This is a genomic window from Halomonas sp. KO116 (assembly GCF_000734975.2).
GTDB lineage: Bacteria > Pseudomonadota > Gammaproteobacteria > Pseudomonadales > Halomonadaceae > Vreelandella > Vreelandella glaciei.
In genome coordinates this window covers 2,068,531-2,126,201 of sequence record NZ_CP011052.1, presented here as the reverse complement: position 1 = coordinate 2,126,201, position 57,671 = coordinate 2,068,531, and the positions used below count along the sequence as shown (strand labels likewise).

The following is a 57,671-nucleotide window of genomic DNA, read 5'->3' as shown; positions in this document are numbered from 1 at the left end:
CCCTTGGGCGCTGGAAGAAGGACTAGAAGCGCTTTGTGACTCGCTTCCAGAGCTGCTTTGACCACTGCCACTATTAGTGGCAATTAAATCAGCGATGGGGTCGCTATCAGGAGTAGACGGCGCCTCGTCGGGCTCACTGGAGCCTGCCGCTTCTGCCCTAGAAGGTGACTGGTTTGAAGCAGCGATTTGATCGGTTTGCGGCGCTCGCGGATTGGCATCAATAGGGATAAAGCCGTCGTCACTGGGTGCTGAAGATAATGCGGGTTCATCAATGGTTGAGGGCCTTTCTGGCGCGGGTACATTACGACGCTCCACCTCAACCGGCTGCTCAATGACAAAGCTCGGCTGGGGGCGCTCTTCTCTGGGTGCCGGGTCACTCATTAGCCACGGCACAAAGATTGCCAGCAGCGCGAGCAAAATTACAATACCGCTAATGCGTTCAGTTTTACCGTATTTCATTTCCGTCTCCATCAAGCGACGCGGCGCCTGTTGGCAGTGGCCGAGCTAGCAGTGCCGCTACAGTAAAGAACGACCCGGTGGCCAAGACACGATCATTGGGCGTTAACACCTTAGCGAGCCAATCGGCGCCAGCGTGCGGCGACTCTGCGCAAAAGTGTACCCGCCCTCCCTGAGCTATAATACGTTGCGACAACTCACTTGCCAGACAACCTCGTTCGCCTGTCAGCGACACGCACACCCAGTCGCTGATGCGGGCAGATAATGCCTGTATGACACCGTCAATATCCTTATCATTCAACATGCCGATAAGGCCCCACTGCTGGCCCCCTTCGGGCGGTGACGGTAAGTGGCGAGCGACGTACTCGGCGGCATGAGGATTATGCCCAACATCCAGGCACCATGGCCCAATCCATTGTAGCCGCCCAGCCAGTTGCACCGTCGCGAGCCCAACTTTTACATCAGCGGGAACCAACGCCATTCCGGCAAGTACGAGCGCTTGTAATGCAGTAGCCGCATTATCGATAGGTAGCCCAGGGTCAGGAAGCGCGTCGACGACGATGCTTATGCCATCCGCTTGCTGCCCCTGCCAGCGCCAGTTGGAATACTCTTTACTCATGGTTTGATGGGTAAACTGCTGCCCTAATGCAAACTTAGGCGCTGCTAACGACTGCGCGCATTCGGAAACGCTTACAGGTAGCGCTTGGCTGCCTAAGACGGCTGGCTTGCCAGCACGGAAGATACCGGCTTTTTCGCGCCCAATCTGAGCCAGATCGGTGCCTAAAAAGTTAGCATGATCCTGAGCAATCGTGGTGACGATGGCCACATCTGCATCAATGATATTGACCGCATCCAGCCGACCGCCAAGACCTACTTCAAGTACCGCAAGATCAAGCTCTGCGTTGGCCAAGCACCATAGCCCGCACAGTGTGCCCGCCTCAAAATAGGTCAGGCTGATGTGATCATCCTGCAAGCGCGCTCTCTCAACGTGCTCAAAACCTTCTACGAGCAGTTTATCCTCAGCTTCCTGACCGTCGATTTTGACGCGTTCGTTGTAGCGCAATAAGTGGGGTGACGTATAGGTACCCACCTGCCAACCGTGGGCACGGGCAATGCTCTCGATCATGGCAAGGGTTGAGCCCTTGCCATTCGTTCCCGCCACGGTAATAACGCGGGGAGCAATCGGGCTTGAAAGCAGCCCCATACGCCTTGCCACTTTGGAAACCCGCTCCAGGCCCATATCAATTCCGACCGGATGCAACGTTTCCAAATGTTGAAGCCATTGGTTTAAAGACAGGGGCGACAAGGAGTCTGGCTGCAAAGAATCAGGCATTGCGTGTATGGTCGTCACTCTTAGCGGTAGAGGAAGTGTCCTTCTTAGCCGGCTCAATGCTTTCAAAAGTGACGTCAGCAGTGTCCGCTAACGTTGCCTCTTCGACGATAGGTTCTGAAACGTCCGCATCATCAGTCGACAACGAACTAACTGGCGTAACATCGTGATGAGTCAATTTACGCAGCACACTGCCCACGCGGGCACGCATTTCATGACGATGAACGATCATATCGACAGTGCCATGCTCAAGCAGAAACTCACTGCGCTGGAACCCTTCGGGTAGAGTTTCACGCACCGTTTGTTCGATGACCCGTGGGCCAGCAAAGCCAATCAACGCATTGGGTTCGGCAATGTTTAAATCACCGAGCATAGCCAACGAGGCTGAAACGCCACCAAAGACAGGATCAGTAAGCACTGAAATATACGGCACTCCCGCCTGTTTGAGCTTCTCAAGCGCCGCGGATGTTTTGGCCATCTGCATCAGCGAGAAGAGCGCTTCCTGCATGCGAGCACCACCCGAGGCCGCAAAGCATACCAGCGGGATATTCTCGTCCAGGGCCAGGGTAGCAGCGCGCACAAATTTCTCACCGACCACCGCCCCCATAGAGCCACCCATAAAGGTGAACTCAAAGGCAACGGCAATGACCGGCAAACCATCCAACTCACCGCGCATAGCGACCAGTGCATCTTTCTCACCGGTGTCTTTTTGCGCTGCAGTCAGGCGGTCTTTATATTTTTTAGAGTCGCGAAACTTCAATCGATCATTGGGTTCGATTTCCGCCGCGATCTCTTCGCGTTTTGCTTTATCCAAGAACCAGTCCAAGCGTTTACGCGCCGTCAAGCGCAGGTGGTGATCGCACTTGGGGCAGACGCTATTGTGTTTCTCTAACTCAGGAAGATAGAGAACCGCTTCGCACTTGGGACATTTACGCCAGAGGCCGTCGGGAACGCTAGCGCGACGGTCTTTACGCTGGATACGACCCATGGAGGGTACGATCTTGTCTAACCAGCTCATATCAAAAAGGCTTCCGTTATACGTCAACGCCTGGCCAAACCAGGCTTGATGAGTGTCGTCAAACTGTTAAGCATAGGCGATAAAGCATTTAGCTTTAGGCATCCATCGCCGTACGCATTTCTGCTAATACACTTTTCAACTGACCCGCAATGGTTTCCGGCGCATCTAAGCTTTCGGCGATACGGTTAACCAAGGCGCTACCTACAATGACACCATCGGCGACTTTAGCCACTTCCGCGGCCGTTACGCCATCACGAATGCCAAAACCAACGCAAAGCGGCAAATCGGTCATCCCCCGCAGTGGTGCCAAGTGCTCGGCTACGTCTTCGGCATTCAGGGTGGCGGCGCCTGTCACGCCTTTCAGCGAAACATAGTATAAGTAGCCCTCGCCATGGGCGCATATTGTAGCGGCACGCTCGTTAGAAGTGGTAGGCGCAACGAGAAAAATCGCCGCTAAATCACGAGATTTCAGCAATGGGCCAATTTCATCGGCTTCTTCCGGCGGCATATCAACAATCAATACGCCATCGACGCCGACACTGGCAGCTTGGTCAGCAAAGTTCTCGTAACCAATACGCTCAATAGGATTTAAATATCCCATTAACACGACCGGCGTCGCGGTATCGGTTTGGCGAAACTCTTTGACCATTTGCATCAGGTCAACCAGCCGAGTGCCCTGCTTTAACGCACGTTCACAGGCTTTCTGAATCACTGGGCCATCGGCCATTGGGTCGGAAAAAGGCACGCCAAGTTCAATAACATCGGCACCGGCGTCTACCAGTGCGTGCATAAAGCCCACCGTATACTGCGGTGCTGGGTCCCCTGCGGTGATGTAAGGGATCAGAGCCTTGCGGCCCTGCTGTTTAAGTTCACTGAAACGCTGATCAATACGGTTCATGCTCGCCCTTAAAAAAGCTGACCTTAAAATTCGATGCCATCAATCTTAGCAACGGTCATGATGTCTTTGTCGCCACGCCCAGAAAGGTTGACCACGATATGTTGATCAGGTCGCATGGTCGGCGCCAATACCTTGGCATGGGCCAGCGCATGAGCCGACTCAAGAGCGGGCATAATGCCTTCCATATGCGTCAACTCACGAAACGCTTCCAGCACTTCGTTGTCGTTAGCCACCACGTATTTAACACGGCCAACATCCTTCCACAGGGCGTGCTCCGGGCCTACGCCCGGGTAATCCAGGCCGGCTGAAATGGAGTGCGTATCTGACACCTGACCGGCTTCATCGGACATTAAATAGGTGCGGTTACCGTGCAGCACACCGCGCGGAGCGTTGGACGCCAGCGGTGCCGCGTGGCGGCCCGTTTCAACCCCATCGCCACCGGCTTCTACGCCGTACATAGCAACGTCATCATCTTCAACGAACGGATAGAACAGCCCCAGGGCATTCGAGCCGCCCCCAACACAGGCAATCAGCGCATCTGGCAAACGGCCGATCTGCTCCAACGACTGGCGACGCGCTTCACGGCCCACGACTGCGTTAAAATCACGAACGAGCAGCGGATAAGGATGTGGGCCAGCCACGGTACCGATGATATAGAAAGTGTTATCAACGTTGGTGACCCAGTCACGCAGCGCTTCGTTCATGGCATCTTTAAGCGTACGCGTACCGGACTCTACCGGAATAACCCGTGCACCCAGTAAGCGCATACGATAGACGTTTAGTTTCTGTCGCTGGACGTCTTCCGCCCCCATATAAATATCGCACTCAAGCCCAAGGCGAGCAGCAACAGTGGCCGAGGCAACGCCATGCTGACCCGCCCCTGTTTCAGCAATAATGCGTGGCTTACCGGTTTTTTTTGCCAGAAGCGCCTGGCCGATGGTGTTATTGACCTTATGAGCGCCGGTGTGATTCAGGTCTTCCCGCTTCAACCATATCTGTGCGCCACCAAGGCTTTCCGACCAACGTTTGGCATGATAAAGCGGCGACGGGCGCCCCACATAGTGGGCAAGATCATAGTCAAACTCAGCTTGGAAGTCGGGGTCATCACGTAAGCTGAAATATGTTTTTTCCAGCTCTTCCAAAGCAAAGCTGAGGGTTTCTGACACAAACCGACCGCCGTAGGGGCCAAAATGACCACGGGCATCCGGCATTCGGGTCAGGTCACTGAACTTTGTTTTCAGTACAGTGTTAGGAGCGGTTTCAGAAGCGGTCACAGAGACACCTCACAAGATCGCCAGAACAGGCAACCAATAAATGAATCAACTTAACAACGTAGCTCGATAAAATACCCATAGGCAACATACATGAACTGCGTCTATCTAAACGTGTGCAAAAAGCGCTAACAGGCGTCGGCTAACGCCACATGACGAACGAAAGAGGCCATCTTCTCGGCATCTTTACAGCCGTGGGAGGCTTCAATACCGCCGGATACATCCACCGCATAAGGCGCTACCTGGCGCACAGCGTCAGCGATATTATCAGCACTCAACCCACCGGCGAGGATAACAGGTTTTGCTAGTTTTGCGGGGATTCTCGACCAATCAAAGGTCTCCCCTGTGCCCCCCGGCACTCCCGGCCGGTAAGCATCTAACAGCAGCGCCTGAGCCCCATGATAGCGTTCAGCTTCATGGGCTAAATCTATCTCATCGCGCATGCGCAGCGCTTTCATCCAGGGCAGCGAATAGCGCTGGCAGGCATCAGGTGTTTCGCTGCCATGAAACTGGAGCATATCTAAATAGGGCAGACAGCGCTCAATCAGCTCATCATCCTGATCTACAAATAGCCCTACGCGGGTCACAAATGCTGGCACGCGCGCTGAAAGCGCCGCCAGTTGTTCGACACCCACACTACGGGCACTGTTCGGCCACATCACAAAGCCTAAGGCATCCACCCCTAGCGCCACGGCACGATCAATATCCTCGCCGCGGGTGAAACCACAGAACTTAATGCGCGTACGGAGTAACGGCAACGTACTCATAAAGACGCCTCCTGTTCAGGGTTAATTGCCGTATTGCTTAGCGAACGGTTGCGACGATAGGCGACCCGGGGCGTATCAGGGAGCTCGCGCTCGCCTGTCCACTCGCCGGTAAACGCGAGTAATTGCGGCCCTAACGGCTCTTTAGGCAAATCAAAGCGCTCATCGTAAACCGAATCGACAAAATGCAGCCCGCAGGCGGGCGCCGTTACATCCCCTTTACGACGGTTTTTCAGCGCTAAAAGTTCACCAATATAAGTTTCATCCTGCGCACCACGTCCGACGCTTACTAGCGCCCCGGCAATGTTGCGAATCATATGGTGTAAGAACGCGTTACCCTGAATATCGATCATCACCAGTTGGCCGTAGCGCTTTACGTCGACAAAGTGCATATGCCGCCAGGGGGTTTTTGATTGACAGCCAGCGGCACGGAAGCTCGAAAAATCGTGCTCCCCTACCAGCGCCTGAGCGGCTCGATGCATGGCATCGGCGTCTAACGGATCACGACACCAGGTGACATTAGCGCGCTCCAATACGGGGCGACTAATCTGGTTCAGCAGCACGTAGCGGTAGCGGCGCCCCAGGGCGCACAGGCGTGAATGAAAGTCGTCGCCCACTGGTTTCACCCAGCGCACGGCCACGTCGCGGGGCAAATGGGTATTGGCACCAAATATCCAGGCTTTTTCGGAGCGCCCTACTGGCGGATCAAAATGGACAATTTGCCGAGTGGCGTGCACCCCGGAATCGGTGCGCCCGCTGGCGTGCACCCTAATGGGTTCATTGGCCACCTTGGCCAGCGCAGCCTCTAGCGAAGCCTGAACAGATGCGGCGTGCTTAAGGCGCTGAAAGCCACAGTAATGGGTACCGTCGTACTCGATACCCATCGCCAAACGACCTGTAAGCGGAATTTTCTCATCGAAGTGATAGAACAGCGTCATCAAGCCACATCATTTTGAAGATTTTGAAGGTTCGCTATTATCCAGGCCTCGAGGCTTGAATGCTACCTCTTCAATTTCCCACTCCTCTTCAATCGGCCGACGCGGTTGTTTCGCAGGAGAAACAGGTTCGGCGTCAAGCTGACTGGCGAACTCTACCGTAGGCTGCATTGGGGTTTCTCTGCGCAGGCCTTCTTGGCTACTTAGCGTGTTCATTAAAGTGGGCGGGTGGTAATCGATAAAGCGATGCTCGGCATCCTCAGACCGTTTTGCTGGCTCAGCCGATTTTAAGTCAGCATTGAGAGAAGCCAGCAACAAACGCATGGGCACTGGGCTTAGTGGCGGTGCTAATGACAAGTGATCAGCCCCATTATCGGGGGCAACATGCAGACCTAAGCGACGCTGACGCCCCTGCTCAGCCAACCCGGATGCCTGGCTTTTTTCATAACTATTCTCATAACTATTCTCATAGCTATTTTCATAGCGAAGCGTGTCATCTTGCTCGGGCGTTTGCGCTTGCTCATCAATTAACCACTGATCGGCGTTCGCCGTTGACGCTGAGCTGGCGTAAGAAATCTCGGGTTCGTCTTCGGTTGCTACCTGTGGCTCGCTTTGCTGATGTGGCTCTTCCACGTCATTATTATTCGCCTGGATTGGGTACGCAACAGGAACAGCGTCAGGTATCGACGCTGTCATCGGCGCTATCTTAGAGGTCGCTTCAGGCGTTGCCTTAGAGGCTGCTTTAGGTGCAGTACCAGGCGTAACTATTGGCTTTGTTACTGGCTCAGGCTCAGTAAGCGGGACATTTTCCCAGGCCTCTTCACGTCGCTTACGCAGCCACACCAACACTCCCAGAAGCAGAGCGATGGCAGCTAACGCGAGCGGCCACTGATAACGCTCAACTAAGGCAGCCACTCCCGGGCTGCCCATCTCATCCATGCTGGCAATGTATGGTTCTGGTGACTGCTCTTGAGCAGCCAACGCATCGCTCAACGCCTGAGTTAGCGAGGCCACTTCGCTACGCAGCGCATTAAGCTCGGCGCGCATTAACACGCGCTCTTCCATTACCTGCTGAAGCGTCGCTTGGCTTAGGCGCAGCTGCTCGGTTAATTCTGCCCGGGTTAGCGCCTCGGGCTCGTTGGCAGCCTCTTCCAACGCAGCTGGGCCGTTTACTGAGGACTCGTTTGCTTCTTGCTCACTTGGTTCAGCGCCACCCGCAGCAAGCGCGCTGTCTGGCTCAGCTGCACCAGTAGCTTCAAGGATTTGGGCAGCGGCTATAGCGTTGTTTGAAACTGTATCGGCTTCAACGTCAGGTAACGACACTGCCTCCAATGAGCCGTTGCGGCGAGCGCGCCAGGCTTCATTCATCGCTTTCATGGCGGCATCAGCATCAAGATGGGAGCGCGCCAAAATGCGCTCAATATCAGGGACACTCAGCGTTTGGCCTGCACGCATATCATTTATATTGCCGCTAGGAAAGACGTCTGGATTGGCCTCCAGCAGCGCCACCATCATCTGCTGAACGCTGGCTTGCGAAGGCTTAAGCCGCTCTGCGACGCCCCATAACGTATCGCCACTGCCCACATACGCGCTGCTGCCATTGCCACGCTCGCTTACCACGGTCGGCGCCGCTGATCTGGCTTCAACCACCGGAGGAGTGGCTGCGTTACTCGTTGTTGGCACAGCGTTGGGAGCAGCGCTTTGGCCCTGCTGGGAATAACCCTGGGGATCAAACAGCAAGGTGATGTCACGAAATTGTTGACCGCCCGGAAACTCAACCGCCAGCAGCAGGTCAAGCCAAGGCTCTTGCATCGTTTGAACAGAGCTTAAGCGTACTTGTCGTAGCCCTTGCTGCTCTACAATCTGGGCACGAACACTTGCGGCTAGAGGCGTCCACTCAAGGCCCGCCGCGGCAAAATCTGCCGGTTCGGCAACGCTGACTTGGATATCGTCAAGGGCGTAGTCACTACTTTCCAGCAATGGTATTGATGCATTTAAAGGCGCATTCAGATACGAGCCGACACTCGCCTGCCCCAGCCCGACGGCTAGCGCAAAGGGACTCACTGCACTCAACGAGAGCCATGTAATCCATGTCAGTGTTTTTTTCATGAATGTTCCCTGATCGCTTACTTACTTTTTAACTATTGATGCAAGCTTATTGTATTACGTCTTTTTTATCATAACTTAACGAAATAAAGCCGTATTTCCCACTACCGTGATTATTAGCAGCGTAAAAAAAACGGGAAGCTGCAAACAGCTTCCCGTTTTCGACTAGCGTATAACAGCGAATAATTACTGTTCGCGCAGGATCTTCAGCATCCGCTTAAGGGGCTCCGCGGCACCCCACAGCAGTTGGTCACCGACGCTGAATGCGGAGAGGTATTCACCACCCATTTGCAGCTTACGCAGGCGGCCAACTGGCACCTGTAGCGTACCAGTGGCAACAGCAGGTGTTAGGCCAGCAATGGTCGCATCCTTATCGTTCGGGATCAGCTTGACCCATTCGTTGTGCTTGGCAATGCGATCTTCGATCTCATCCAGCGGCACATCGTGCTTCAGCTTGATGGTGAATGCCTGGCTGTGCGAGCGCATAGCACCGATTCGTACACACAGGCCATCAATGGGGATCGGATTGTTGCCGAGGCCCAGAATTTTATTGGTCTCAACACTGGCCTTCCACTCTTCACGACTCTGACCGCTTTCCAGCTTGCTATCGATCCACGGTAGCAGGCTACCTGCCAATGGTGCGGCGAAGTTATCGATCGGGAAATCGCCACCGCGCATTGCAGCGGTTACCTTGCGATCGATATCCAGAATCGCACTGGAGGTGTCCTTCAGCTCTTCACCAACACTGTCGTGTAACTGCCCCATTTGGTTGAGCAGCTCGCGCATGTGCTTAGCGCCTGAACCAGAAGCCGCCTGATAGGTCATGGAGGTCATCCATTCAACCATATCGGCTTCAAACAAACCGCCCAAGCCCATCAACATTAGGCTTACAGTACAGTTCCCGCCAACAAATGTTTTGGCGCCTTTGGATAGCTGGTCATCGATAACCTTGCGGTTAACCGGATCCAGCACGATTGTCGCTTCATCTTCCATGCGCAGGGTGCTGGCGGCATCAACCCAGTAGCCTTTCCAGCCTGCGTTACGTAGATCTTTATAGACCGGCTTGGTGTAGTCACCGCCCTGGCAGGTCACGATGACATCCAACGCTTTGAGCGCTTCGATATCAAAGGCATCTTTCAGCGGAGGTACGTCGACACCGATGTCGGGGCCGGGCTGGCCAACCTGAGAAGTAGTGAAGAAGACCGGCTCAATGCCGTTAAAATCACCATCTTCCAGCATTCGCTGCATGAGTACAGAGCCCACCATGCCGCGCCATCCCACGAAACCGACTTTCAACATATGAAGTCCTCCTGCAAAGAATGAGTACTCACATTATACACACTTCTTTACGGTGATTTTAAAACTGCAGATCAGCTGTTTCTATTGCTTTGCAAACGCAGCAAGAACGGCATCGCCCATAGCATCGGTGCCGATGGTTTGCATACCTGTAGATGCGATGTCAGCGGTACGCAGCCCATCATCCAGCACGCTGCCAACGGCGGCTTCAATACGCTCCGCCAGAGCATTTTCATTCAGCGAATAGCGCAGCATCATGGCCACAGACAGCATCATGGCCAGCGGGTTAGCCACGTTTTGACCAGCGATATCCGGCGCACTGCCGTGGCAAGGCTCGTACATACCCTGCCCGCTTTCGTTTAGCGACGCGGAAGGCAACATGCCGATGGAGCCAGTCAGCATCGCGGCAGCATCGGAAAGAATATCGCCAAACATATTACCGGTGACCACCACATCAAACTGCTTGGGTGCGCGCACTAACTGCATAGCGGCGTTATCGACGTACATATGGGAAAGCTCAACGTCCGGGTATTCCGGTGCTAAACGCTCCATCACTTCACGCCACAAGATGGTGACTTCCAGGACGTTGGCTTTATCCACCGAGCAGAGTTTTTTACCGCGCTTTTGGGCCATTTCAAATGCCACGCGGCCAATACGCTCAATCTCGCTTTCAGAATAGATATAGGTATTAAAGCCCACTCGCTCACCGTTGCGCACTTCAATGCCACGGGGCTGGCCGAAGTAGATCCCGCCGGTAAGCTCGCGGACGATCATGATATCCAGGCCGGCCACTAGCTCAGGCTTCAGGCTAGAAGCGCTGGCCAACTGCGGGTAGAGCATGGCCGGGCGAAGGTTGCCGAACAGCCCTAGGTTTTTGCGTAGACCCAGCAGGCCCTTTTCAGGACGTTTGGAGAGATCTTCAATGTTGTCCCACTTGGGACCACCCACAGCGCCCAACAGAATAGCGCTGGCGGCTTTGGCTTTTTCAAGGGTCTCCGCGGGCAGCGGCTCACCGTGCACATCATAGGCAGAGCCGCCCACCAGGCCTTCTTCGACTTCAATGTCCAAGCCTGCTTGCTGGCACGCCTTCAATAAACGTGCCGCCTGAGCAGCAATCTCGGGGCCGATACCATCACCCGGCAGCAATAAAACCTTATGCGTCATGCTGAATCCTTAACGTGTTATCGAGCGACTTTGGCCGCTTTGCGCGTTGCAATGGGATTGCAACGCGCTATCAAACTTACTGTGAAAACTGGAAAGCGTTTAGGCAGACTGCCGGAACAACCAGGGACGCGCGGCTTTGTGCTTCTGCTCAAAAGCCCGAATGGCGTCTTCGTCTTTTAGCGTCAGGCCAATATCGTCCAATCCTTCCAGCAGGCAGTGCTTGCGGAACGCATCCACTGCAAACTCTAAAATTTCACCGCTGGGAGTAATGACCCGCTGGTTCTCCAAGTCCACGTCCAACTGGTAGCCTTCATTGGCTTCTACCTCAGCAAACAGGCGGTCGACCACATCTTCTGGGAAGGTAATCAGCAAAATGCCATTCTTGAACGAGTTGTTGTAGAAGATATCGGCAAAGCTAGGCGCAATCACTACCTTGAAGCCGAAATCTTCCAGCGCCCAAGGTGCGTGTTCGCGGGAGCTACCGCAACCAAAGTTACGCCGCGCCAGCAGCACTTCAGAACCTTTGAAGCGCGGCTGGTTCAAGACGAAATCAGGATTGAGCGGGCGCTGCGAGCAATCCTGCCCCGGCTGGCCTTCATCCAAATAACGCAATTCATCAAACAGATTAACGCCAAAGCCGGTGCGCTTGATTGATTTCAAAAACTGCTTCGGGATAATCAGATCGGTATCGACGTTGGCGCGATCAAGGGGCGCAACCACACCTTCAAAACGTTCAAATTTTTTCATGGCTTAAGCCTCCTGAGCGTGAGTGGCGTCGTTAGCGGGCAAGCTGCGGACATCGACAAAGTGACCGGCGATTGCCGCTGCCGCTGCCATAGCGGGGCTGACCAAGTGGGTGCGGCCACCGTAGCCCTGCCGCCCTTCAAAGTTACGGTTAGAGGTCGAAGCGCAGTGTTCACCGGCACCCAACTTATCCGCGTTCATGGCCAAACACATGGAGCAGCCTGGCTCACGCCACTCAAAACCCGCTTCAATAAAGATTTTATCCAACCCTTCCGCTTCTGCCTGGCGCTTCACCAAGCCAGAGCCCGGCACCACCATAGCCAGTTTGATAGAGTCAGCGACTTTTTTGCCCTTGGCCACCTTGGCGGCTTCACGCAAGTCTTCAATACGCGAGTTGGTGCAGGAGCCGATAAAAATCTTATCCAGCTTAATGTCGGTAATTTTCTGGTTGGGCTGAAGGCCCATATACTCAAGCGCTCGCGTATGGCTGCGCTGTACGGTTTCATCCAGCGCGGCTAACGGGTCGGGCACTTGGCCAGAAATGCCGGTGACCATTTCCGGGCTGGTACCCCAGCTGACCTGTGGCTCGATCTCTTCAGCTTGCAAAGTAACCACTTTATCGAACTGCGCATCGTCATCAGAGACCAGATTGCGCCAGTCGGCTACTGCGGCTTCCCACTGTTCAGCGGTCGGCGCAAAAGGGCGCTTACCAAGATAATCGATAGTGGTGTCGTCTACGGCGATCAGACCGACCCGTGCGCCCGCTTCAATGGCCATATTGCACACAGTCATGCGGCCTTCCATAGAGAGCGAGGCAATGGCACTTCCGGCAAACTCAATAGCGTAGCCAGTGCCGCCTGCGGTGCCAATTTTGCCGATAATCGCCAGCACTACGTCTTTGGCAGTCACGCCCAGGCCTAATTCGCCCTCCACGCGCACCTGCATATTCTTCATTTTTTGCGCCAGCAAGCACTGGGTCGCCATCACGTGCTCGACTTCAGAAGTGCCGATACCGTGGGCCAAGGCACCAAAAGCGCCGTGGGTGGCAGTGTGGGAGTCGCCACAAACCACGGTCATGCCCGGCAGGGTTGCGCCCTGCTCGGGGCCAACCACGTGCACGATCCCCTGGCGCGGGTCGTTGATTTTAAACTCTTCGATGCCGTACTCAAGGCAGTTGTCGTCCAGGGTTTGCACCTGAATCAGTGACACCGGGTCTTTAATCCCGCTGTTGCCCTCGGCCCGCTCTTTAATGGTCGTTGGCACGTTATGGTCAGGCGTGGCTAAATTGGCATCCAAACGCCACGGCTTGCGGTTGGCTAAACGCAGCCCTTCAAACGCCTGGGGCGAGGTCACTTCATGAAGCAACTGGCGGTCGATGTAGATCAACGCAGTGCCGTCATCGCGCTGCTTCACCAAGTGTTGATTCCAAAGCTTGTCGTAAAGGGTTTGGCCTGACATGTGACTCTCCTGGGCAGTGCCCTGCTAGTTCGGTATAGCCGCCTCTATGGGCTGCTTAAATTGCTTGTGGAGTCAGTGTCACGCGACTCGCGCATAAAAGCAATTCATGTTATTCATAGTTTAGATTCCAAACTGGAATAGCTAATTAGGGAGCAGCCCGTGGATACCCAAAGCTTACAAGCCTTTTTGGCCGTGGCAGATACGCAAAGTTTTTCACGGGCGGCTGAACAGCTGCACCTAACCCAGCCTGCGGTAAGCAAACGCATTGCCACGCTAGAGTCTCAGGTGGGTACACGGCTGTTTGATCGTATTGGTCGGCGTATTGCGTTAACCGAAGCCGGTAGCGTGCTGCTACCCCAAGCGCGGCGGATACTGTTTAGTGTAGAAGATAGCCGCCGCGCGTTGGCCAACCTTTCTGGCCAAGTAGGCGGCAAGCTGACCCTGGCCACCAGTCACCATATTGGCCTGCACCGCCTACCACCGCTATTAAAGCAGTACACCCAGCGCCACCCGGAGGTTACGCTAGACCTGCACTTTCTGGATTCCGAACAGGCTTACCAGGGAGTGCTGGACGGCACCCTGGAAATGGCCGTGGTAACGCTAGCGCCCCACCCTCATGAGCAACTGCAGGTGGTAGAGCTGTGGCGCGACCGGCTCTGTTTTGCCTGCGCTATCGATCACCCTCTTACCCACCAGGTCTCTCAACGCGTTCTGTCACTGACCGATCTATGCGAATACAACTGCGTGATGCCGGGGGCCAAGACCTTTACAGGATCCCTTATCGCGCAGCGTTTTAGCCAAGCGGGCCTGGAACTGCCAGTGAGCATGGCAACCAACTATTTAGAAACGCTAAAGATGATGTGCAGCGTGGGGTTAGGTTGGAGCCTGCTACCGGAAAAGATGATCGACAGCGAACTGGTAGAGCTAAAAGTAGACACCCCACCTATTTACCGCCCGCTGGGGTACTTGGTGCATACCAACCGAACGCTCTCGAATGCGGCGCGAATGATGATAGAGGAGCTGGAAAACACGCGGGGTGAGAGCCCTATAAAATAAGCCCTATGTGTAGCGCTCATAGAACTCGCATTCTCATTGCCACACGCTACGGTATGTGCACACATCTGGCTTTGTGGGTTTTCGTAGCTTGTGGTAAGCCTCAGGCGCACCCGCGGGAGCAGCGCGAAGCGGTGCCGGAGGTTAGCTGAGGTGCCACCGGACGTCGTTCCGCCGGCTCCTAAACTGCCTTCCTATTCACCAAACTGGGCGAACACTTCTTCGCCGGTCAACTGCTTGGTTTTTTCTGCTAGTGAATAGTAACGCGGCTTTTGATCGATAAATATTTGCTCGGTTATTTTCCAATCATCCGCGCCATCAAGAAGCCCAACGGGAAGCGCGTAATGCCCATCCTGCTTTAAGCGATAGAAAAGGTGGGTGCCACATTTCTGGCAGAAACCACGCTCAGCCCACTCAGAGGAACTGAAGGTGGATATATGCTCGGAGCCTTTAAAGTCCACATCACCAGCAAACTCAACCGCAAACAACGGGCCACCACCCCACTTTCTACACATCGAGCAGTGACAAACGCCGACATGGTTGCTTTTGGTGGCAACAGTAACGCTGACAATCCCGCAAAGACAGGCCCCATGAAGCTGAGTGGTGAATCCCATGCTTTTCTCCTCCCACTGCATCCCAGTTAGATAGTGCTTAGCCGTCAAAAGCCAAAATAGCCAAGAGATTTCTCAACAACATTCACCAAGATAGCTCAATATTGATCCTCCGTATTAAAGTATGGGCGTGGCAGCTAGCCTACTGCGTCGATGGTTAAGCGTTGAGCCAGGGCTTGATAAAGGGTGTGCCGCGCCACTTCGTTGAACAGCACAAAACGGACCAGGCGTACTTTGTACAGGGTGGGCAGTATTGCTTCGAGGATAGACGCGCACACCTGTGCGGCTTCTCCAGCGTATCGAAGACGTACTCCTTCTCCATCTTGACCCATGGCAACTCACGCCTTTCACGGACGACCAGGTCGCGCATACGCGTGAGCGCCTTCTCGTTCTTTAGATGGGCTTTGCGTGCCTGAAACCACTCCTTTTGGGATACAACTCTCGGTGATTCAATCTGGCTCATGACGGACTTCCTCGCGTAAATTCAGCCTTGCTCCGGCTTGCAGCACCGGAATAATGCGTTTTGCATGGAGTAGTCGCTCGCCACTGATCAAAATCGACAACACCGCCGCAATTAATGACGAGGGGCATCGGGGCTAACATATACATCCCCGGGAGAATGGGCGTCCATTCAACTACCGAGTATGCTCAACACAACCATGAAGATTATAATCACGGACTAAGCCATACCCTCTCGACAATTGAACGCCAAGCCTCGGGCCTATTACTGTGAACAACCGCCATGGAAGTGAAAAAAGCCCAGCCAAGCCTGTTCGTAAAGGCCTGCACCCGAAGAATCTACACAACCAAGGCTATGACTTCCCAGTGCTCGTAAAGAGCCACCCAACAATAGCCCCCTATGTGAAGCCTAACGCTTATGGCGAACTTTCCATCGATTTCTCAGACCCACTGGCAGTAAAAACGCTCAACGCCGCGTTATTAAACCGATACTACAATATTGTCGATTGGGATATTCCAGAGGGCGCGCTTTGCCCCCCCATCCCAGGCAGAGCCGACTATATTCATCACATGGCGGATTTATTGGAGTTTGAGCTTGGACATGAACAGCCCAGCATCAAGCTGCTCGATATAGGGACGGGAGCCAATGGCATCTACCCACTACTGGCCTGCCAAATTTACGGCTGGCAGTGCGTGGGTAGTGACATTAACCCTCAATCGCTTGAGAACGTCGCCACGATTATCGCCAATAACCCCACGCTCAAAGATCGCTTCACGCTACGCACGCAGCACGATAAAAACCATATTTTTGAAGGGATCATTCAAGCGGGGGAGTTTTTTGACGTCAGTGTATGCAACCCACCCTTCCATGCCTCGCTCGATGAAGCACTTAAAGGTAGCCAGCGTAAACGCAATAACCTTGCGCGTAGTCGCGGTGACCAAAAAGCAACAACCAAAACCCCCACGCTGAACTTTGGCGGGCTTGGTGCAGAGCTTTGGTGCAAGGGCGGCGAACAGCTGTTTCTTAAAAAGCTAATAAGAGAAAGCCAGGAGTATGCAACTCAATGCCGCTGGTTTAGCAGCCTGGTTTCAAAAACCGACAATGTTAAGCCTGCAAAGAAGCTGATTCGTAAGCTCGGTGCCGTTGACGTACGGGAAATAGAGATGAAGCAGGGAAATAAGATGACGAGGATATTGGCCTGGACATTCATGTGAGCCGTTTCCGAGATGGCGCATGATTATGCGAAGTCTACCGTGACATTATTCCGCTGTAAGCACATCGCTCAGGATGGAGAACTGTCAGTGCTCGATCAGATAGTGCGCTACGTGAAAGGTACCTGGCTAAAGCGGATCTCGGTTGTTAATCATCACTATGGCGTCTTGATCGTGGTTATAGGGTTTGAAGCCGCCACGAAAGGCGCTGACCGTCCTATGCAAGGGCGGTTTTGCTGACCAGCACGACACCGAAGGCAATCAGCATCAGCAACACCACTCTGCGGAAAGTGTCGGCATCCATCCGCTGACGCACGATACCGCCGATCTTGGTGCCGACATAGACGGGTATCAGCCCCAGCAGCGAGATCCAAATCGATTCGACCGTCATGAGCCCCAGCTTCGCCAGGCCCACGGCCATAATCAGGCTCGAAAGGGTAAAGGAGATATTGATCGCCTGGATAAACCGCTTGGGATCGAGTTGAAGCGCCAGCAGGAACGGCAAGACCGGCATGACTTGCGATCCGGTCATGCCATTCACCAGACCGGTGAGAAAGCCAGAAACCGGCGCAAGTTTGCGACCCAGGCTCTCCGACATCGGTTGGCCAGGGCGAAACAGCGTGAAAGCGCCGTAGCCGATAAGCACCAGGCCCAGTATCGCGCCGGCGACTAGGCTATCGATCAGATCCAGTACGGCGAGGCCGATCAGCAGGCCGGGAATGGTGGCGAGAAACATCGGCCAGAAGCGCCGCACCGTCTCCCCAAAGTGCCCTGCCTGCATCATTACGGTGGTGTTGCTCACCAGCGAGGGAATGATGACCAGCGGCATAGCGGATTTGAGGCCCAGCCCAAGCGCGAGAATGGGTAGCGCGGATGTTGAGAACCCCAGACCGGTCGCCCCTTTGACGAAGGCAGCCACAAGATAGGCACAGGCGATGATCAGAATCGTCTCGAAGTTCACGGTGCATCCATACGGTAACTCTCACAGATTGGTCTTAGGCCGGCTTCGCTTCCTACCGGCTGGTTTTACGGCGGCCCATCGCCGCGGCAATGTCCTCTTCGTGCTCTTCGCCCCAGCCGCAAAGCGGCTCCATGGCCTGCACCAGACTTGCCCCGAAGGGTGTCAGCGAGTAGTCGACGCGCAGCGGGATCTCGCCATAGTCAGTGCGCTGGACAATGCCGTCGGACTCCAGCTCCTTTAGCTGCTGGATCAACATTTTGTCGCTCACGCCTCGGACGCTTCGCTTGAGCTCGCCGTAACGCGTCGGGCCCTTGTTTAAAAAGAACAGAATCAACGGCTTCCATTTCCCGGAGATCACGTGCAGCGTCGCATGCAGGCCACAAATGAAACGTGGGTTTTCTGAGTTTTCTTTCGCCATAAAGGGTACTTACCAAAAGGTACATACTTGAACATTTGTAAGTGGTTTATATATTGTGAAAGCGCATCGAGTCAACACACACGGAGACCCAACCATGAGTCGGCTAAACGGTAAAATCGCACTAATCACAGGCGGAGCCAGCGGCATCGGCCTGGCCTCGGCCCAACGCCTCATCGACGAAGGCGCCTTCGTCTTCATTGTCGGACGGCGCCAGGACGTCCTCGACAACGCGGCTGAGGCGCTGGGATCCAACGCCCGGGGACTCCAGGCGAATGTGACGAAGCCGGAGGATCTCGACCGCGTATTCGAGACAGTGCAGAAAGAGAAAGGCCGCCTGGACGTACTGGTGGCCAACGCGGGCGTAGGCGAATTCGCCAGCCTAGGACAGATCACCGAGGAACACTACGACTATATCTTTGACATCAACGTCAAAGGCACCCTATTCACCGTCCAGAAGGCGCTCCCCCTGATGACGAACGGCGGCTCCATCATCCTCACCGGTTCCACGGTCGGCAGCATGGGCACCCCCGCTATGAGCATCTACAGCGCCTCCAAGGCGGCCATCCGAAACCTGGTGCGCAGTTGGGCCCATGATCTTAGGGGCACCGGCATTCGCGTGAACGTCATGTCTCCTGGCCCAACCAAAACAGACAAGTTAATCGAATTGCTCCCATCCGACGCCCTGAGCGAGATGAAACGGAGCGTACCCCTTGAGCGTCTGGGCGATCCCCAAGAAACCGCAGGCGCGGTGGCGTTCCTGGCGTCCGACGATAGCAGCTTTATGACAGGGAGCGAGGTGTTCGTTGACGGGGGCTACGCGCAGGTTTAGGGGTTAGGCGGAGAACGGGAGGCAATGAACCAAAAGGGGTCAGATAGATTTTAGATCAGTCAGCTTGGTTAAAAATAAATCAACCTGCCTCATTTAGATTGATCACAATAAACTCGATCTGCCCCCTTTAATTTTGGCTTCCCTTACACATAACGAGGCTGTAGAAAAGCCTAATTCCGAGCCGTCTCTACCGTCTCGCGCCCTAATTTACTTACTCAGCCAGTCATCTAGCTGAGTAATCTTAATATCGGCATTCAGCCATTTGAGCGCCCATCTAAAGCTAATTGAAGACGGTTTTTTGCTCTTAAAAAGCAACTTATCCCGCTCTAAGCCCTTCATGACGCGGCCAAGTGACCATAATTCGCTAACTTCTCAATATTGTGTACCAAGCAGTAGAGCTGCCACTGACCTTGCACCTTTTGCTTACCACAAAGGCTGAAGCGATTCAGTCTTTTCATCGTGCCAACGTTGCCAAAGGTAGCCGCTCTACGCAGCACTGAGAAAGTCTAGTACCTGTCAATGGCAAAGAGTTCGTTGCCCAGTAAGCCTTGTTCGTGGCACACCAGCAGCACTTGTTCGAACAGCGCTTCAATCTCATCGGTAGGGCGACTGACGAAGCTTACCAGTGTGGTGAAGTGGGGTACGGTATCGCAGGAAAGGGCTTTGCGGCGGCCCGACAGGGGCGTCCGGCGGCCAATGGCCGCGCACTGGTGCGTATGGTTACGTTTTGAGTTTGGCATGAAGCTCCTCAGCTGAGTAGGTAAGGGCTTCATGGCCATATTTGGGTGACGCTAGAACATCAGTAATTTGAGAGGCTGGCGAACCCAGCCAGGCTGTACCTAGAAAATTGCTAAGGGGGACAAACACCGGCGACCAGTTATTCTGGTGATTCAATTTTCGCGCGAAGCCTTCAGCCTCATCGGATGATGCCCAAACAGGCAGAGCTCTGCCACATTCTGCCGGTAACGCATAAACCTCTTTTCCGGCTAGCAAGACCCACACCCCATCTTGATCTCGGATGGTATGAATAAACTTGCGATCACCAATCAATTCGACAGTCATTCAGCTACTCGATACCTTGGAACGATGAAACGTAACGCTTAGCAGACGGGCGACAAAAACGCGCCTGCGGGTTTGGCGCGTCCCAGCGACCGTAGGAAGCGAGTGATGCGTATTGTTAGCCATCGTTGCTGCCACGAGCATTACCACCAGAACTAACCCCGAACAAATAACCTGCAATAGCGCCAAGAATACCAAATGCAGAGCTGACTCCATTTGCTGTGATAAGCGCAAGTATTGTTGTGAAACAAGCTATTAAAACAATTCCAAAAACTCGAATATTATTTGGGCCAAAACCGCCTTTCATAACTCGTGCCACCACGAATACAGCAGCCAAGGTTACAATTAGAACACCAGCTATAGCGATCGTTTGATTATTGATTTCCACAACACCCTCCTGTTTTTACTGTCTACTGATCATGGGTAACTCGGACTGCTAACGTTCAAGGATCAGGCGCGAACCCGCCGCGCCACAACCCGCAGAGTGCCGAAAATATGGGCGCGGGTACGTCGCCTGCATCCGCTTGTCCGGGTGCGGAACTCTAGCTTATCGTCGAGGAACAGCGTGTACTCGCACTGCCGGATCACTGAGCCGGGAGACGTGGGAGGCGATACTCTATGGTTAAGCTCGCACCGTTGCCTTTCGGTGGCTGCTGAATGAACCGATCACCGGGTACCATAAGGGACCGCATAGCGGAGCAGCAAACCGGCATCCGATGATGCGTTCCTGGGTAACCGCCAACGAGCCGGTGCAATTGGCCTGCTTGAACTTGAACGGAGGGCGCACCACTCCTTTCCGCATCTGTGAGTAGCGCAGAAAGCGCATTTCGAAACTGCTCCGCCGCTCCCGGCCGCCGAGCTGACGCGGAACCTCGAGCGACGCGAGGCCGGTCGCGTTGCTCGGATGGGTGACGCGTCGAGACACCACGTCCATTCCACGGGGGCAGCAGCTCGCCTATCAAGCCCGACTCTGTGACCAACCGATCATGGTCGGATGAAACCAAACGCGTGCTGCACTACCCCGCTTTGCTGCTTCCAGGACCCGGAAATTCAGCTTGCAATTTGTGCTCTACCCATCGTGGTGACAGTTGCGTGGATGAATCTTCCCGTACCCCGATGACCCAAACCGCTGCGCAAGATCGACCGCTTCGCCGATGTATTGAAGCTCATACCCAATGGTGATTGCGTACACACCGGCTGCATTCGGGGCACCGGGTAGTCCGAACCGGCAGAAGGGTCCGGCGGAGTACCGGTTAGAACGAACACCTTCCGGGAGCGTGTGTGAGTACTCGGCCAAGGAGCCATCGGCGTTACGCTGAATCTCCAGGCTTCCAACGCTCCAGAATTCGAATCCTGCGAAGCGTCGCGTTTCGATTTGCATGAATAAACTCTTCTAGGAAATAGCCGTCGAACGCCAGCGGCAGCGGCAGCGGCAGCGGCGCAACGATAGAAGCGTCCCTTGACCGCACTTTTTATGCACTGATCGCATCGGTGCGAACCTTGGTTTTCGTATAGTTTATTGGCGGATATTCGCAGTGATTTTGAAAATACCACCAAAGGAACTGTCCTTCCGCTTGAATTAAAGAGGTTCCAGACTTTGTTTCCCCGAACTTTTCATAATCACAGAAGGCAATTTCTATCGGGCCATAACTATCTATAATCTCGCCAAACTTCATGGAATTAGCGTTTGATGTCGCATGAAGATTCGCATAGCGAAAGTATCTGGCTTTAAAGCTGGTCTTTGTTTGACCGATATATAAAATGCGACTTTCGCCACGAAGACGAGGCACCGGCCTTGAGGACAAAAGAAAATAGACTATGCCTTTTGCTTTTGCAGCTTCTTTAGAGCCATATACTTTTTCAAATACGCTCGTTGAAAGCTCGTCAATTTGACCTGGCAGTCTTTCAAACCCATCAACGAGAGGGTATAGGTCGTCTTTACAGAGCAAGACTACTCTCCCAGTGTAGATGAATAATCTGAAAGATGTGTTGATCCATCCGGCAACCATTTAATACTCAGTTCACCGCCGGAAAAACGAACGACACCCTCCTTCTTGGGCAGTTCATTGCATTGACCACGGTACTGAACAAAGTTATCAAGCAACTCCATCAAATGAAGCTTAAAGCCGGACTCGCTGATCTGTTCGAACACATCATCTTCAAGCGTCCAAGATGCACCGCTCAGGCGGTCCTCATTCTCCTCAGCGCAGAAAATCACCTCCCCCGTCGTATTCACAATATCAGGATGCTGCTGAGCCAGCATACCTAAGCGAGTGCTTTCAAAATCTTGATCAAAACTAGACATTTAATTTCCTTCTGCTTTTTCTCAGACTACCCTACTGATATAACAAAGTATGTCGCATGACCGCATAACACCTTGCTTACCGGCCCAACGGAGCAGAGCAAGCTAGTGGTAAAGATTGCGCAGCAAACCACAAGCTTGCGGCGCGCAGTTGGGTCCGAGCACAGCAAATTGTTGGACGTAATTTGGCACAAATCTCAAAAAGATATGCCAACCATACAATTATCCACAATACAGGACGTAAATTCGCTAACTCCACCATCCGGAAAGTGCACCCTAAGAAAATCACCATTAGCTTCAAACCTCAAACCAGCCAAAGCCATATCTAGCCTATCAACAATGATCTCTTTCGGAGGGTTTACTTTTAGTATTAGATGAATCTTTCTCGCTTTTTCACGAATGGTGATTGAATTTCCCTTGACCTCAACGTCCCACGACCTTTTAGCCGCTTTCCACTCGTTATCTTCGATAGACAGTGTCACATGACCATCGGAATCAGTAAAAAGACCAGAAAACCTGAATAGCTCACCTTCAAACTCAGGCGGTTTAATGCTGAATAAAGGATGGCCACCAACCTCAATTGGAGTTGGACAGTTTCTCAATAGCATGCCTCCGAATTGCAGAGAGGGATGATCATCGACTATGTCAAAAAACTCCCTAGAATAGCCTTGCTGCAAACACTTTGGGCTACGCATTGCCAATTTTACTCTTGCCTTCGACCACATGCCTGTTGTTACTTTTGCGTGACACTGTGGACATAGCAGTGCTATGGCATTTGGATCATGTTCTCTAGCGTCTTTAAATTCAGGATCCACATGCTCATACTGAACAATTCCTAGACCACACACAACACATCCAAATCCACATTTTTGCCGCACAACACGTTTAATATCAGATGGAATAACTCGACTCAATCCATATGCGTTATAGCTCAATGTAGGATCTCCAAATTTGGTAAACGCCTAACGTCGCGCGCAACAGCGCGAGCGAAGCGAGTGTCCGGCACCGCCAGGCGCGAATTGCTGCGCTTTGTTATGCGCTCTTATCATTTGCCACAACCGGATAGTGAAAAACATTAGAATATGTGTTGTTCCACAGCTGATCTTGAGCACAACCTATTAAGCTTCTATCGACGGCATCAGAAAGAACACCCTCTAGCTTATCATCAGTGATCAATACACTATGCGACTTTCGAGGCTCCAGACAAACAGGACAACCATCTTCTATCAAATAATTGGATAAGCTAGTTGAAACCCAGCCTATACGGCTTGGAAATCGCTTGTACTTCCAAAGATGAGTAATTCTCTCTTTAAAGCCAACTGACCTGTAAGGGTACAACAAGTTCAAGTTAGACAAATAAACTTGATGAGAAGATAGGTTTCGAACAAAGATATATACGCCAGATTTAATATCGTCATCCTCACCTTCGATACCATAGATTAAATCTACTTTTATCTTGGCTTTTGATTGCAGCACATTCCATAGGAATACGAATGTAGAAAGTACTGCAGCATAGATTGCAAGGTATTCTGTCAACTTCAAAATCAAATATCCATTCTTAGATGCTGCCACCTAGTGGGCCCATAACGATCAAGCTGTGAGGTGCAAACGAAGCGCAGCGTAGTTCGCGTCCGAACAATCGCCTTGATACTCATTGAGCCTTCTCCACCAGCTCAGCTCGTTTGGCTAAGCGGAAAAGGCGATCAAACCTAACAGGAGAAGACTCAATGAATTTTTACAATAGCACTCATCGTCACTACTGTGGAATTGATCTGCATGCCCGCAGCCTGTATGTCTGCATCAGCAGGGCGACACCCTTCTGCATAAAGAGATTCCAGCCAAACCAGAACCTTTGCTCCATCTGATCGAACCCTACCTGGACGATCTGATCATCGGCGTCGAATGCATGCACTGCTGGTACTGGATCGCCGATTTCTGTGAAGACCATGGCATTGCTTTCATTCTCGGTCATGCCCTTTATATGACAAACTCTTCTGGAAAGAATTTGGACAGCTTCAGCTGGCCCGCAGGGCAAAGTACAGGACGTACTTTTCAACGCCATTCATGGCGGTAAAACCAAGAATGACCGCGTGGATTCTTAAAAGATTGCTGCGCTTATTCGCGGTGGCAACTTTCCCCTCGCGTATGCCTACCCTCGTCGCATGCGAGCAACACGGGATTTACTTCGTCGTCGCACTGGACTCGTTCGACACGGTGCAGATCTCAAAGCTCATGTGGTCAACACCACGAGTCAGTACAATCTGCCACCCAACAAGGTCAATTTGAAAAATGTCAGTGCCAGAGAACAGTTAGGCAGAACCTTTGATGACCCGCTCGTTCAGCGCAATATCGATTTAGATATGGCTGTTTTAGAGCGCTACCACCGAGAACTAAGTCAGGTGGAATGGCTATTGGAAAAGCAGGCTAAAAAGCACCAGCCGACCTACTACCACTTATTAACCACCATTCCCGGCGTTGACCGTATTCTAGCGCTCACTATTCTGTATGCAGTGGGTGATATTCGGCGTTTTGAATCTGTCCAGAAGTTTGCCTCCTATTCGCGACTGATCAAGTGCAAAGCCGAATCGGCTGGTAAGACCTATGGCACCCAGGGCAACAAGATTGGTAATGCCCATCTGAAGTGGGCTTTTTCTGAGGCTGCTGTGCTTTATCTGCGCGGCAATCCAGGTGCACAAAAGCTCTTGCAACGCTTCCAGAAACGCATGAGTAAAGCTAAAGCTTGATCGGCTCTGGCCCACAAGTTGGGGCGTGCGGTCCATTTCATGTTAAAGAACGAAAAGGTGTTTGATGAACAACGCTTTTTAACGAGTTAGTCACGCAGCAGGATGATGATCAATGTCTAACTGGATCATCACGGAGTGTGCTGAAACCGGGTGTCTGCTGACTAATTTTCATATCTAGAACCCGACTTCTACACCCAACTAGAAGCCCGTCGCTTTGATTATCCATCCTGCTGGCGTGCACCAATACCCTGAGCGAGTGGGCTTACACCGGCGCTGAACCTGAAACTAACTGGGACTATAAAGTAACCCGCTGTTTGAATAGGACAGATGCTGGTTAACCGATGAATGTCTAGTGCCCCAGACCCACCTGCAAGGAGCAACCCGGTTTGGCAGTGGTGAATCACCACTTTAGAGAGTCTCAATAGGTGTTTGCTGTAAGCTACCAACAGCCAACGATGACAGATGAAGTAGGATCACTGGCTCAGGGACTTGATATTGACCGCTTACGCGGCCAATAAAAAATGCTGCGGCCTATTGACAGGCAGAAGGCTCATAGGTGTTAGCTGCCTGCGTCAGATCCTGTTAGGTTCAGCCCTGTTGCTGTTTCTATAGCCTTCCATATTATGCCCACTATGGCGTTCCATACTTTTTCAATCGTAACCATCAGCAATCCACGAAGCGTTTTAGCAAAATTGAGGGCCATATCTTCGATACCGTCTAAAAAGAACTCTCTCGTTTCTTCTGTAATTTGTCCACTTGCTATTCCAATCGCCACCAATTCAGATTGTTGTGCTATAGCCTTTATTTGACGTTCAGAAAACCCCCTTAGAGTGGTTACATCCTTATTCAGGACTTGGGTCGCAGCATCTTTCATGCCTGCGATTAACTGCGCAGTATCAATTGGTGTAGTCATCTTTGTATTTCCCCTTATTTAGATTAACGTTCTAAAAAGCTTTCATAGGTCAATGCTTGATCAAAGTAGATTACGGATTGTCCTTTAAATGCTTGTACTTCAAGCGCAGTTACCCCCTGCTTTTTATCTGTATCACGCATCTTTGTGATTGTTTCTGAAATCTTTTCTAGTGCTGTAGCGCTTGGAGCATCTTCGCCTTCAAGAACGTCTACCCCTCGTGAGCGAAGGTATTCATTTACTTTCTCAGTAATCTTGTTTTTTGGGATAGGTCGGGCTTTCGCCTGAATTGCTAAAGCGTCAATACTTCCAATTATAGAATTATACGTATCTTCCCTTTTTTTGTAGTCACTGTTGCTCGTTCCAGAAGATACAGAAGCAAAAAGCTCCATCGTTTTTTGATTTACTGATACCAAACCATCGACAATTGCTTTGTCATAATTTGGTGCCAGCATTGTGGCACACGCAGTAAGAAACACAGCAATCATAGCCACAAAGGCTAATCTTGCTTTTTGAAAAGAGAGATAATTCATCGCTTTTTTCTCCTTTATTTATGATTGAGGGCTCGTTTTACAGCTAACGAGGCTGTAGAAAAACCCGATTTCGAGCCGTTTCCACCGCCTGTTGTCCTTATTCATTTACCCAGCCGGTCATCTGGCTGAGTAAGCTTAATATCGGCATTTAGCCACTTGAGCGCCCAGCTAAAGCTTGTTGAAGACGGCCGTTTACTCTTAGAAAGCAACTTATCCCACTCTAAGCCCTTCATGACGCGGCTAAGTTACCGTAATTCGCTAACTTCTCAATATTGTGCACTAAGCAATAGAGCTGCCACTGACCTTGCACCTTTTTCTTACCCCGAAGGCTGAAGCGGTTCAGTCTTTTCGTCGTGCCAATATTGCCGAACACCGGCTCTACGACTGACATGCGATGGCTGTAAATTTCTTTGCCCTTCGGGCTATCCACTCGGTGCTTCATCCAGTCCGTGTAATTGGGTAAGCGGTTGTTCTCGATAATAAAAGATACTTGTCGCCCTGCGCCGTTGCGATGGTCGGCAGAGCTCGGGTTCTGCATGCATCGGTATTTCTTTGGGCAGTGCCGACATTGCAGCAAACGCCCTTCAAAGGGTACCCGAATCTTGCCAGTGTCCGTTTCTCGTTGCCCTCGATAGGACAGCTTTTCGCCGGTGGGGCAGATACACGTTAGCGCTACTGGATCAAACTGGAACGCGCTGGCTGACGTCGTCTCTCGCCAGCCTTTGTCCGGCAGCTTCTGATGGCGCTTGCCGTATTTGTCTTTCGGGTCGGCGAAGTTCGGATCTCGACTGCGGAACTGATTATCAGGGATGTAGCCGTTGATCTGCTTTTCGTACAGGTACTTCATATTGGGTTTACTCGTCTCATCCATGAGACTCGCCCTTCGGGCCAGCCTGCGGCTGGTCAAATTTATTCCCTATAAATTTGTCATTGGCAAAGCCAGTATCGGCGGTCACGACGGGTCTTTCGGGTAGATGCTCCGCAATACCCAGCTTTTTAAAGCGCGCTTCAACCTTCTCCAGAACGGGCTTACGGGTGTAATGTTTCCGTCCTTCGCCAAAGGCCTGAGCGTCAATGATGATCTGATGTTTCTTATCCACCGTAGCCAAACCGTTATAACCTTGAATCGTGCCTTTACTGGTGGTCATCTTGGCTCGGCGAATGCCCCGAATCAGGCCTCTCAGCTTCTCCCGCTTCTCACCCAATTCTTTAAACGTGCCAGACCACTCTTTGGAGGCATCGGAGGACATCTTGCAGCCGTCAATGGCAAAGAGCTCGTTACCCAACAAGCCTTGTTCGTGGCATACCAGCAGCACTTGTTCGAACAGCGCTTCAATCTCATCGGCATGCCGACTGACGAAGCTTGCCAGTGTGGTGAAGTGAGGCACGGTATCGCAGGAAAGGGCTTTGAAAATAATATTGGTCTCGCAGCCCCACTGCATTTCACGGCTGGAGGTGATGCCTTTTGAGTAAGCAAAAAGAATGATTTTCAACAAGATAGCCGGATCATAGGCCAGCCGACCGGTCGCATCGTTGCGGCACTTGGGATGGAAAACGGATAAGTCGAGCTTGTGCTCGATCAGGTAGTGCACCGCGTGTTCAAAGGTGCCTGGCTGGAGCTGATCCTGGTAGTTGATCACCACCATGGCGTTCTGATCGTAGTTATAAGCCTTGAAGCGCGGCATGCTGACCACTCCTCGTCTGTTTCCTCGATCCTACCAAAACTTAGCCGTCAGCGGAGTTTTTCTACAGGCTCACGCGCCGGTTTGGAGCCGCGAAGCGGCGGAAAATCGGTCGCTGTGCAGCCGATTGTTAAGGCTTTGGCGATCCATTGAGCCATCCTAAGATATCTGGCAGCCCTACGCTGGACAGTAAAGCAAAACCCACCAAAGCGAATACGAAAATGAGGGACTGCCAAGGTCTGGCCCGCATAAATGAAAGCCATACCTTTATCTTTTTTACTGATTCAGGAATTTTAGGCAGGCTATGCAAAGAGACTTCAGCGGTGAGTACTCGACGTGCTTTTCGTAGTGAGTTCTTGACCCCTACTTGATAAGCACTCTCATGCAAATCGAACCTATATACAGTTGGATCGAATTGAATTCCGTAGGATGAAGCCTTTCTACCGATGCCCTCTGAAAAACCGCTAAGCCGATCAAGATATCTCGAATCATTAAAGAGCTCTGAGATCAGACCATTGAGCTCAGCTATTTCCCTGAAACTAATTTCGGAATTCGGGTGACTCAACACCTTGGCAATCTCTTCCTTTGACAGTTTTTCCTTATCCGCGATGAGCTTTAACCAAACAGCACTGACCTGCGGAAATGACGGAACAACAAACCGATTTCCATCATATTTAGCAGATTGATAATAGGTATCTATTTCCGAACGAGCTATAGACTCGCATTCGCTATCAACCGCTTGTAATTTTGTCTTCAGGATTTCAAGCACAATCGAGCAGTTCCATGATTCGCCTTAACGCCCGCAGCACGGGAAAAATTGGAGCGCAGCGGAAATTTTGTCCCTGTGCCTGCGATTGTTAGGCTTATACCTGATAGCCAACACTGCGCATCTCTTTTTTTAAGTTCTTCCTTCCAGTTTCCTTGTGGATCAAGAGCAACGTAAACCACCCCGCTTATATCGTTCGGAGTTTCAACTGTATCTTTGACAATTGCTGTAACTCTAGGGCGCCCCAATTTACCAATTAAATAACCATGCTCGAAAACCACATTTTGCCTGGCACGATAATTACCATTTAAAGCTCCAACCTTTGAGCCTACATCACAAGGTGTATAAAGAACGATACCAAATCCAACGTTTGAATAGTGTTCAATTTTTTCTATTATGGTTCGATCAGAGCTGGCTTGCATATGTAAAATTATTGGCTCAAGCCCTAGACTCTCAATGAAGTCTGCCATTTCCAGTTTTGCTAGATCATCATGACCATGAACAATAAATACTTGCGATGTATTGAAAACACTTTCGCCACTAGGCGCTGGCGGCGGCACCACAGGAGGAGGTGGAGCCTTAATCGCTTGGGAAGCATCCAATTGCTGTTGCGAAATATGACCTTTTCTCAGCAGGATTTCAAAAATAGGTTCATCTTTTACCGCCCAGTGTGTTCTGGATAGTTCAAAGCGACCTAGATCAATATCAGTCCTCATCTCTTCGATGGCGCCAATTTTCAGCTCTGGGAATATTGGATCGAATTCAAAGTCAATAACAACAGTATTGTGACGTACGCGAATATCGGTTATGTATCCGATGCGAGACTCTCGTTCCTCATTTTCTATGACGAAAAGGCAAGGGAAGCTTTTTAACTCACGAATCGATTTCTCATCAAAATTTCTGTAACGCTCACGAATTTCGTCAGCGGTATATTCGACAACCGAGCGTTCTCGCTCAAGCTCATATGGACTTGAATCCCAACTTTCTGGATTATTTGATATCAATAAATTAAACAAGTCTGGACTCCGAATCTATTTTGAGCCTAACGATCAAGCTAAGGGGCGGGCTTTAGCCCGTCCCAGCGAACGAAGTGAGCGATTTGAGCGCATTGTTAGACGGCTACCATAAACGCTTTTTATCGCGGTGATAGCACTTGAAAGCCAGCACCCAAAACGAAATTAATGCGAACAGAGCTACTTTGTCGTAGCGCTTAAGGAGTTTGCCTGCTACCGCATCCTCAAGCCCCTTGAGCGGACCGGTGAACTGAAGATTGCTTGTAAGGTGACTACCGATAAGGCTAATGCCGATGAAGAACACGACACCCAGAATAATTGCCCACTGTGTCTTCTTGGAAATTGCTATCACGGTCAAGATTTCAGAGAAATATTCTTTCAAGCCAACCTCCATGTATCTGTAGCCTTCTAACGAGGCTGTAGAAAAACCCGATTTCGAGCCGTCTTCACCATCTCTCGTCCTAATTTACTTACTCAGCCAGTCATCTGGTTGAGTAATCTTAATATCGGCATTTAGCCACTTGAGCGCCCAGCTAAAGCTTGTTGAAGACGGCCTTTTGCTCTTAAAAAGCAACTTATCCCACCCTGAGCCCTTCATGAAGCGGCTAAGTTACCGTAATTCGCTAACTTCTCAATATTGTGCACTAAGCAATAGAGCTGCCACTGACCTTGCACCTTTTTCTTACCCCGAAGGCTGAAGCGGTTCAGTCTTTTCGTCGTGCCAATATTGCCGAACACCGGCTCTACGACTGACATGCGATGGCTGTAAATTTCTTTGCCCTCCGGGCTATCAACTCGGTGCTTCATCCAGCCCGTGTAATTGGGTAAGCGATTGTTCTCGATAATAAAAGATACTTGTCGCCCTGCGCCGTTGCGATGGTCGGCAGAGCTCGGGTTCTGCATGCATCGGTATTTCTTTGGGCAGTGCCGGCATTGCAGCAAACGCCCTTCAAAGTGTACCCGAATCTTGCCAGTGTCCGTTTCTCGTTGCCCGCGATAGGACAGCTTTTCGCCGGTGGGGCAGATACACGTTAGCGCTACTGGATCAAACTGGAACGCGCTGGCGGGCGTCGTCTCTCGCCAGCCTTTGTCCGGCAGCTTCTGATGGCGCTTGCCGTATTTGTCTTTCGGGTCGGCGAACTTCGGATCTCGACTGCGGAACTGATTATCAGGGATGTAGCCGTTGATCTGCTTTTCGTACAGGTACTTCATATTGGGTTTACTCGTCTCATCCATGAGACTCGCCCTTCGGGCCAGCCTGCGGCTGGTCAACTTTATTCCCGATAAATTTGTCGTTTGCAAAGCCAGTATCGGCGGTCACGACGGTACCTTTCTGGTAGATGTTTTCCGCAATGCCCAGTTTCTTAAAACGGGCTGCAAGGTGTTATGTTCCTGGCCTTCGCCAAAGGCCTGAGCGTCAATGATGATCTGGTGTTTTTTTTATCCACCGTGGCGACGCCGTTATAGCCCTGGATCGTGCCTTTACTGGTGGTCATTTTGGCACTTTCGTTATCGGTGAGATTGCTCTTCACTTCCTTGATTCGCTTCCCCCGACCCATCCTTGGGCTGTGCGTCTTTAGGAAACGATCCACTTTGTTCATGGCGGCATCTAGCGAGAGAATCGTCTTGGCCCGTCGGATATCCCTATCCAGATCGGCTTCCGTCTCGGCCTCGTCACGCGCGTAGTGCTCCAGTAGGTGATGCCGGATCAGGCTTCTCAGTTTCTCACGTTTCTCACGTTTCTCATCCAATTCTTTGAACGTGCCAGACCACTCTTTGGAGGCATCGGAGGACATTTTGCAGCCATCAATCGCAAAGAGTTCGTTACCCAGCAAGCCTTGTTCGTGGCATACCAGCAGCACTTGTTCGAATAGCGCTTCGATCTCATCAGCATGGCGACTAACGAAGCTTGCCAGTGTGGTGAAATGAGGCACGGTATCGCAGGAAAGGGCTTTGAAAATGATGTTGGTCTCACAGCACCACTGCATCTCGCGGCTGGAGGTGATGCCTTTGGAGTAGGCAAACAGGATGTTCTTCAACAGGATGGCCGGATCGTAGGCCAGCCGACCTGTCGCGTCGTTACGGTACTTGGGATGGAAAACTGATAAGTCGAGTTTATACTCGATCAGGTAATGCACTGCGTGCTCAAAGGTGCCGGGTTGGAGTTGATCTTGGTAGTTGATCACCACCATGGCATTTTGATCGTGGTTATAAGGATTGAAGCGCGGTGTGCTGACCACTCCTCGTTTGTTTTCTCGATCCTACCAAAACTTAGCCGTCAGCGGAGTTTTTCTACAAGCTCAACGCCGCAATTACGCGCCTGTCGCGTGCATTGCATTAGTTAGCCTCATCGGAAATTGAGATTTCGTCAAGCGCGCTTGAGGGCACCATAACCGCTATATCTTTCAGGCTGCCAATCTCAAGCTTGATAGCAGAACCAGTGTGATCACCGGCATGCACGGCAACCCTAAGCTCGCTCTGATGTGAGAAAGCCTGATCTTTTACAAAAGGGCCCACATCAAGCTCCTCTTTTGAAAAGTCTGCATACTTCACCAGACTACGAAAGTGTCGATACCCTTTATCGATAGCCGCCTGCTTAATTCTTGTCACGAACGCTCCGGCATCAGCCACGATCACCGCATAGTCGCCAAAACCTAGCTTAGTCCTTTGGGCGATCTCTGAGCCCAAGCTCTTGATAGGCATCTCAGACTTGAGATAGTACAAGCAGTAAACATGCAGGTTTTGAATATTACTATTCAGCTCTCGTATTCTGCTGTGAGTAAGCTGCGCAATTTCTTCAAAAGTACCGGTTTTAGGATTCTTTCGCTTGAGGACACCACCTCTTCAATTCTGAATCCGCTCAGCTCCCTCATTTACATCCCGACGCTCGTCATGGGCTTCCAGTGTGCGATAGAACTCCAGGGTATTCATATAGATTACGCCATCTTCAAATAGCGATTTCATGTACTCATGTGCGCCGAGCTTTATTATGAGCTCAATATGGTCAGTTTCTGAGTTGATGGCTAGTCTCCCCCAAAAGGCTAACGCTACAAATAACCGGTGGCAAAGCGCCGCTTTGGCCGTCCGCGTGAATTTGTTTTGTTAGGCTTGCTCCTTTAATCGTATATAGTTCCGCAAGTCTTGCATACTCAAGAAGAGTGTCATACGTAATTATTATCACATCATTATTACGGTCTTTATTGAGCGCAGATAAATATTCGATTTGCTGCACTGACAAACGACCCCTTCTACCAACAACAATTACCCCTTGAAATCGTGCACGAAAATGGCCTTGCATTGTTGATAGCGGGATAGAAAAGTTTGCTAATTTTGCTGCGGAATCTGTATATTCATTGTAATTCTCATGTCCGCTTGATATGTATTTCTGCATTCGAAATATTTTATCGTTTATATGTTCTGTTAAAAATGTAGAGCTATCAAATATATCTAAATCAGGAGAATAAAAATCAAAGAAAATTATATGATCAGGAACCTGTGACATTCGTGGCTGAAAAATGAATCTTGTGAAATTTGGCACAAATCCATCTTCAACTGGGAAATCTCTTACAGACTCTATTTCCGGCAGACCTGAAATAAATACTGGAGCACCACCAAGCATCCACCTATTGTCATCAATAAACTGCCTTATTTCATTAACGTCAGCGAGACCAGAGATTAATCCTTCAAAAATTTCAGATCGAGATATACTTTTTTCTTGCAAGCTCGGCACAGCAGGGGAGCCATTATTGGAACTATTGTCCATCTTGCTAATAGCATACGCAGATAATGCAGTCGCAAGCACAGCAATAAGTCCAACTAATATCGCAATAGTTTTAAATCTGCTGGCCCTATTTTTTATTTGTTCAAGGGCCAAATTGAATTGCTGCTCTTTATTCAAGTTATCAGAATTAACATGAAAAAACTCTAAAGCATCCTGCACGAGAAGAGCTTTTGTACTTGAATCAGCTAATTCAATCAACCTGCCTTTTTCTTCTGATTTTTTGTTCAAAATCCAAGCAACTGCTGCAGCGATGAACGCTGCCAATGTAAAGCCTGAGCTCACATATGCAATTGCTTCCCACATTTGGTTGTTTCTCCTATCTCTTCGACGCCTAACGCCTAAATTAAGCCGCCTTGGCCGCACCAGCGGACAAGGTCGGCTTGAATGAATTGTTAGGCGTCTTGCACGTCCCGTGTTTAGAAGACCAGGACGTGAGATTGACGCTTGCCACACTTCGAGCATGTGAGCCGTGCTTTCAGGTCTTCCAAACTGACGTTCGCTGCGACATGCCATGCAAGGTCGCTGGTGGTGAGGATCGTTTTTCTACCACAGCGGAACCCTGCGCTACACCTGACAAGCATTTCCAAGTCTGCCTCCACCCATCCCGCCAGGGTATCGGGTGACTTTGAAAGCCGTTCGACATCATGCCGCCACTGCTGGACTTCTTCACTGCCCCAATCGATTTGCAGTTCCGCTAACGTTGCAACGAACCGGTGCTTCCCCCTGTTGATCGTAGGCTCGTAGTCCTTTCTTTGATCTGTAATTAGGTCGGCTTAGTAAAGGAAACTGTCATCATCACCACGGGTGGTGTTGAAAAAGACTCGAATCAGATGAGGTTCTTGGCCGTTTTCTCTCGTGATTTCGAGAAGCTGCGTTCCACCACCGTTAATGTCTCGATGGAACCTGATGGCGAGACCTCGTCGAAACAAGAAGAAATACGATTTGTCATGCATGGCCAGCGCCAGCCTGGCAATGTCGTCGCATCCGACCTCTTGTCGGGTATTTCCATTCGTCATGACAGAAATGCTTCCCCCCTGACGCACACTCACAGGAGTTTTCGGTTTTTCGGCCTGCGCATTCATGAGATCCCCCACCCTTGGCTTTCAATCGCAATGCTCGTCGTGCTGTCCACCTGCGTCGACCTCTATCGCTGCCATGTTCCGCGTTCCTGTCGTCAATGTTCGTAAGGTCTTGCGTGATCGACAGGATGACGTGGCCCTGGAACAACGCAACAACGACCTCCCCGCCTGATAACAACTGCTAGCCTGCGCGGAGCATGTGGCCGATGCTTTGAACGCAGGCTGTTGTCGCTAACGTCAAGATGGCGATAGGCGAGTGGCAAAGAACCCTGTCCAGCACTGCCTAACGCTTGAATGAATTATTAGCCGGCAAAGTGTCTATCTGAAAGGGCCCGATGAAGCTGGCGCAGGTCGTCCTGCATGCTTGGGACAACCGCCTAGTGCAGGAAGCGGAAATCAATGTAGTCGATCATGCTTTTTACTTTGTCGTCTGGAACTTCGCTGGGCACTACTTTGGAGAGCTTTGCATCCAGCTCTACGGCTTCACCGGCGGTGTATGAGCCAGCCTCGATTGCATTGAAGATTGGATTATTCATCTGCTTGTCCGTTAGCTGCTGAGTGTCAGTTGCAAATCAAGTTCTGCCCAACAATTTGGCATCTTTTGCCATCAGAGCAAAGAATACTCTGGCCTACAACCTGGCAGCTTGAACCATTAGATCCCATCCAAGTGTTCCCAACTTGGCGGTAGGTTGTATTGCCAGAGCCTTGAGGTGAGATGGGTTGAGCTTGTGGCGGCGTCCACGACTGGCTCTGTTGCCGTATTTGCTCCCCCGCATTCTGAAACGTTTGACCTACTTGCTGCATGCTCTGATTGAGCTGTTGCATCTGCACTTGTTGTTGGGTCATCTGAATCTGGTACATCTGCATTTGTTGGGAAGTCATGGCGTCCCTGTAGCCGGTGTCGGCACCACTCTTGTCAACGCACATGATGCGGGTGCTTGATAGGGGCCTCATGCGTACGCAGCTTGGATCGCCTGCCATGTAGTAATTGCCATTGTAAAAATTCGGCATTGCGGTGCTCGCGCATCCCGAAATGATCAACGCGGAAAGCACAATAAGAACCTTCTTCATAACTCACCCTGGACTGTTGCTTTAGATTTCCGGTCAGATTGCGAAGGTCACCCCTTGCCGCCTAACGCCCAGCGTAACCGGGCGGCTTTGGAGCGCCAGCGGAAAAGCCGGTCCGCGTTGACGCTGTGATTAGGGCCAAGCCAGCTATAAAGGAAGCCATCCCAGTTGCCTCTCGAATTCACTTCGATACGGTGTACGGACCTGGGTCGGAGTTTTCCTGACATACTTCTCTGCACCTTGGCGACTTGAATCATCGAGCGAACTCAAATACTCCAGCGCCTCATCAACCGACGGAATTCGCTCGTCTCTGCCTTGAAACTTTGGCGGCAGTGCAGTCCAAATGACGGCATCAGCGCGATTTTCCACCGCCCAGCCTGGCAAATCAACGATGTGTTTAGGCGTATCATCCCCAACGCTCCAGAATCCAATTCTTCTAGTGACCGTACCTTCCCTTCGACGAAGCCCCTCTATTGCATCATCAAGATTCGAGCAATCCATCCAGGCCCATAACGAAGGCACCACCTGAAAGCTCTCTCCCATAACAAGTGTCAGCCGCTGCCCACCTGATTGACGGGCAAATTCCACTTGGACACCTGGTCCATCTTCATACCAGGTTGAAGCAATTGGCAAGTCACGGGGATCCCATACCAAAGAGCCCCATGCAAGACATGCTATTTCCATACTGTCACCTTCGCCCTAACAGGTATTAGACGGCGCGTCCTATGATTGGATGAACGCGCCAGCATGTTTACTTAGCAAATGTAGCCTACCTTTTGTGCATAACCACATGATCTTAAATTAAATTAATATTAATTAGGCTCTATTTGCAGAATTCGCATTCTTGCGCATTTTGCAAATCCCAAAAATACTGTATGCATATCCACCATCAGGAGATAGAAACCAAATGGATATGCAAAGCAGGCCTCCGAAACTAATGGATCGTGTGAAAGCTGTTATGCGGGTAAAGCGCTATAGCCCGCGTACTGAAAAAACATACTGTTACTGGATACGTTACTTCATTCGTTATCATGAGGTGCGACACCCAGCCAGATGGGCCCTTCTGAAGTGCAGGCTTTTCTGGAGCACCTTGCCGTAGAGCGATATGTGGCTGCAGCTACACAAACCAAGCGCTTAACGCTTTAGTATTTCTGTATCGCCATATCCTTGATATGCCATTGGGTGATATTGGCATCTTTTACGAGCTAAACGCCCGCGTCGATTACCTGTCGCGCTTTCTCACGAAGAGGTTCTGCACGTGTTAAATCGAGTGTGTGGGACTATGAATTTGATAGCCATCCCCTGACCTGAGGAAGGAATTTGCCGGTGTGCGCAGCCCTTTAGGCTAGTCAAAAGAAAAACACGCTACCGCCCCGGTGCATCTGGGCTGCGTTAAAACGCTCCGCTTGTGACCGTGTTTGGCTAATTAATCATACTTTATTCACAAACCCACCTCAGGTCACGTGTCGAGGCGAGAAAGTGCGTTGTATTTAAGTTGAAAAAATTACTTGGTTTTTGTTCGGCTTCGTTTCGCGATGCTCCCGCGGGTGCCTCATTTGCTCGTTCCTCGCATATTCGTTACCACGCGCTACAAGGTTGCTTTCTTACATTTCAGCATCACCGCCAGCATTGCGGCTTAATCTTCGCGCGCTGAAGCGCCCTCCCACAATGTTGAGGGGCTGAGGCGCTGTTGCGCTGGCCTTCCTTCACAAATCCGATTAGCCTGCTAATTCACTATTAAGGGTTTGGCATGCAAGAGACGATTTCTCGGCAGCGCTTGGCGGGCGTGCTGATTTTGCTTGGTTTGATCGCACAAATTATTGGCTTTACCGGCTGGTTGAGCACTGCGCATGCGGTGAGCTATTTGCTGTGGGCGGCGGTTGTGCTGCTTTGGCGAGATATTCCAAAGCGCTCGCGCATTCAGGCCGGCGTATTGATTGCACTAGGCGTGGGTATGCTACTGGTGGCACGGTTTGCGTATAGTGCCGAAGTGGATTGGCCCGCCATGCTGCAGGGCAATTCGTTTGTAGCGGCGATGCTGGTGGGCGTTAGCTTTATCTCGCTGATTGGTAAGCAAGGCACTAAAGGTGCGTCGGGTAAGCGTGTGACCGGTGCCAGTGGCGTGATGAGTACCTGGTTAGGCGTTCACTTTCTGGGCACGATTTTAAATCTCTCGACCGTGTTTATGGTGGGCGATAAGCTGGCTCGGCGAGGACCGCTGACGACACCGCAGCTGTTGGCGCTTAACCGGGGGCTCTCCAGCGCCGCACTCTGGTCACCGTTTTTTGCTTCGATGGGTGTGGTGATCGCGCTAGTGCCCGAGGTTGAGTATGCACAAATCGCTATAGTGGGCTTTCCTATGGCGATGCTCTCGGGGCTGTTAACCACGCTGGAGTTGCGGCGTCGGTTTGATCTTAGCGAGGTGGATGGCTATTCACTGGCGCCACGTAGCCTGTTGATGCCAGTGGGGATGGCCGCGCTGGTGATGCTGTTTCACTTTGTGCTAACCCCTACCCTCACTATTGTCAGCATTATCACCTTTCTACTGCCTAGCGTTGCCGTACTGAGCAACTTGCATCAGGGGCCACGCTTTACCCTACGGCGAATTCGTCAACACACCACCACGCGCTTACCCGCCATGCGCGGGGAGATTTCGCTGTTTTTAGCCGCGGGTCTTTTGACGATTGGCCTTTCGACACTGGTCACGGCTGCCGCGGGCAGCGACTGGACGCTGTTCACTCGCTTTGGCACAACCCAGGCGATGATCAGTTTTGCAGCCATTACGCTAAGCGCGTTGGCGGGCCTACACCCGATTATTGGCGTGTCGGTGTTGGCGTCGATACTTAATCTGCAAAACGGGGAGCAGACGCTGTTTGCGTTTGTGGCATTAAGCTCGTGGGCGGTAGGCACCAGCGTGGGGCCGCTTTCCGGCATCAATCTTTCCCTGCAGGGGCGCTACGGGGTAAGCGGTTATCGCATGATGAAAAATAACCTGCTGTATGCGGCGGTGATGAGCCTGCTTTCGCTGGGGGCGATCGCAGGCGTCAGTTTACTGGTGGCCTAGGGAATCAGGTTTCAATGATTTTATTGGGGAACCGGTAGAAGTAACGATGGCCACACTGATGGCAAGGTTCCAGGCGTGCAACGGTGGGTAGCATTACCTGTGCATCGCAGTGGGTGCAGGCCATTAAACCGGGCGCGGCCATTTCGCCTTCGCAGTAGTCGGCGCGGGCGGCTTCCAGGTCTTCCTCAAAGCGTTCGCGCTCCACCACGCTGCGGTCGGCAATCGAAAGCAGCGATTCCGCCACGCGGCGGGAAAGCCCGTCAATGTCGATACCTAGCCAGCTAGCTACCTGCTTGCCGGTATCCGCCATAAAGTAGCGCATATCTTTAAGATCGCGCTCTACCCAGGCGCGCAGCAGCGCTAGCTCGTCTTTGGTGTACTCTTCAAGCTCCGATTCAAACTCGACCGCGTCGTCCAGATCCTTCTGTAATTTTTCCCAGGTTAGCTCGTTAGCGCCCCCCTGCATCCGCTCTAGCAAGCGTTCGTAGCCTTCGCGTAGGCGATTGTCATTCTGTTGTTCACTCATGGTGCCTCTCCTTTTGTCGACACATGCGGTTTCCTATCATCGGCTTACCGTTCAAGGATACACCCGCATAGGATACAATCGACCTCACTTATCTGACAGATGTCATCTCACATTCACTTTGCGCCCCTTTTGGGCGAATACGCCAAGGCATTAATAAACCGATGGACGCACACTACAGCCCTCGTGATATCGAACGCGACGCCCAGCAGTACTGGGACAAACATCAGTGCTTTAAAGCCGTAGAGGACGCGAACCGCGAGAAGTACTACTGCCTCTCCATGTTCCCCTATCCCAGCGGTAAGCTGCATATGGGCCATGTGCGTAACTATACTATCGGCGACGTAGTGTCGCGTTACCAGCGTATGCAGGGCAAAAATGTCATGCAGCCCATGGGCTGGGATGCTTTCGGTATGCCCGCGGAAAACGCGGCGATCCAGAACCAGGTACCGCCCGCCAAGTGGACGTACCAAAACATCGACTACATGCGCAATCAGTTGAAGGCACTGGGCTTTGCTTACGACTGGAGCCGTGAATTCGCCACCTGCGATACCAGCTACTACCGCTGGGAGCAGTGGTTCTTCACCAAGCTGGTCGAAAAAGGCTTGGTGTATAAGAAGATGTCGACGGTCAATTGGGACCCGGTGGATCAAACCGTTCTCGCTAATGAGCAGGTGATCGACGGCCGCGGCTGGCGCTCCGGTGCGCTGGTTGAGCGCAAAGAGATCCCGCTGTGGTTCTTGAAGATTACCGATTACGCCGATGAACTGCTGGCGGACCTGGATAAGGTGGAGTGGCCCGAGCAGGTCAAAACCATGCAGCGCAACTGGATTGGCAAATCCCGTGGCGTTGAGCTCACTTTTGATATCAAATCGAAAGACGGCAGTGACTGCGATCCGCTGGCGGTGTACACCACGCGCCCGGATACGCTGTTAGGCGTGACCTATGTCGCGGTTGCCGCAGGCCACCCGCTGGCCAAGCAGGCGGCTGAGCAGAACAGCGAGCTGGCAGCCTTCTGCGATGAGTGTGCCAAAGGCGGCACCTCAGAAGCCGAAATGGCCACCAAAGAGAAAAAAGGCATGATCACTGGCCATAGGGCGGTTCACCCGCTGACCGGCGATGAAGTGCCGGTTTATGTGGCTAATTTCGTGTTGATGGAATTTGGCACCGGCGCGGTCATGGCGGTGCCCGGCCACGACCAGCGCGACTGGGAGTTTGCCACCAAGTACGGCATCGCCATCAAACCGGTTATCGCCGACGAAAGCGGCCAACCCGCCGATGTTTCGGAAGCAGCTTATGCCGAATACGGCACGGTAGTGAATTCGGGTGAGTTTGATGGGCTCGGCTTTGAGCAGGCTTTTGATGCCATCGCCGCTAAATTGGCCGAACTTGGCCGTGGTGAAGTCAAAACCAACTACCGCCTGCGCGATTGGGGCGTTGCCCGTCAGCGCTACTGGGGCGCGCCGATTCCAGTCAAATACGGTCCGGAAGGTCAAACCGTACCACTGACCGATGACGAACTACCGGTCTCACTGCCGATGGAAGTCACCGTTGATGCCTCTGGCTCTCCGCTGAAGAAAATGCCTGCGTTCTCTGATCTGGGCGATGGCTGGACCCGTGAAACCGACACCTTCGACACTTTTATGGAGTCGTCCTGGTACTACGCGCGCTTCTGCTGTGCGGATAACACTGAAGCCATGCTGGACGAGCGCGCCAATTACTGGCTGCCGGTTGATCTCTACATTGGTGGTATCGAGCACGCCATTCTCCACCTGCTGTATGCCCGCTTCTTCCACAAACTGATGCGCGATTTCGGCTTGGTCGATTCCGATGAGCCGTTCCAGCAGCTGCTGACCCAAGGCATGGTGATCGCGGAAACCTTCTATCGCCCTACCGATAACGGCGGCAAGCAGTGGTTTAACCCCGCCGATGTGGAAGTGAGGCGCGATGAGAAAGGCCGCCCGCTCAGCGCTATTTTGATGAGCGACGGCGAGCCGGTAGAGATGGGCGGCATCGAGAAGATGTCCAAATCGAAAAACAACGGCGTTGATCCGCAGTCGATGATCGACAAGTTCGGTGCCGATACCGTGCGCCTGTTTATGATGTTTGCGGCACCGCCCGAGCAGTCGTTGGAGTGGTCAGATTCCGGCGTAGAGGGCGCCCACCGTTTCTTGAAGCGCTTGTGGCGTCAGGTCAATGAGCACTTGGCGGCTGGTGCGCCAGGGCCGCTCAACATTGACGCGCTCAACGATGACCAGAAGGCCCTGCGGCGTAAAACCCACGAGACCATCAAGAAGGCCAGCGACGACATTGGTCGCCGCACTACCTTCAATACGGCGATCGCAGCGGTCATGGAGCTTTCCAACGCGATCGGCAAGTTCGACGACACCTCTGAACTTGGTTTAGCGGTTAGCCGTGAAGCGCTGGAAGCCGGTGTATTGCTGCTTTCGCCGATTACCCCGCACATGTGCCACAGCCTGTGGGAAGCACTCGGCCATACAGGCCCGGCCATTGAAGCGACTTGGCCTGCCGTGGATGAAACGGCCCTAACCCGCGATAGCATTGAGCTGGTGGTGCAAGTCAACGGTAAACTGCGCGCACGCCTTGACGTGCCCGCAAGCGCCGATAAGGCATCTATCGAAAAACTCGCCATGGAACACGAAAACGTGCAGCGCTATCTTGAAGGTAACACCGTGCGTAAAGTGATCGTGGTACCCGGCAAATTGGTCAACATCGTGGTGAGCGGATGAAGAGACGTACATTTCTAACCGCCAGCATCGCCGCCTCGGCGGCGGTGTTGCTCAGCGGCTGTGGGTTTCATCTACGTGGCCAAGCATCGCTGCCTACCCTGCCAACCCTGGCCTTAGAGGGCGACACCAATAGTGCCGTCGCTCAGCAGGTCGCCTCACGCCTTCAACAGCTAGGCACCCAGGTTGCCTCTGATGCGCCCTGGCGGGTTACCCTTGGCACGCCTGCATTAACCGAACGTCGCTTGGGTGGCGATGGCCGGGCAAGCCGCGAACACGAGCTAACCCTCAGCATTCGCCTCTCGGTACAGGAGCGAGCGTCCAATGCCTATCACATCAATAACCAGACCCTGTCCACGGATACCCGCATTCGGGTCAGCGATGACGACCTGCTCAACCGTGAAACGCTGATGATGGAAGCTGAACAAACGCTTGCGCGCCAGCTGTCTCAACGGATCATCGAGCGCCTTACTTACGTTGAGGGCATGCAGTGAAGGTATTTGCTGATCAGCTCCCCGCTGCGTTGGCAAAAAAGCTTCCCCGCGTGGTGATCGTAGCCGGTGATGAACCCTTACAGCATCGCGACGCCTGCGATGCGGTAAGAGCCGCAGCTCGCCAGGCGGGTGTTGAAGAGCGCGAAGTACTCGATGTAGAACCCAACTTTGCGTGGGGTCGATTGATGGAAATGTCCAGCAACCTCTCATTGTTTGCGACCAGCAAGCTAATGGAACTGCGCTTGGGCAACCACAAACTAGGACAAGAAGGTAGCAAAGCGCTAGCGCAGTACGCTGAAACACTGGATAACAGCGATGATATCTTGCTTATCAGTATGGGCAAATTAGATGCCAAGCAGCAGAAAAGTGCCTGGTTCAAAACGCTGGATAAGCAAGGTTTATTCGTGCCGGTCTGGCCTGTCGATGTTTCCCGGTTGGGTTACTGGCTGCGGGATCGCGCGTCACTCCACGGCTTACAAATTGACCTTGATGCAGCTCGCCTGCTGGGTGAGCGCACCGAGGGTAACCTGCTGGCCGCTGACCAGGAGCTACAGAAACTCGCGCTGATTCACCCGCAGGGCACGCGCTTGAACGTCGAGAGCATTGCCCAAGGCGTTGAAGACAGCACACGCTTTGATGTTTTCAATTTGGCCGATGCCTGCCTAAAAGGCGAACCTAGCCGCGCATCGCGTATCGTCAATGGATTGCGTAGTGAAGGGGTCGAGGCCCCCATCGTGCTTTGGGCACTTACCCGGGAGCTGCGCATTCTCCTCTCGCTACACCAGCATCTGGATCAAGGCCAAAGCTTTGAACATGCCTGTAAAAGCCAGAAGCCGATGATTTTTGATAAGCGTCGTCCGGCCTACCAAAAAGCGATTGGCCGCTTGCCAATGAAGCGCCTGCATAAATTACTGTTAATGTCGCAGCGGCTCGATTTAGCCGTTAAAGGTGCTGCAACAGTACCGCTGTGGCCAGGCCTACATGATCTGGCAATGACTATAGCCGGTGGTCGTGGGCTACTTTCTGAATCCGCCTGGACCTATCGCATTAGTGCAAATAATTAGCACTTTGCATATTAAGCTTAAAAATCAAACCATTTGTTTCTATACTCATTCCACACCCCCCGACTAGTCTATAAGGAAGAAGACGATGAAAACATTGCGTGCATACCTCTCCACCCTGCTAATTGCGGCGCTTGTTATTACCAGCCTGCCCGTTGCAGCGGCTCCTACTGAACCTCAATCCATTGATTTAGTCTCTACCCAATCTGTTTTGTCAGCTGATCATGCTGGCGCTGACCGTGAGCGCATTAACGAGATCCTGGCCCGCGCCGATGTGCAGGACCAACTGCTAAAACAGGGTGTTGACCTGGACGAAGTAGATGCCCGCGTGGCTGCCTTAAGCGATTCTGAAGTAAAGCAAATGGCTGACCAGCTTGAGATGATGCCTGCCGGTGCCGGTGGTGGCGTTATCGGTGCCCTCTTTGCCGTCTTTATCATTCTGTTGATTACCGATATCCTCGGCCTGACCGACGTTTATCCGTTTACGCGTTGATAGGCAGCTCATGACCACTAAGTTTTTGAATAGCATGTCTTTGAATGACACGTTTTTGAATAGCATGCTTTCTAACGCCCGCTTCGCGGGCGTTTTTTTTATGCTGCTACTGCTGAGCGGCTGCGCACGAAACCCGGTACTGCTACAGAGTACCTACCAAGCGCTACCTCCCCATGCAGAAATCACCAGTGTACCGTTTTACGCCCAAACGGAGTTTCAGTGCGGCCCTGCCACCCTGGCGATGGTGCTCAACCATCTGGATGTCGAAACAGACGTTGAGCAGCTAATCCCCCAGGTGTTCTTGCCTGAACGCGATGGCAGCGTACAACCAGAAATGCTGGCGACTGTGCGACGTTATGATCAACTCGCTTATCCCATTCGAGGCACCCTGGATGCGCTGTTAGGCCATTTGGCAGCAGGCGACCCGGTGGTGGTGATGCAAAATTTATCGCTCCCTATCTACCCGATGTGGCACTACGCGGTGGCTATTGGCTACGACCTGCCTAGTGAAACGCTTATTCTGCGCAGTGGCGAAATTGAACGCCATACGATGTCGTTTAGCCGTTTCGACGCCACCTGGGCGCGCACTGAACGCTGGGGATTTGTCGTTGCCGAGCCCGGCACGCTACCTGCGGGTATAACCGCCCGTAACGCACTTGAAGCCATTAGTGCTTACGAAGAGTCCCACGGGCCCCGCGCAACGCTTTCAAGCTGGCAAGCGTTTGAAGCGCACCATCCTGCTAATGCAATAGGACAGTTTGCTCTGGGCAACGCATTTTACGCGGATCAGCAACCCGACAACGCACGCACAGCGTTTGAGCGAGCAACCGAGCTTGATAGAAAAATGGGCGCTGCATGGCTCAACTTGGGGATTATATTGCTTCAGCAAGATAAACCACTAAAAGCCCATTCAGCGCTTACCCAGGCTGCTGCGAGTGAAGGGGAATGGCAAGAACGGGCAAAACAACTACTAGATAGAATTTGAGACATGAGGCGTTTATTTGGGAGTGCGTTTTGCACTCCCATGCGCAAAACGATTCAAAAAACCCTGTTTAAACCGTTCTGCGCTGCTACACGGTACGCTTCTGCCATCGTGGGATAGTTAAACGTCGTATTCACAAAGTAGTTAAGTGTATTGGCCTCACCCTCTTGCTGCATGATTGCTTGGCCGATATGCAGAATCTCAGATGCCTGATCACCAAAACAGTGAATCCCGAGTATTTCCAGGGTGTCCTGATGGAAAAGTATTTTAAGCATCCCCACGGTATCACCGGTGATCTGTGCTCGGGCAGTATCTTTGAAAAAGGCTTTGCCTACTTCGTAGGGCACTTTTGCTTCGGTTAACTCACGCTCATTCGGGCCAAACGAGCTAATTTCAGGGATGGTATAAATCCCGGTGGGTACATCACTGACAAAGCGATACTCTTTATCGAGCAGCTCGTTGCATGAATTAAGGCCTTGATCGTAGGCGGCACTCGCCAAACTTGGCCAACCGATAACATCGCCTGCTGCATAAATATGGGGCACCTCGGTACGGTAGTGCTCATCAACACTTAGCTGGCCCCGGCCATTGGCATTCAAGCCAATGTTCTCAAGCCCAAGGCTATCGGTATTACCCGTACGTCCGTTGGCCCATAAAAAAGCATCCGCGCGGATTTTCTTGCCTGACTTGAGGCGCACTATGACGCCCGATTCATCGCCCTCAACACTCTCATACTCTTCATTATGGCGGACCAATACACCGTGCTTACGCAGGTGATAGGAGAGCGCATCGCTGATTTCATCATCCAAAAACGATAGCAGGCTGTCTCGGTTATTGATGAGATCAACCTTGACGCCTAATCCCGAAAAAATCGACGCGTATTCACAGCCAATGACCCCTGCCCCGAAAATCACTAGGGTGCGTGGCGTATGCGAAAGGCTCAAAATGGTGTCGGAGCAGTAAATACGCGGATGGCGGAAATTAATATTCGCCGGGCGATAGGGACGCGAACCGGTGGCAATGACAATTTTCTTGGCCACCAACTCTTCCATGCCTTCCTGGCGGTCACGAACCACCAGCGTGTGCTCATCCTTAAAACGAGCGACGCCATGAAACAGGTCGATACGATTACGCGCATAAAACGTAGTGCGCATCTCGACCTGCTTGTCGATGGTGCCTCTTGAGCGCTCCATCACTTTCGGGAAAGAAAACCAGCGCGGCTCACCGATATCGCGGAACATACGGTTAGTGTTGAACGCCATGATCTGTTTGACCTGATGGCGCAACGCTTTGGAAGGAATAGTACCCCAGTGAGTACAGTTACCACCTACCTGCGCCTGCTTCTCAATAATCGCCACTCGCTTGCCATGCTTTGCAGCGTTGATGGCAGCACTTTCACCCGCAGGGCCCGTACCGATCACCACGACATCGTAATTATGAACCGCCATGCTCTCTGCGTCTCCTTGCTATATTTGATCAATCATCGTCCCGTTGCATACAGCGCAGTTTTGCTAGCGACGTGTAGCGTCATAGCCCAAATCAGCACCACGACTCTCGTCGCTCCGGCGGCGCGCGCCACCGCGCTTGCGGTTCTCTTCTTCACACACCTCATCTTTGCCGCCGCAGATATCGCAGCCATCCTTCATACCGATTTGATTCAAACCACCGCATGAACCAGCGATCGGTTTGCGGCCCATAATGACGCCAACGGCCATCGCACTCATAATCAGCGCCATAAAACCGAATACCAGTAGCCAAATCGTCATATCAACCTCCCAGCATTACATTGCCTTGCTTTTAAATTATTAGCCTTACCTGACGACAACAGTCGTCGTGATAAGTGCCTCACGGTCATCCATCGTTAAAGTGATTATACCTTAGCAAAGCCTCTCTTATCAGCGCGGTGATAAGTCATTCCTTTCACAAGGGTTTATAAACAAACGGGGCCAGCCAAAAGGCCAGCCCCGCTTACAGCAACTATCAGCTCTAGGCAGACAGTTTAGCCACCGAAATCATCCAACAGGATATTTTCCGGCTCAACGCCCATATCAAGCAGCAGCTTGATAACTGAGGCGTTCATCATCGGCGGTCCACACATGTAGTACTCGCAATCTTCAGGCGCTGGGTGATCCTTCAGATAGTTTTCGTACAGCACGTTATGGATAAAGCCTGTCGGCCCTTCCCAGTTATCTTCCGGCTGTGGATCAGAAAGCGCCAAGTGCCACTCAAAGTTCGGGAACTCTTCGGCTAACTGATCGTACTCTTCGTTGTAGAAGGTTTCACGCCAGGAGCGCGCACCGTACCAGAAGGTGATCTTGCGTTCAGACTTCAAGCGCTTCAGCTGATCAAAGATATGACTACGCATTGGCGCCATACCCGCACCACCACCGATAAAGATCATTTCGGCGTCAGTATCGCGAGCAAAGAACTCACCGAACGGCCCCATCACTGTCACCTTGTCGCCTTCTTTAAGATTGAAGACATAGGTCGACATCAGGCCGGGCGGATGATTAGTGCCGGGAGGCGGTGTGGCGATACGGATGTTGAACTTGAGGATACCCTTCTCATCCGGGTAGTTCGCCATGGAGTAGGCGCGAATCACTTCCTCGTTGTTCTTGTGGGAAATTTTGAACATATCAAATTTTTCCCAGTCACCCCGGTACTCCTCTTCAATATCAAAATCAGAGAATTTGACATCATAAGGGGGAGCAACGAGCTGGACGTAGCCACCGGCGCGGAAGGCAACTTCTTCGCCTTCAGGCAGTTTCAGATTCAGCTCTTTGATAAAGGTAGCAACGTTGGGATTGGCAATAACTTCACATTCCCACTTCTTCACCCCAAACACTTCTTCAGGCACTTCGACTTTCATGTCCTGCTTCACAGGTACCTGACAAGAGAGGCGCCAGCCCTCTTTCTTCTCACGCATAGTGAAGTGCGACTCTTCAGTCGGCAGAATAGAGCCACCGCCCTCTTCTACACGGCACTTACACTGGGCACAAGAACCACCGCCACCACAGGCGGAAGAGAGGAAAATACCGTTAGCAGCAAGTGTATTAAGCAGCTTGCCACCGGCCTGGGTTTTCAAAGTGTGTTCGGGGTCGCCGTTGACCTCAATGGTCACGTCCCCGCTACTCACAAGCTTGCTGCGCGCTGCCAGAATGATCGCCGTCAAGCTAATAACGATGACCGTGAACATGACAACACCGAGCAAGATGACTGTTGTATCAACCATGTCGGTTTCCTATTGCTGGAGGTTTCTATTACCCAGCGGTGTTTGCCACCGCTGGGAAAAACCGGCTCCGATTAAAGCTGAATGCCCGAGAAGGACATAAAGCCCAACGACATTAGCCCCACGGTGATGAAAGTAATGCCCAGCCCTTGAAGGCCACTCGGCACATCGCTGTACTTCAGCCTTTCACGGATACCCGCCAGGGCGGCAATGGCCAACGCCCAGCCGGTGCCTGCACCGAAGCCATAGACCACGGCCTCACCAAAGTTATAGCTACGCTCTACCATGAACAGTACGCCACCCAGGATGGCGCAGTTAACGGTAATCAGCGGCAGGAATACCCCCAGCGCGTTGTAGAGCGACGGCACGTACTTATCAAGGAACATTTCCATGATTTGTACCAACGCCGCAATGACACCGATGTAGGAGAGCAACCCAAGGAAGGAGAGATCAATGTTTTCAGCACCACTGATACCAGTCCACGTTAGCGCACCTTCTTGTAGCAAGTAGGTGAATACTAAGTTGTTAACCGGCACCGTTACGGTTAATACAACGATTACCGCGATACCCAGGCCAATCGCTGAGGAGACTTTTTTGGACACTGCCAAGAAAGTACACATCCCCAGGAAGAACGCCAGTGCCATGTTTTCAACAAACACCGAAGCAACAAAAAGACTCAGATAATGTTCCATGTTACACGGCCTCCTTGGGCTTGGTGTTTTCCTTCATTTTGAACTCATTCTCTTCTACCTGTTCCGGGTTAACGGCACGCATCACCCAGATTAGTAGACCAATAATAAAGAACGCTGAAGGCGGCAATAACAGCAAGCCATTGGGAACGTACCAACCACCGTTTTGAACGGTCTGAAGGATAGTGATCCCAAAAATGCTGCCTGAACCGAGTAGCTCACGGAAGAAGCCAACCACCATAAGTACGAAACCATACCCAAGGCCGTTGCCAATACCGTCTAAAAATGACATGCCCGGCGTGTTGGACATCGCAAAACCTTCTGCACGTCCCATGACGATACAGTTAGTAATGATCAAGCCAACGAATACGGAAAGCTGCTTAGACATCTCATAGGCATACGCTTTCAAAATCTGATCTACCACGATTACCAGCGAGGCAATAATGGTCATCTGCACGATGATACGAATCGAGGAAGGAATATGATTCCTAATCAACGATACGAACAGGTTTGAAAACGACGTTACAAAAATAACCGCCAATGCCATCACCAGCGACACACTCATGCTGGTCGTTACCGCTAGTGCCGAACAAATCCCCAGGATCTGCAGAGCAATAGGGTTGTTATGGAAAATCGGCGCTGTTAAAACACCTTTTGCATTTACGTCTGCCATGATCAGGCCCCCTCAACGTCTTCGAAGTCGGTATCGGTCTCTTCGGCGTCTTCCGGCTCAGTACCGCTGCGGAATTTAGCCAAATAGGGACCGAAAGCTTCTTCGCTTAACCAGAACTGCAGCATGTTAGTCACGCCGTTACTGGTTAGCGTAGCACCAGATAGTGCGTCTACTTCGTATTCGTCGCTAGCACCGCCCTTGGTCAGGTGAATTTCCGGTGAGAGGTCGCCCTCTTCATCGTAAATTTTCTTACCTTCCCACTGAGCCTGCCAGCGAGGATTGTTAACTTCAGCACCCAGGCCTGGCGTTTCACTGTGCTCATAGTAGGTGATACTGACAATCGTATTGCCATCACCCTCTACCGCCAGGAAGCCGCGCATTAAGCCCCACAGGCCTTGACCACGAATGGGGAGTACGATCTGTTCCGGATCATCTTCGCCACCAATCAAGTATACGGTGGCGTAGTTTTCGACCCGCGATAGACCTGCGATGTCCTGGTCACCGGATAGCGTGCGACCCGACGCAGGATCACGGGCAGCTTCAAAGCTATCGTAGGTATCAGGATCAAACTCATCAGAATACTCACCGGTATCCAGGTCAACGACCCGAGCGGTGATCTCTTCGCTAAACACCTCTTCAACGTCCATACCTGGCTCGTAAAGCTTGGCAACGTTTAAGATATTGGTTTTACGGTCGAGTTCCTGATTAAGCTGCTGCATGGGACGCAACGCGACCGCCGCTGTCGAGACAATGACGGAGCACACGATACAGAGTGCAAACGCCACAATCAGGACTTTTTTGATGGAGTTGTTACCTTGTGCCATTAGGCAGTCTCCTCGGCCGGTACGCCGGTTCGCTTAACGCGACGCTTGATGTTGGCCTGGACGAAGAAATGGTCAATCAGCGGTGCAAACAGGTTAGCAAATAAGATAGCCAACATGATGCCTTCCGGGAAAGCCGGGTTCACAACGCGAATCAATACGGTCATCACACCAATCAGCGCACCAAATATCAAACGGCCTTGGTTGGTCATCGATGCTGACACCGGGTCAGTAGCCATGAACACCATACCGAAAGCAAAACCACCGATTACCAGGTGCCAGTACCACGGCATGGCAAACATCGCATTGGAGTCGGAGCCGATGAAATTAAAGAGCGTGCTGGTAGCCACCATGCCCAAAAATACGCCAAGCATGATTCGCCACGAGGCAATCCGCGTCCACAGCAGCACTGCAGCACCAATAAAGATCGCCAGCGTCGATACCTCACCCACAGAACCGGGGATGAAGCCAATGAAGGCGTCCCACCAGCTGAAAGTATCCGTTAACGCGGTCATACCCTCTTGGAACGCCAGTGATAGCGCAGTAGCACCGGTGTAACCGTCAGCGGCAACCCATACAGCGTCACCAGAAATCTGCGCGGGGTAGGCAAAATAAAGAAATGCACGGCCAGTCAGCGCGGGGTTCAAGAAGTTCTTACCCGTACCACCGAAGATCTCTTTACCGATTACCACACCAAAGGTGATACCCAGCGCAACTTGCCACAACGGAATGGTCGCGGGCAGTATCAATGCGAATAGCACTGAGGTAACGAAGAACCCTTCGTTAACTTCGTGACCACGCTTGATGGCAAACAACACTTCCCAAAAACCACCCACCACAAAGGTGACTAAGTAGATTGGCAAGAAGTAAGTCGCGCCGAGGACAAAGTTAGCCCATAAGCTGCTGGCATCATGACCTGACGCCAATGTCATCATAATCGCTTCGCGCCAGCCACCCATTGATGCGTAGCCTGCATCGATAGCCGTATTTGCTTGCCACCCCGCGTTCCACATACCAAAGAACATTGCTGGGAAGGTACACAGCCACACGGTGATCATGATGCGCTTCAGGTCGATACCGTCACGCACGTGGGCGGTGGTTTTAGCAACGCTTGGCGGTGAGTAAAAAATGGTATCTACCGCTTCAAAGAGCGGATAGAACTTTTCGTACTTTCCGCCTTTGTGGAAATGCGGCTCGATATTTTGGAGTTTTTGTTGAATACCCATCATCAGGCCTCTTTCTCGATCATGGTGAGATTGTCACGCAGGATGGGGCCATATTCGTATTTGCCGGGGCAAACGTACGTACACAGCGCCAGATCCTCTTCGTCCAGCTCCAAACACCCAAGCTGCATGGCAACCTCAATGTCGCCCACGATCAGCGAACGCAGTAACTGAGTTGGCATGATATCCAGCGGCATCACCGTTTCATATGAGCCAACGGGCACCATCGCGCGCTCTGAACCATTGGTTGATGTGGTGGGTGCGTAGTTACGCAAGCCTTTAATTCTGGAAAGATAGATCCCCAGGACAGAATGTCGATCTGCGCCCAGTGATAGCCACCCAAGTAAGATGCGCTTATTACCTTCTTCAATCAGACTAATTTGATTGCTAAAGCGTCCCAGATAGGTAAGTTTGCCTTCCGCGGTAAAGCCAGAAAATACAGAACCTGAAATGACACGGGTGTCATCAGGTTTGATGACTTCTTCTGTCAGGAGTTCATCCGTGCTAGCGCCGATGCGAGTACGTACCAAACGAGGGTTTTCAGCACGCGGGCCACCAATGGCAACCACGCGGCTCATATCCAGCTTCCCTTCGACAAAGAACTTACCGAACGCGATAACGTCCTGATAGCCGATGTGCCACACCTGTTTATGCAGGGCGACAGGAGAAAGGTAATGAATATGAGTGCCCACTAGTCCGGCTGGGTGCGGCCCGGTAAAGCTTTCGGTTTTGACACCTTCCACCTCACCGCCAGGAATTGAGGCATTTCCCCCTGTACAAAGAAAGACGTTGCCCTCGGTCAGGCGCGCTAACACCTTGAGGCCATCTTCAAATGCTTGCGGCTGCTCATTAATGATCAGTGCAGGGTCAGGGCTTAAAGGATGGGTATCTACGGCTGTTACAAAAATATCGGCCGGGGTGCTATCGATTGCCGGTGTGCGCGAGAAAGGACGCGTGCGTAGCGCCGTCCAGAGTCCCGACTCCACCAGTTGGTCAACAACGACCTGGCGTTCAAGCTGCGTTAAGGCATTACGGTCATGAGCAGCGAATTCAACCGCTTCCTCAGTCTCGTCGACTTTGATCACAACAGATAGTAAACGACGTTTTTCGCCACGGTTTATTGCAAGCACTTCACCGGCAGCGGGCGCTGTATAGCGCACACCATCAATTTTCTTGTCGGTGAAGAGCAATTGGCCTAGTTTGACCTTATCCCCTTCCTGGACTTCCATCGTCGGCTTCATGCCAACGTAGTCGGTACCCAGGATTGCCACGTGGCGCACAGGCCGCGCATCTTCAATACGCTGCTCGGGCGCTCCCGCGATGGGGAGATCCAGGCCTTTTTTGACTTCGATCATAGTCTCGCCCAGTTGTTGGATCGGATATACGAAGGTATGGGGTTCGAATGCTTATTTTCTGCTCAGCGAATTGTTGTTTTCTGCTCAGATTGTTACCAGTCCGGCCCAAGCAGCACTTGAACCACCCCGAAAAATCCATCGTATTATAAAGATAAGCGCGTCCAATGACCACATCCCTGATGATCTCCAAAAGTGCTATATACATTGGCTAAAAGAAGACATAGCGACAAAAAAACGCCACCCGAAGGTGGCGCTGCATCATTATTTCGCCTGATAGCCCCGCGGAGAGGCTAATTTAGCAATATTATTGTTTAGCTATTTAGCGCGGCAGCTTTAAGAACCGCACATTAGACATCTGTTGTAGAATACGCACGACTTGACAGCTATAGCCAAATTCGTTGTCGTACCACAGATAGACAACCGCATGATGACCGTTGGCGATAGTCGCTTTGGCATCAACAATGCCAGCATGGCGATTGCCTACAAAGTCGGACGAGACCACTTCTGCCGAGTCAACGAAGTCAATTTGCTTTTGGTATGCAGAATCAATCGACATGCGACGCAAGTAGTCGTTTAGCGCAGCCGCATCAGTCGTTTTGTCCAGTGTCAGGTTAAGAATGGCCATAGAGACATTGGGGATCGGCACGCGAATCGCGTTACCGGTTAGCTTACCCTCAAGCTCGGGCAGTGCTTTGGAGACAGCTTTAGCCGCGCCCGTCTCGGTTAACACCATGTTCAACGCCGCGCTGCGGCCACGACGGTCGCCTTTGTGGTAGTTATCAATCAGGTTTTGATCATTCGTGTAAGCATGCACGGTCTCAACATGACCGTTTACCACACCATACTCATCGTTAAGCACCTTCAACACCGGCACGATCGCATTAGTGGTACACGACGCGGCAGAGACAATAAGATCATTGTCGCCAATCGACTCGTGATTAATACCGTAAACGATATTTTTGATATCGCCTTTACCCGGCGCGGTCAGCAGTGCTTTGGCAGCACCTTTGCATTTCAAGTGCTGGCCCAGGCCCTCTTCATCGCGCCAAATACCGGTATTATCAACAATCACGGCGTTGCTGATGTCGTAGGTGGTGTAGTCAATCTCACTCGGAGAATCGGCATAGATAACCTGAATGACATTGCCATTTACGGTTAGCGTGCGCGCCTCAGCATCGACCATGATGGTGCCGTCAAAAGGTCCATGAACGGAATCGCGGCGTAGCAAACTAGCGCGTTTTTCAAGGTCTTTAGCCACATCGCCACGGCCACGAACCACAATAGCGCGCAACCGCAGCAAGTTGCCGCCGCCAGCTTTCTCAACCATCACCCGGGCTAGTAACCGACCAATACGACCAAAACCATAAAGCACTACATCTTGCGGCTCACCGGTGCTGGCGCCAGGCTGATAACCATCAATAATTTCATGCAGCTCTTTGCGCAGAAAGGCTTCAACATCGCCCCCACCCTGGCGCTTAAACATTACCCCCAACTTGCCCACATCGACATGCGCAGGGCCAAGATTTAACTCAACCATGCTTTTAAGAATCGGATAGGTATTTTCAACAGAGAGTTCGGTCCCCTCCAGTTTGCGTACAAAGCGGTGGTCTTTGAGAATACGGATGACCGACCGTTTGATGAGCGAGCGCCCGAACATGGTGGCAACAACATTATTCTGACGATAGAGCTGCCCTACTAACGGGATCATCTGCTCCGCCAAGGCTTCGTTGCCTTGCCATTCTTGAAAAACGTTTTCGAGCGCTTGCTGACTCACGTGCGGCCTCATCAGGTAGTGGAAACAGAAAGTGGAAACGGGGTCGTAAACCAATAATTTAGTTTATTATCCGGGGCAAGCGCAGTCGTCGCAATGAAAGGATAGTCGCACAACATGTAGGGGTATTACAGAAACGCCAATCTCACTACAAAACTACTTTCATAACATATTAACCCACTACCTTAAGCCGCGGCACTCTAACTGAAACGGGTGATCGTGTATGATCTGTTTTCCGTTTCAGCGCAAAACGATATCTTGCTTATGCCGACTTTCTCTCTGCTCACCCCCCCCCAGCCTCAAGGGACTCGCGATACGCTCTACTGGTCATCGCCACCGGGCAGCGCGACTGCCCTGGCTCTTTCACGCGTGGCCCAGCACGCCCCGCTATTGGTGATCACCCCCAATACGGCCAGTGCGCAGCGCCTGGAGCAAGACCTCTACTTTTATAGCGACGTTCCGGTACTTCCTTTCCCCGATTGGGAAACGCTGCCCTACGACAGCTTTTCGCCCCATCAGGACATCGTCTCGGCGCGGCTACGCACTCTGCGCCAGCTTCAGGATGGGGTACGCGGCATTGTATTGGTGCCAATCAATACGCTGATGCAACGCTTACCACCGGTCGAATATATTGCCGGGCGGGTAATGACACTCAAAACTGGCGAGCGATTAAATCGCGAAGCGTTCCGAGAATCACTTTCGCGAGCGGGTTATCGCGCCGTGGAGACGGTGTATGAACCCGGCGAATACGCCATGCGTGGGGCATTGATCGACCTATTTGCAATGGGCATGGATGAACCGATTCGCATCGATCTGTTTGACGACGAGATCGACACGCTGCGTCACTTCGACCCCGGCAGCCAGCGCTCAACCGATAAACTTGAGTCGCTAGAGTTGCTGCCCGCCCACGAGTACTCATTGAGCCGAAGTGCCATCGCCTGCTTTCGTGAGCAGTTTGAAACCCTCTTTGATGTCGATCCGCGCCAGTGCCCCCTCTATAACGATGCATTAAAGGGCATTCCTTCACCGGGTCTGGAGCACTATCTACCGCTGTTTTTCGAGCAGACCGCTTCGCTGTTTGAACACCTGACCGACGATACCCGGGTAGCCCTACTGCCTGGCGTTTTTGATGCCGCCGAGCAGCACTGGCAATCCATTGACGCCCGCTACGTTAACCTGGGCGTCGACCCGACCAGACCACTGCTGCCTCCTCACCGAGCGTTTTTCCCGGTCAGTGATGTTTTTGCGGCTATAAAAGCACGCCCGCGCATTGAGCTCACTGAGGATAGCGAACAGCGCCATGCGTATCTGCCAGAAGCAGCACCGCTGCCTACACTCTCTATCAATGCCCGCGCTAAGCAGCCGCTGGGCGAACTGACTACATTTTTGAAGTCGCATGCTAAAACCCGAGTGCTGTTTGTCGCGGAATCACGAGGCCGCCGCGAAGCGCTGGAAGAGATATTGGCGCCGCTTAAGCTCTCGCTCCCGCATACCGATAGCTTTCACGACTTTCTCGCCAGTGATCACACCTATGCCATTACCGAAGGCTTGGTGGACAGCGGCCTGTGGCTGAACAACCCAAGCGTTGCGGTGATCAGTGAAACAGAGCTGTTTGGCGATGTGGTACGTCAAAGCCGTCGGCGCGAAAAAGCCACCGATGATAACGAGCTAGCGGTTCGTCACTTGTCAGAGCTGCGCGAAGGCGCGCCGGTGGTTCACCAAGCCCATGGCGTTGGGCGCTATTTAGGTCTGGAAACGCTGGAGGCCGGCGGTCAGGCCAATGAGTTTTTAGCACTCTCCTACGCCGATGGCGCTAAACTTTATGTGCCCGTCGACAGCCTGCACATGATTTCACGCTACAGCGGTGCCGGTGACGAACTGGCGCCGCTGCATAAATTGGGTTCCGATCAGTGGGAAAAAGCCCGCCGCAAAGCCGCTGAGAAGATTCGTGACACTGCCGCCGAACTTTTGGATGTTTACGCTCGCAGGGAAGCTCAACAGGGCGTGGTCTACGAAGCGCCAGGCGAGGAGTATGTGCGTTTTGCGAGCAACTTCCCATTCGAAGAAACGCCCGACCAGCATGCGGCCATTGAAGCGGTAATCAGCGACATGACGTCGCCGCAGCCCATGGATCGCGTGGTATGTGGTGACGTAGGCTTCGGCAAAACTGAAGTGGCCATGCGCGCGGCATTTATCGCCGTGCAATCAGGTCGCCAAGTAGTGGTCCTGGTGCCTACCACGCTGCTGGCGCGCCAGCATTTCGAGAATTTCCGCGACCGTTTTGCCGACACCGCCGTCAATATTGGCTTGATCTCTCGCTTCACCAGCGGCAAAGAGGTTACCCAAACATTAGAGAGTGTTAAAAACGGCCAAACCGATATCGTGATTGGCACCCATAAACTGCTCTCTAAAAGCGTTGAGCTACCCAAAATGGGACTCCTTATCATTGATGAGGAGCACCGCTTTGGGGTAGCGCAAAAAGAGAAACTCAAAACGCTGCGCGCTGAAGTCGATATTTTGACCCTGACCGCGACGCCTATTCCGCGCACGCTAAATATGGCCATGAGCGGTATCCGCGATTTGTCGATTATCGCTACGCCGCCCGCACGGCGCCTGTCGGTCAAAA

Annotated in this window: 56 protein-coding genes and 5 pseudogenes (2 of these 61 only partly in view); 12 read left to right on the top strand and 49 right to left on the bottom strand. The window is 52.1% G+C overall.

From position 1 onward, the window contains the following. The 12 genes from KO116_RS09845 to leuC all read right to left on the bottom strand — a co-directional run. Positions 1-459 carry the 5' portion of an SPOR domain-containing protein gene (locus KO116_RS09845; protein WP_035557410.1) on the bottom strand. Its footprint begins 225 nt before the window's first position, so only the first 459 of its 684 coding nucleotides appear in the window; its start codon is at positions 457-459; the stop codon falls past the left edge of the window. Further along, entirely contained in the window at positions 446-1,789 is a 1,344-nt protein-coding gene (folC, locus tag KO116_RS09840; protein WP_035557407.1) for a bifunctional tetrahydrofolate synthase/dihydrofolate synthase, read from the bottom strand. The genes KO116_RS09845 and folC overlap by 14 nt, the downstream gene beginning before the upstream one ends. Then, positions 1,782-2,804 carry an acetyl-CoA carboxylase, carboxyltransferase subunit beta gene (accD, locus tag KO116_RS09835; RefSeq protein ID WP_035557402.1) on the bottom strand — a complete coding sequence of 341 codons (1,023 nt, stop codon included), beginning with the start codon at positions 2,802-2,804 and terminating at the stop codon, positions 1,782-1,784. Before accD ends, folC begins: the two co-directional genes overlap by 8 nt. A 94-nt stretch (positions 2,805-2,898) precedes the next feature. Then, positions 2,899-3,702: a tryptophan synthase subunit alpha gene (gene trpA / locus KO116_RS09830; protein WP_035557399.1), complete on the bottom strand. Its 804-nt coding sequence runs from the start codon at positions 3,700-3,702 to the stop codon at positions 2,899-2,901. Between the two features lie 23 nt (positions 3,703-3,725). Beyond that, entirely contained in the window at positions 3,726-4,913 is a 1,188-nt protein-coding gene (trpB, locus tag KO116_RS09825; protein WP_045812255.1) for a tryptophan synthase subunit beta, read from the bottom strand. Positions 4,914-5,101: 188 nt separating this feature from the next. After that, on the bottom strand, positions 5,102-5,740 hold the full coding sequence (locus KO116_RS09820; protein ID WP_035557396.1) for a phosphoribosylanthranilate isomerase: 639 nt from the start codon (positions 5,738-5,740) through the stop codon (positions 5,102-5,104). Beyond that, the gene (gene truA, locus KO116_RS09815; protein WP_035557393.1) at positions 5,737-6,675 is read right to left on the bottom strand and encodes a tRNA pseudouridine(38-40) synthase TruA; all 939 of its coding nucleotides are present in this window, start codon (positions 6,673-6,675) and stop codon (positions 5,737-5,739) included. Before truA ends, KO116_RS09820 begins: the two co-directional genes overlap by 4 nt. 9 nt (positions 6,676-6,684) lie before the next feature. Next, on the bottom strand, positions 6,685-8,781 hold the full coding sequence (locus KO116_RS09810; RefSeq protein WP_035557390.1) for a type IV pilus assembly protein FimV: 2,097 nt from the start codon (positions 8,779-8,781) through the stop codon (positions 6,685-6,687). A gap of 183 nt (positions 8,782-8,964) precedes the next feature. Further along, positions 8,965-10,077 carry an aspartate-semialdehyde dehydrogenase gene (asd, locus tag KO116_RS09805; protein ID WP_035557387.1) on the bottom strand — a complete coding sequence of 371 codons (1,113 nt, stop codon included), beginning with the start codon at positions 10,075-10,077 and terminating at the stop codon, positions 8,965-8,967. 81 nt (positions 10,078-10,158) lie between these two features. Continuing rightward, positions 10,159-11,238: a 3-isopropylmalate dehydrogenase gene (gene leuB, locus KO116_RS09800; RefSeq protein ID WP_035557385.1), complete on the bottom strand. Its 1,080-nt coding sequence runs from the start codon at positions 11,236-11,238 to the stop codon at positions 10,159-10,161. Positions 11,239-11,337: 99 nt separating this feature from the next. After that, a complete protein-coding gene (leuD, locus tag KO116_RS09795) occupies positions 11,338-11,985 on the bottom strand; it encodes a 3-isopropylmalate dehydratase small subunit (protein WP_035557382.1) in 648 nt (215 codons plus the stop codon). Between the two features lie 3 nt (positions 11,986-11,988). After that, positions 11,989-13,440 (bottom strand): 3-isopropylmalate dehydratase large subunit, encoded by a 1,452-nt coding sequence (gene leuC / locus KO116_RS09790; RefSeq protein ID WP_035557379.1) that lies wholly within the window; start codon positions 13,438-13,440, stop codon positions 11,989-11,991. A 159-nt stretch (positions 13,441-13,599) separates the two neighbouring features. Here leuC and KO116_RS09785 point away from each other — a divergent pair, with 159 nt between their 5' ends. Then, positions 13,600-14,496: a LysR family transcriptional regulator gene (locus KO116_RS09785; protein WP_035557376.1), complete on the top strand. Its 897-nt coding sequence runs from the start codon at positions 13,600-13,602 to the stop codon at positions 14,494-14,496. Positions 14,497-14,687: 191 nt separating this feature from the next. Here KO116_RS09785 and KO116_RS09780 read toward each other — a convergent pair whose 3' ends face one another. The 3 genes and pseudogenes from KO116_RS09780 to KO116_RS26305 form a co-directional block, all read right to left on the bottom strand. After that, positions 14,688-15,107: a GFA family protein gene (locus tag KO116_RS09780; RefSeq protein WP_035557374.1), complete on the bottom strand. Its 420-nt coding sequence runs from the start codon at positions 15,105-15,107 to the stop codon at positions 14,688-14,690. A 134-nt stretch (positions 15,108-15,241) separates the two neighbouring features. Further along, positions 15,242-15,436, bottom strand: coding sequence for a hypothetical protein (locus KO116_RS25775; protein WP_235272543.1), 195 nt, complete (start codon positions 15,434-15,436; stop codon positions 15,242-15,244). A gap of 17 nt (positions 15,437-15,453) precedes the next feature. Next, a pseudogene (locus KO116_RS26305) lies at positions 15,454-15,567 on the bottom strand (DUF899 family protein); the annotation flags it as partial. A gap of 266 nt (positions 15,568-15,833) precedes the next feature. Here KO116_RS26305 and rlmF point away from each other — a divergent pair. Beyond that, a complete protein-coding gene (gene rlmF, locus KO116_RS09770; protein WP_035557368.1) occupies positions 15,834-16,778 on the top strand; it encodes a 23S rRNA (adenine(1618)-N(6))-methyltransferase RlmF in 945 nt (314 codons plus the stop codon). A 214-nt stretch (positions 16,779-16,992) separates the two neighbouring features. On the opposite strand, the gene KO116_RS09765 is transcribed toward rlmF, so the two are convergent. Then, the gene (locus KO116_RS09765; RefSeq protein ID WP_035557366.1) at positions 16,993-17,736 is read right to left on the bottom strand and encodes a sulfite exporter TauE/SafE family protein; all 744 of its coding nucleotides are present in this window, start codon (positions 17,734-17,736) and stop codon (positions 16,993-16,995) included. Positions 17,737-17,788: 52 nt separating this feature from the next. Then, the gene (locus tag KO116_RS09760; protein WP_035557363.1) at positions 17,789-18,154 is read right to left on the bottom strand and encodes a winged helix-turn-helix transcriptional regulator; all 366 of its coding nucleotides are present in this window, start codon (positions 18,152-18,154) and stop codon (positions 17,789-17,791) included. Between the two features lie 94 nt (positions 18,155-18,248). Between KO116_RS09760 and KO116_RS09755 the strand changes: the two genes are divergently transcribed. After that, positions 18,249-18,983, top strand: a complete 735-nt coding sequence (locus KO116_RS09755; RefSeq protein WP_035557361.1) for an SDR family NAD(P)-dependent oxidoreductase — start codon at positions 18,249-18,251, stop codon at positions 18,981-18,983. Positions 18,984-19,318: 335 nt separating this feature from the next. Here the strand turns inward: KO116_RS09755 and KO116_RS24630 are convergent, their stop codons facing one another. The 8 genes and pseudogenes from KO116_RS24630 to KO116_RS24625 form a co-directional block, all read right to left on the bottom strand. Next, entirely contained in the window at positions 19,319-19,441 is a 123-nt protein-coding gene (locus KO116_RS24630) for a transposase (RefSeq protein WP_200897147.1), read from the bottom strand. Positions 19,442-19,498: 57 nt separating this feature from the next. Beyond that, positions 19,499-19,648 (bottom strand): annotated as a pseudogene (locus KO116_RS26300) (transposase); the annotation flags it as partial. 55 nt (positions 19,649-19,703) lie between these two features. Continuing rightward, positions 19,704-20,045 carry a DUF2750 domain-containing protein gene (locus tag KO116_RS09745; RefSeq protein WP_035557355.1) on the bottom strand — a complete coding sequence of 114 codons (342 nt, stop codon included), beginning with the start codon at positions 20,043-20,045 and terminating at the stop codon, positions 19,704-19,706. 115 nt (positions 20,046-20,160) lie between these two features. Next, complete coding sequence (locus KO116_RS09740; protein ID WP_035557352.1) at positions 20,161-20,430, bottom strand: hypothetical protein; 270 nt, start codon at positions 20,428-20,430, stop codon at positions 20,161-20,163. Between the two features lie 1,084 nt (positions 20,431-21,514). Continuing rightward, on the bottom strand, positions 21,515-21,991 hold the full coding sequence (locus tag KO116_RS09725; protein WP_035557343.1) for a hypothetical protein: 477 nt from the start codon (positions 21,989-21,991) through the stop codon (positions 21,515-21,517). Between the two features lie 2 nt (positions 21,992-21,993). Beyond that, positions 21,994-22,347, bottom strand: a complete 354-nt coding sequence (locus KO116_RS09720; protein ID WP_035557340.1) for a hypothetical protein — start codon at positions 22,345-22,347, stop codon at positions 21,994-21,996. A 194-nt stretch (positions 22,348-22,541) separates the two neighbouring features. After that, positions 22,542-23,279, bottom strand: a complete 738-nt coding sequence (locus KO116_RS09715; RefSeq protein WP_035557337.1) for an HNH endonuclease signature motif containing protein — start codon at positions 23,277-23,279, stop codon at positions 22,542-22,544. 97 nt (positions 23,280-23,376) lie between these two features. Then, complete coding sequence (locus KO116_RS24625) at positions 23,377-23,916, bottom strand: hypothetical protein (protein WP_158414209.1); 540 nt, start codon at positions 23,914-23,916, stop codon at positions 23,377-23,379. A gap of 155 nt (positions 23,917-24,071) precedes the next feature. Between KO116_RS24625 and KO116_RS09710 the strand changes: the two are divergent. Then, positions 24,072-25,178, top strand: a pseudogene (locus KO116_RS09710) (IS110 family transposase). A gap of 469 nt (positions 25,179-25,647) precedes the next feature. On the opposite strand, the gene KO116_RS09705 reads toward KO116_RS09710, so the two are convergent. From KO116_RS09705 to KO116_RS09645, 14 genes and pseudogenes are all read right to left on the bottom strand, one after another. Continuing rightward, positions 25,648-26,001, bottom strand: coding sequence for a hypothetical protein (locus KO116_RS09705; RefSeq protein ID WP_035557334.1), 354 nt, complete (start codon positions 25,999-26,001; stop codon positions 25,648-25,650). A 23-nt stretch (positions 26,002-26,024) separates the two neighbouring features. Beyond that, the gene (locus KO116_RS09700; protein WP_035557332.1) at positions 26,025-26,531 is read right to left on the bottom strand and encodes a hypothetical protein; all 507 of its coding nucleotides are present in this window, start codon (positions 26,529-26,531) and stop codon (positions 26,025-26,027) included. Between the two features lie 229 nt (positions 26,532-26,760). Beyond that, positions 26,761-28,216: pseudogene (locus KO116_RS26295) on the bottom strand (transposase). Positions 28,217-28,343: 127 nt separating this feature from the next. Continuing rightward, positions 28,344-28,982 carry a hypothetical protein gene (locus KO116_RS09690; protein ID WP_035557330.1) on the bottom strand — a complete coding sequence of 213 codons (639 nt, stop codon included), beginning with the start codon at positions 28,980-28,982 and terminating at the stop codon, positions 28,344-28,346. Then, positions 28,967-29,995, bottom strand: a complete 1,029-nt coding sequence (locus KO116_RS09685) for a TIR domain-containing protein (protein WP_200897146.1) — start codon at positions 29,993-29,995, stop codon at positions 28,967-28,969. The genes KO116_RS09690 and KO116_RS09685 overlap by 16 nt, the downstream gene beginning before the upstream one ends. Positions 29,996-30,098: 103 nt before the next feature. Continuing rightward, positions 30,099-30,386: a hypothetical protein gene (locus KO116_RS09680; RefSeq protein ID WP_035557328.1), complete on the bottom strand. Its 288-nt coding sequence runs from the start codon at positions 30,384-30,386 to the stop codon at positions 30,099-30,101. 200 nt (positions 30,387-30,586) lie between these two features. Next, positions 30,587-31,228, bottom strand: a complete 642-nt coding sequence (locus KO116_RS25755) for a transposase (protein WP_235272540.1) — start codon at positions 31,226-31,228, stop codon at positions 30,587-30,589. Positions 31,229-31,356: 128 nt separating this feature from the next. Then, positions 31,357-32,232, bottom strand: coding sequence for a transposase (locus KO116_RS25750; RefSeq protein ID WP_235272539.1), 876 nt, complete (start codon positions 32,230-32,232; stop codon positions 31,357-31,359). Between the two features lie 97 nt (positions 32,233-32,329). After that, positions 32,330-32,623: a hypothetical protein gene (locus tag KO116_RS09670; RefSeq protein ID WP_158414208.1), complete on the bottom strand. Its 294-nt coding sequence runs from the start codon at positions 32,621-32,623 to the stop codon at positions 32,330-32,332. A gap of 373 nt (positions 32,624-32,996) precedes the next feature. Continuing rightward, positions 32,997-34,076, bottom strand: coding sequence for a Shedu anti-phage system protein SduA domain-containing protein (locus KO116_RS09660; RefSeq protein ID WP_035557320.1), 1,080 nt, complete (start codon positions 34,074-34,076; stop codon positions 32,997-32,999). Positions 34,077-34,546: 470 nt separating this feature from the next. Continuing rightward, positions 34,547-34,855, bottom strand: coding sequence for a hypothetical protein (locus KO116_RS25470; RefSeq protein ID WP_200897145.1), 309 nt, complete (start codon positions 34,853-34,855; stop codon positions 34,547-34,549). A gap of 374 nt (positions 34,856-35,229) precedes the next feature. Further along, positions 35,230-35,388: a hypothetical protein gene (locus KO116_RS25300; protein WP_158414207.1), complete on the bottom strand. Its 159-nt coding sequence runs from the start codon at positions 35,386-35,388 to the stop codon at positions 35,230-35,232. Positions 35,389-35,413: 25 nt separating this feature from the next. After that, positions 35,414-35,923, bottom strand: coding sequence for a hypothetical protein (locus KO116_RS09650; protein ID WP_035557317.1), 510 nt, complete (start codon positions 35,921-35,923; stop codon positions 35,414-35,416). 144 nt (positions 35,924-36,067) lie between these two features. After that, positions 36,068-36,604, bottom strand: a complete 537-nt coding sequence (locus tag KO116_RS09645) for a hypothetical protein (protein ID WP_035557314.1) — start codon at positions 36,602-36,604, stop codon at positions 36,068-36,070. A gap of 223 nt (positions 36,605-36,827) precedes the next feature. Between KO116_RS09645 and KO116_RS26290 the strand changes: the two are divergent. Together KO116_RS26290 and KO116_RS09640 are read left to right on the top strand one after the other, a co-directional pair. After that, positions 36,828-37,066: pseudogene (locus KO116_RS26290) on the top strand (site-specific integrase). A 604-nt stretch (positions 37,067-37,670) separates the two neighbouring features. Then, positions 37,671-38,984, top strand: a complete 1,314-nt coding sequence (locus KO116_RS09640; RefSeq protein WP_035557311.1) for a hypothetical protein — start codon at positions 37,671-37,673, stop codon at positions 38,982-38,984. A 4-nt stretch (positions 38,985-38,988) separates the two neighbouring features. On the opposite strand, the gene KO116_RS09635 is transcribed toward KO116_RS09640, so the two are convergent. Then, positions 38,989-39,510, bottom strand: coding sequence for a zinc ribbon-containing protein (locus KO116_RS09635; RefSeq protein WP_035557307.1), 522 nt, complete (start codon positions 39,508-39,510; stop codon positions 38,989-38,991). A 161-nt stretch (positions 39,511-39,671) separates the two neighbouring features. Between KO116_RS09635 and leuS the strand changes: the two genes are divergently transcribed. The 5 genes from leuS to KO116_RS09610 all read left to right on the top strand — a co-directional run bounded on the left by leuS (position 39,672) and on the right by KO116_RS09610 (position 45,287). Next, positions 39,672-42,257, top strand: coding sequence for a leucine--tRNA ligase (leuS, locus tag KO116_RS09630; protein ID WP_035557305.1), 2,586 nt, complete (start codon positions 39,672-39,674; stop codon positions 42,255-42,257). Next, positions 42,254-42,748 carry an LPS-assembly lipoprotein LptE gene (locus KO116_RS09625; RefSeq protein ID WP_035557302.1) on the top strand — a complete coding sequence of 165 codons (495 nt, stop codon included), beginning with the start codon at positions 42,254-42,256 and terminating at the stop codon, positions 42,746-42,748. The genes leuS and KO116_RS09625 overlap by 4 nt, the downstream gene beginning before the upstream one ends. After that, a complete protein-coding gene (gene holA, locus KO116_RS09620; protein ID WP_035557299.1) occupies positions 42,745-43,812 on the top strand; it encodes a DNA polymerase III subunit delta in 1,068 nt (355 codons plus the stop codon). The genes KO116_RS09625 and holA overlap by 4 nt, the downstream gene beginning before the upstream one ends. Before the next feature lie 85 nt (positions 43,813-43,897). Next, positions 43,898-44,302 (top strand): PA2779 family protein, encoded by a 405-nt coding sequence (locus tag KO116_RS09615; RefSeq protein ID WP_035557295.1) that lies wholly within the window; start codon positions 43,898-43,900, stop codon positions 44,300-44,302. A 100-nt stretch (positions 44,303-44,402) separates the two neighbouring features. Next, a complete protein-coding gene (locus tag KO116_RS09610) occupies positions 44,403-45,287 on the top strand; it encodes a PA2778 family cysteine peptidase (RefSeq protein ID WP_235272538.1) in 885 nt (294 codons plus the stop codon). 53 nt (positions 45,288-45,340) lie between these two features. On the opposite strand, the gene sthA is transcribed toward KO116_RS09610, so the two are convergent. The 9 genes from sthA to KO116_RS09565 form a co-directional block, all read right to left on the bottom strand. Next, complete coding sequence (sthA, locus tag KO116_RS09605; RefSeq protein WP_035557293.1) at positions 45,341-46,732, bottom strand: Si-specific NAD(P)(+) transhydrogenase; 1,392 nt, start codon at positions 46,730-46,732, stop codon at positions 45,341-45,343. A gap of 63 nt (positions 46,733-46,795) precedes the next feature. Continuing rightward, positions 46,796-47,050 (bottom strand): (Na+)-NQR maturation NqrM, encoded by a 255-nt coding sequence (gene nqrM, locus KO116_RS09600; RefSeq protein WP_035557290.1) that lies wholly within the window; start codon positions 47,048-47,050, stop codon positions 46,796-46,798. A 233-nt stretch (positions 47,051-47,283) separates the two neighbouring features. Continuing rightward, positions 47,284-48,516, bottom strand: coding sequence for an NADH:ubiquinone reductase (Na(+)-transporting) subunit F (gene nqrF, locus KO116_RS09595; protein ID WP_035557287.1), 1,233 nt, complete (start codon positions 48,514-48,516; stop codon positions 47,284-47,286). A gap of 71 nt (positions 48,517-48,587) precedes the next feature. Then, on the bottom strand, positions 48,588-49,205 hold the full coding sequence (nqrE, locus tag KO116_RS09590; RefSeq protein WP_008956590.1) for an NADH:ubiquinone reductase (Na(+)-transporting) subunit E: 618 nt from the start codon (positions 49,203-49,205) through the stop codon (positions 48,588-48,590). Position 49,206: 1 nt separating this feature from the next. Continuing rightward, positions 49,207-49,875, bottom strand: coding sequence for an NADH:ubiquinone reductase (Na(+)-transporting) subunit D (locus KO116_RS09585; protein ID WP_035557283.1), 669 nt, complete (start codon positions 49,873-49,875; stop codon positions 49,207-49,209). Between the two features lie 2 nt (positions 49,876-49,877). Further along, complete coding sequence (locus tag KO116_RS09580) at positions 49,878-50,699, bottom strand: Na(+)-translocating NADH-quinone reductase subunit C (RefSeq protein WP_035557280.1); 822 nt, start codon at positions 50,697-50,699, stop codon at positions 49,878-49,880. After that, entirely contained in the window at positions 50,699-51,925 is a 1,227-nt protein-coding gene (locus KO116_RS09575) for an NADH:ubiquinone reductase (Na(+)-transporting) subunit B (RefSeq protein WP_035557277.1), read from the bottom strand. Before KO116_RS09575 ends, KO116_RS09580 begins: the two co-directional genes overlap by 1 nt. Beyond that, on the bottom strand, positions 51,925-53,274 hold the full coding sequence (locus KO116_RS09570; protein ID WP_035557273.1) for a Na(+)-translocating NADH-quinone reductase subunit A: 1,350 nt from the start codon (positions 53,272-53,274) through the stop codon (positions 51,925-51,927). Before KO116_RS09570 ends, KO116_RS09575 begins: the two co-directional genes overlap by 1 nt. A gap of 319 nt (positions 53,275-53,593) precedes the next feature. Further along, positions 53,594-55,048, bottom strand: a complete 1,455-nt coding sequence (locus KO116_RS09565; RefSeq protein ID WP_035557270.1) for a glyceraldehyde-3-phosphate dehydrogenase — start codon at positions 55,046-55,048, stop codon at positions 53,594-53,596. Between the two features lie 261 nt (positions 55,049-55,309). Between KO116_RS09565 and mfd the strand changes: the two genes are divergently transcribed. Continuing rightward, positions 55,310-57,671: the 5' portion of a transcription-repair coupling factor gene (mfd, locus tag KO116_RS09560; RefSeq protein WP_200897143.1), read on the top strand. 1,088 nt of this gene lie beyond the right edge of the window; the window shows 2,362 of its 3,450 coding nt (coding positions 1-2,362); the start codon lies at positions 55,310-55,312; the stop codon falls past the right edge of the window.

Coding starts and splice junctions, on each gene's coding strand:
- KO116_RS09585 (WP_035557283.1), bottom strand. CDS start 49,875: ATGGCAGACGTAAATGCAAAAGGTGTTTTAACAGCGCCGATTTTCCAT.
- KO116_RS09810 (WP_035557390.1), bottom strand. CDS start 8,781: ATGAAAAAAACACTGACATGGATTACATGGCTCTCGTTGAGTGCAGTG.
- sthA (WP_035557293.1), bottom strand. CDS start 46,732: ATGGCGGTTCATAATTACGATGTCGTGGTGATCGGTACGGGCCCTGCG.
- KO116_RS09680 (WP_035557328.1), bottom strand. CDS start 30,386: ATGGAGGTTGGCTTGAAAGAATATTTCTCTGAAATCTTGACCGTGATA.
- KO116_RS25775 (WP_235272543.1), bottom strand. CDS start 15,436: ATGGGTCAAGATGGAGAAGGAGTACGTCTTCGATACGCTGGAGAAGCC.
- KO116_RS09720 (WP_035557340.1), bottom strand. CDS start 22,347: ATGTCTAGTTTTGATCAAGATTTTGAAAGCACTCGCTTAGGTATGCTG.
- KO116_RS09745 (WP_035557355.1), bottom strand. CDS start 20,045: ATGACTGTCGAATTGATTGGTGATCGCAAGTTTATTCATACCATCCGA.
- truA (WP_035557393.1), bottom strand. CDS start 6,675: ATGACGCTGTTCTATCACTTCGATGAGAAAATTCCGCTTACAGGTCGT.
- KO116_RS09570 (WP_035557273.1), bottom strand. CDS start 53,274: ATGATCGAAGTCAAAAAAGGCCTGGATCTCCCCATCGCGGGAGCGCCC.
- KO116_RS09760 (WP_035557363.1), bottom strand. CDS start 18,154: ATGGCGAAAGAAAACTCAGAAAACCCACGTTTCATTTGTGGCCTGCAT.
- nqrM (WP_035557290.1), bottom strand. CDS start 47,050: ATGACGATTTGGCTACTGGTATTCGGTTTTATGGCGCTGATTATGAGT.
- leuD (WP_035557382.1), bottom strand. CDS start 11,985: ATGAAAAAATTTGAACGTTTTGAAGGTGTGGTTGCGCCCCTTGATCGC.
- trpB (WP_045812255.1), bottom strand. CDS start 4,913: ATGCCGGATGCCCGTGGTCATTTTGGCCCCTACGGCGGTCGGTTTGTG.
- nqrF (WP_035557287.1), bottom strand. CDS start 48,516: ATGGTTGATACAACAGTCATCTTGCTCGGTGTTGTCATGTTCACGGTC.
- trpA (WP_035557399.1), bottom strand. CDS start 3,702: ATGAACCGTATTGATCAGCGTTTCAGTGAACTTAAACAGCAGGGCCGC.
- KO116_RS09820 (WP_035557396.1), bottom strand. CDS start 5,740: ATGAGTACGTTGCCGTTACTCCGTACGCGCATTAAGTTCTGTGGTTTC.
- asd (WP_035557387.1), bottom strand. CDS start 10,077: ATGTTGAAAGTCGGTTTCGTGGGATGGCGCGGCATGGTGGGCTCTGTA.
- KO116_RS09575 (WP_035557277.1), bottom strand. CDS start 51,925: ATGATGGGTATTCAACAAAAACTCCAAAATATCGAGCCGCATTTCCAC.
- KO116_RS09650 (WP_035557317.1), bottom strand. CDS start 35,923: ATGAAGAAGGTTCTTATTGTGCTTTCCGCGTTGATCATTTCGGGATGC.
- KO116_RS09645 (WP_035557314.1), bottom strand. CDS start 36,604: ATGGAAATAGCATGTCTTGCATGGGGCTCTTTGGTATGGGATCCCCGT.
- KO116_RS09700 (WP_035557332.1), bottom strand. CDS start 26,531: ATGAATTATCTCTCTTTTCAAAAAGCAAGATTAGCCTTTGTGGCTATG.
- KO116_RS09660 (WP_035557320.1), bottom strand. CDS start 34,076: ATGTGGGAAGCAATTGCATATGTGAGCTCAGGCTTTACATTGGCAGCG.
- KO116_RS25470 (WP_200897145.1), bottom strand. CDS start 34,855: ATGAATGCGCAGGCCGAAAAACCGAAAACTCCTGTGAGTGTGCGTCAG.
- KO116_RS09610 (WP_235272538.1), top strand. CDS start 44,403: ATGCTGCTACTGCTGAGCGGCTGCGCACGAAACCCGGTACTGCTACAG.
- KO116_RS25300 (WP_158414207.1), bottom strand. CDS start 35,388: ATGAATAATCCAATCTTCAATGCAATCGAGGCTGGCTCATACACCGCC.
- KO116_RS09705 (WP_035557334.1), bottom strand. CDS start 26,001: ATGACTACACCAATTGATACTGCGCAGTTAATCGCAGGCATGAAAGAT.
- leuS (WP_035557305.1), top strand. CDS start 39,672: ATGGACGCACACTACAGCCCTCGTGATATCGAACGCGACGCCCAGCAG.
- leuC (WP_035557379.1), bottom strand. CDS start 13,440: ATGTCAGGCCAAACCCTTTACGACAAGCTTTGGAATCAACACTTGGTG.
- nqrE (WP_008956590.1), bottom strand. CDS start 49,205: ATGGAACATTATCTGAGTCTTTTTGTTGCTTCGGTGTTTGTTGAAAAC.
- folC (WP_035557407.1), bottom strand. CDS start 1,789: ATGCCTGATTCTTTGCAGCCAGACTCCTTGTCGCCCCTGTCTTTAAAC.
- KO116_RS09640 (WP_035557311.1), top strand. CDS start 37,671: ATGCAAGAGACGATTTCTCGGCAGCGCTTGGCGGGCGTGCTGATTTTG.
- KO116_RS09780 (WP_035557374.1), bottom strand. CDS start 15,107: ATGGGATTCACCACTCAGCTTCATGGGGCCTGTCTTTGCGGGATTGTC.
- KO116_RS09625 (WP_035557302.1), top strand. CDS start 42,254: ATGAAGAGACGTACATTTCTAACCGCCAGCATCGCCGCCTCGGCGGCG.
- KO116_RS09580 (WP_035557280.1), bottom strand. CDS start 50,699: ATGGCACAAGGTAACAACTCCATCAAAAAAGTCCTGATTGTGGCGTTT.
- KO116_RS24630 (WP_200897147.1), bottom strand. CDS start 19,441: ATGAAAAGACTGAATCGCTTCAGCCTTTGTGGTAAGCAAAAGGTGCAA.
- KO116_RS25755 (WP_235272540.1), bottom strand. CDS start 31,228: ATGGATGAGACGAGTAAACCCAATATGAAGTACCTGTACGAAAAGCAG.
- leuB (WP_035557385.1), bottom strand. CDS start 11,238: ATGACGCATAAGGTTTTATTGCTGCCGGGTGATGGTATCGGCCCCGAG.
- accD (WP_035557402.1), bottom strand. CDS start 2,804: ATGAGCTGGTTAGACAAGATCGTACCCTCCATGGGTCGTATCCAGCGT.
- KO116_RS09615 (WP_035557295.1), top strand. CDS start 43,898: ATGAAAACATTGCGTGCATACCTCTCCACCCTGCTAATTGCGGCGCTT.
- KO116_RS09755 (WP_035557361.1), top strand. CDS start 18,249: ATGAGTCGGCTAAACGGTAAAATCGCACTAATCACAGGCGGAGCCAGC.
- KO116_RS09635 (WP_035557307.1), bottom strand. CDS start 39,510: ATGAGTGAACAACAGAATGACAATCGCCTACGCGAAGGCTACGAACGC.